The organism is Rhodovulum steppense (assembly GCF_004339675.1).
GTDB lineage: Bacteria > Pseudomonadota > Alphaproteobacteria > Rhodobacterales > Rhodobacteraceae > Rhodovulum > Rhodovulum steppense.
In genome coordinates this window covers 1-56,124 of the sequence record NZ_SLVM01000015.1, presented here as the reverse complement: position 1 = coordinate 56,124, position 56,124 = coordinate 1, and the positions used below count along the sequence as shown (strand labels likewise).

52 protein-coding genes, 1 other RNA gene and 1 pseudogene (1 of these 54 only partly in view) are annotated in these 56,124 nt (G+C 66.7%); 18 read left to right on the top strand and 36 right to left on the bottom strand.

Annotated elements, in window-relative coordinates; translation table 11 throughout:
• A protein-coding gene (hisS, locus tag EV216_RS11350; RefSeq protein ID WP_132695538.1) for a histidine--tRNA ligase crosses the window boundary here: on the bottom strand, nt 1-848 show its 5' portion. It extends 697 nt beyond the left edge of the window; the window shows 848 of its 1,545 coding nt (coding positions 1-848); it begins with the start codon at nt 846-848; its stop codon lies off the left edge, out of view.
• Nucleotides 849-931: 83 nt separating this feature from the next.
• Here hisS and EV216_RS11345 point away from each other — a divergent pair, with 83 nt between their 5' ends.
• Nucleotides 932-1,135 carry a SlyX family protein gene (locus EV216_RS11345; RefSeq protein WP_132695537.1) on the top strand — a complete coding sequence of 68 codons (204 nt, stop codon included), beginning with the start codon at nt 932-934 and terminating at the stop codon, nt 1,133-1,135.
• Between the two features lie 5 nt (nt 1,136-1,140).
• Here the strand turns inward: EV216_RS11345 and EV216_RS11340 are convergent, their stop codons facing one another.
• The 3 genes from EV216_RS11340 to fnrL form a co-directional block, all read right to left on the bottom strand.
• Nucleotides 1,141-1,812, bottom strand: a complete 672-nt coding sequence (locus tag EV216_RS11340; RefSeq protein ID WP_132695535.1) for a sulfotransferase — start codon at nt 1,810-1,812, stop codon at nt 1,141-1,143.
• On the bottom strand, nt 1,812-5,348 hold the full coding sequence (gene dnaE, locus EV216_RS11335) for a DNA polymerase III subunit alpha (protein ID WP_132695534.1): 3,537 nt from the start codon (nt 5,346-5,348) through the stop codon (nt 1,812-1,814). Before dnaE ends, EV216_RS11340 begins: the two co-directional genes overlap by 1 nt.
• Nucleotides 5,349-5,535: 187 nt before the next feature.
• The gene (gene fnrL, locus EV216_RS11330; RefSeq protein ID WP_132695532.1) at nt 5,536-6,282 is read right to left on the bottom strand and encodes a transcriptional regulator FnrL; all 747 of its coding nucleotides are present in this window, start codon (nt 6,280-6,282) and stop codon (nt 5,536-5,538) included.
• Between the two features lie 62 nt (nt 6,283-6,344).
• Here fnrL and hemN point away from each other — a divergent pair, with 62 nt between their 5' ends.
• Entirely contained in the window at nt 6,345-7,700 is a 1,356-nt protein-coding gene (hemN, locus tag EV216_RS11325) for an oxygen-independent coproporphyrinogen III oxidase (protein WP_132695530.1), read from the top strand.
• A 109-nt stretch (nt 7,701-7,809) separates the two neighbouring features.
• On the opposite strand, the gene EV216_RS11320 is transcribed toward hemN, so the two are convergent.
• From EV216_RS11320 to EV216_RS11270, 11 genes are all read right to left on the bottom strand, one after another.
• The gene (locus EV216_RS11320) at nt 7,810-9,414 is read right to left on the bottom strand and encodes an ABC transporter ATP-binding protein (protein ID WP_132695529.1); all 1,605 of its coding nucleotides are present in this window, start codon (nt 9,412-9,414) and stop codon (nt 7,810-7,812) included.
• Nucleotides 9,411-10,520 carry an ABC transporter permease gene (locus tag EV216_RS11315; RefSeq protein WP_132695528.1) on the bottom strand — a complete coding sequence of 370 codons (1,110 nt, stop codon included), beginning with the start codon at nt 10,518-10,520 and terminating at the stop codon, nt 9,411-9,413. Before EV216_RS11315 ends, EV216_RS11320 begins: the two co-directional genes overlap by 4 nt.
• 1 nt (nt 10,521) lies before the next feature.
• Nucleotides 10,522-11,607: a microcin C ABC transporter permease YejB gene (locus EV216_RS11310; RefSeq protein WP_132695526.1), complete on the bottom strand. Its 1,086-nt coding sequence runs from the start codon at nt 11,605-11,607 to the stop codon at nt 10,522-10,524.
• A 16-nt stretch (nt 11,608-11,623) separates the two neighbouring features.
• Nucleotides 11,624-13,528, bottom strand: coding sequence for an extracellular solute-binding protein (locus EV216_RS11305; RefSeq protein WP_132695524.1), 1,905 nt, complete (start codon nt 13,526-13,528; stop codon nt 11,624-11,626).
• 126 nt (nt 13,529-13,654) lie between these two features.
• Complete coding sequence (recR, locus tag EV216_RS11300; RefSeq protein ID WP_132695523.1) at nt 13,655-14,254, bottom strand: recombination mediator RecR; 600 nt, start codon at nt 14,252-14,254, stop codon at nt 13,655-13,657.
• 3 nt (nt 14,255-14,257) lie between these two features.
• Entirely contained in the window at nt 14,258-14,602 is a 345-nt protein-coding gene (locus EV216_RS11295) for a YbaB/EbfC family nucleoid-associated protein (RefSeq protein ID WP_132695521.1), read from the bottom strand.
• A gap of 16 nt (nt 14,603-14,618) precedes the next feature.
• A complete protein-coding gene (locus tag EV216_RS11290) occupies nt 14,619-16,364 on the bottom strand; it encodes a DNA polymerase III subunit gamma/tau (RefSeq protein ID WP_132695519.1) in 1,746 nt (581 codons plus the stop codon).
• A 72-nt stretch (nt 16,365-16,436) separates the two neighbouring features.
• An RNA gene (ffs, locus tag EV216_RS11285) (signal recognition particle sRNA small type) lies at nt 16,437-16,533 on the bottom strand.
• A gap of 49 nt (nt 16,534-16,582) precedes the next feature.
• A complete protein-coding gene (locus EV216_RS11280; protein ID WP_132695517.1) occupies nt 16,583-17,116 on the bottom strand; it encodes a hypothetical protein in 534 nt (177 codons plus the stop codon).
• 147 nt (nt 17,117-17,263) lie between these two features.
• Nucleotides 17,264-18,025: an Npun_F0296 family exosortase-dependent surface protein gene (locus EV216_RS11275; RefSeq protein WP_207894000.1), complete on the bottom strand. Its 762-nt coding sequence runs from the start codon at nt 18,023-18,025 to the stop codon at nt 17,264-17,266.
• A gap of 156 nt (nt 18,026-18,181) precedes the next feature.
• Entirely contained in the window at nt 18,182-20,203 is a 2,022-nt protein-coding gene (locus EV216_RS11270) for a bifunctional 2',3'-cyclic-nucleotide 2'-phosphodiesterase/3'-nucleotidase (RefSeq protein ID WP_132695515.1), read from the bottom strand.
• A 134-nt stretch (nt 20,204-20,337) separates the two neighbouring features.
• On the opposite strand from EV216_RS11270, the gene nudC reads away from it, so the two are divergent.
• A complete protein-coding gene (nudC, locus tag EV216_RS11265) occupies nt 20,338-21,294 on the top strand; it encodes an NAD(+) diphosphatase (protein ID WP_132695514.1) in 957 nt (318 codons plus the stop codon).
• A gap of 31 nt (nt 21,295-21,325) precedes the next feature.
• The gene (locus EV216_RS11260; RefSeq protein ID WP_132695512.1) at nt 21,326-21,793 is read left to right on the top strand and encodes an SRPBCC family protein; all 468 of its coding nucleotides are present in this window, start codon (nt 21,326-21,328) and stop codon (nt 21,791-21,793) included.
• Nucleotides 21,794-21,809: 16 nt separating this feature from the next.
• Here the strand turns inward: EV216_RS11260 and EV216_RS11255 are convergent, their stop codons facing one another.
• Nucleotides 21,810-22,643 carry a prephenate dehydratase gene (locus tag EV216_RS11255; protein WP_132695510.1) on the bottom strand — a complete coding sequence of 278 codons (834 nt, stop codon included), beginning with the start codon at nt 22,641-22,643 and terminating at the stop codon, nt 21,810-21,812.
• Between the two features lie 110 nt (nt 22,644-22,753).
• Here EV216_RS11255 and EV216_RS11250 point away from each other — a divergent pair, with 110 nt between their 5' ends.
• A complete protein-coding gene (locus EV216_RS11250; protein WP_132695508.1) occupies nt 22,754-23,257 on the top strand; it encodes a c-type cytochrome in 504 nt (167 codons plus the stop codon).
• A gap of 24 nt (nt 23,258-23,281) precedes the next feature.
• Here EV216_RS11250 and EV216_RS11245 read toward each other — a convergent pair whose 3' ends face one another.
• Nucleotides 23,282-24,046: a DUF1013 domain-containing protein gene (locus EV216_RS11245; RefSeq protein WP_132695506.1), complete on the bottom strand. Its 765-nt coding sequence runs from the start codon at nt 24,044-24,046 to the stop codon at nt 23,282-23,284.
• Nucleotides 24,047-24,174: 128 nt separating this feature from the next.
• Here EV216_RS11245 and EV216_RS11240 point away from each other — a divergent pair, with 128 nt between their 5' ends.
• Complete coding sequence (locus EV216_RS11240) at nt 24,175-24,804, top strand: ribonuclease T2 family protein (RefSeq protein WP_132695504.1); 630 nt, start codon at nt 24,175-24,177, stop codon at nt 24,802-24,804.
• A gap of 230 nt (nt 24,805-25,034) precedes the next feature.
• Here EV216_RS11240 and EV216_RS11235 read toward each other — a convergent pair whose 3' ends face one another.
• Nucleotides 25,035-26,024 (bottom strand): NAD(P)H-quinone oxidoreductase, encoded by a 990-nt coding sequence (locus tag EV216_RS11235; protein ID WP_132695503.1) that lies wholly within the window; start codon nt 26,022-26,024, stop codon nt 25,035-25,037.
• Between the two features lie 2 nt (nt 26,025-26,026).
• A complete protein-coding gene (locus EV216_RS11230) occupies nt 26,027-26,734 on the bottom strand; it encodes a COQ9 family protein (protein WP_207893999.1) in 708 nt (235 codons plus the stop codon).
• 112 nt (nt 26,735-26,846) lie between these two features.
• Here EV216_RS11230 and rpsU point away from each other — a divergent pair, with 112 nt between their 5' ends.
• Entirely contained in the window at nt 26,847-27,053 is a 207-nt protein-coding gene (gene rpsU / locus EV216_RS11225) for a 30S ribosomal protein S21 (RefSeq protein WP_005614280.1), read from the top strand.
• A 384-nt stretch (nt 27,054-27,437) separates the two neighbouring features.
• On the opposite strand, the gene EV216_RS11220 is transcribed toward rpsU, so the two are convergent.
• Nucleotides 27,438-28,088 (bottom strand): class II aldolase/adducin family protein, encoded by a 651-nt coding sequence (locus EV216_RS11220; RefSeq protein WP_132695501.1) that lies wholly within the window; start codon nt 28,086-28,088, stop codon nt 27,438-27,440.
• A gap of 26 nt (nt 28,089-28,114) precedes the next feature.
• Complete coding sequence (locus tag EV216_RS11215; protein WP_132695499.1) at nt 28,115-28,573, bottom strand: Lrp/AsnC family transcriptional regulator; 459 nt, start codon at nt 28,571-28,573, stop codon at nt 28,115-28,117.
• A 137-nt stretch (nt 28,574-28,710) separates the two neighbouring features.
• Here EV216_RS11215 and ald point away from each other — a divergent pair, with 137 nt between their 5' ends.
• Nucleotides 28,711-29,829, top strand: coding sequence for an alanine dehydrogenase (ald, locus tag EV216_RS11210; protein ID WP_132695497.1), 1,119 nt, complete (start codon nt 28,711-28,713; stop codon nt 29,827-29,829).
• A gap of 37 nt (nt 29,830-29,866) precedes the next feature.
• On the opposite strand, the gene mscL is transcribed toward ald, so the two are convergent.
• Nucleotides 29,867-30,262, bottom strand: coding sequence for a large-conductance mechanosensitive channel protein MscL (mscL, locus tag EV216_RS11205; protein ID WP_132695495.1), 396 nt, complete (start codon nt 30,260-30,262; stop codon nt 29,867-29,869).
• A gap of 147 nt (nt 30,263-30,409) precedes the next feature.
• On the opposite strand from mscL, the gene EV216_RS11200 reads away from it, so the two are divergent.
• Nucleotides 30,410-31,111: a glutathione S-transferase N-terminal domain-containing protein gene (locus EV216_RS11200; RefSeq protein WP_132695596.1), complete on the top strand. Its 702-nt coding sequence runs from the start codon at nt 30,410-30,412 to the stop codon at nt 31,109-31,111.
• A 157-nt stretch (nt 31,112-31,268) separates the two neighbouring features.
• Here the strand turns inward: EV216_RS11200 and EV216_RS11195 are convergent, their stop codons facing one another.
• The 4 genes from EV216_RS11195 to EV216_RS11180 form a co-directional block, all read right to left on the bottom strand.
• On the bottom strand, nt 31,269-31,718 hold the full coding sequence (locus EV216_RS11195; protein ID WP_132695493.1) for a YtoQ family protein: 450 nt from the start codon (nt 31,716-31,718) through the stop codon (nt 31,269-31,271).
• A gap of 10 nt (nt 31,719-31,728) precedes the next feature.
• A complete protein-coding gene (locus EV216_RS11190) occupies nt 31,729-32,382 on the bottom strand; it encodes a phosphoribosyltransferase (protein WP_132695491.1) in 654 nt (217 codons plus the stop codon).
• A 26-nt stretch (nt 32,383-32,408) separates the two neighbouring features.
• Entirely contained in the window at nt 32,409-34,808 is a 2,400-nt protein-coding gene (gene pheT / locus EV216_RS11185) for a phenylalanine--tRNA ligase subunit beta (protein WP_132695490.1), read from the bottom strand.
• An 85-nt stretch (nt 34,809-34,893) separates the two neighbouring features.
• Complete coding sequence (locus EV216_RS11180; RefSeq protein ID WP_132695488.1) at nt 34,894-35,838, bottom strand: LysR family transcriptional regulator; 945 nt, start codon at nt 35,836-35,838, stop codon at nt 34,894-34,896.
• 125 nt (nt 35,839-35,963) lie between these two features.
• Here EV216_RS11180 and EV216_RS11175 point away from each other — a divergent pair, with 125 nt between their 5' ends.
• Genes EV216_RS11175 through EV216_RS11160 form a run of 4 tightly spaced genes read left to right on the top strand, consistent with a single transcriptional unit; the run spans nt 35,964 to nt 40,918 of the window.
• On the top strand, nt 35,964-37,385 hold the full coding sequence (locus EV216_RS11175) for a form I ribulose bisphosphate carboxylase large subunit (protein WP_132695486.1): 1,422 nt from the start codon (nt 35,964-35,966) through the stop codon (nt 37,383-37,385).
• Between the two features lie 22 nt (nt 37,386-37,407).
• Nucleotides 37,408-37,764, top strand: a complete 357-nt coding sequence (locus EV216_RS11170; RefSeq protein WP_132695484.1) for a ribulose bisphosphate carboxylase small subunit — start codon at nt 37,408-37,410, stop codon at nt 37,762-37,764.
• Nucleotides 37,765-37,819: 55 nt separating this feature from the next.
• Nucleotides 37,820-38,623: a CbbQ/NirQ/NorQ/GpvN family protein gene (locus EV216_RS11165; protein ID WP_132695482.1), complete on the top strand. Its 804-nt coding sequence runs from the start codon at nt 37,820-37,822 to the stop codon at nt 38,621-38,623.
• Nucleotides 38,624-38,626: 3 nt separating this feature from the next.
• Nucleotides 38,627-40,918, top strand: a complete 2,292-nt coding sequence (locus EV216_RS11160; protein ID WP_132695480.1) for a nitric oxide reductase activation protein NorD — start codon at nt 38,627-38,629, stop codon at nt 40,916-40,918.
• Between the two features lie 72 nt (nt 40,919-40,990).
• Here the strand turns inward: EV216_RS11160 and EV216_RS18680 are convergent, their stop codons facing one another.
• Nucleotides 40,991-42,502, bottom strand: coding sequence for a c-type cytochrome (locus tag EV216_RS18680; protein WP_243642054.1), 1,512 nt, complete (start codon nt 42,500-42,502; stop codon nt 40,991-40,993).
• Nucleotides 42,503-43,021: 519 nt separating this feature from the next.
• Between EV216_RS18680 and EV216_RS11145 the strand changes: the two genes are divergently transcribed.
• Entirely contained in the window at nt 43,022-44,527 is a 1,506-nt protein-coding gene (locus tag EV216_RS11145; RefSeq protein WP_132695478.1) for a hypothetical protein, read from the top strand.
• 17 nt (nt 44,528-44,544) lie between these two features.
• A complete protein-coding gene (locus tag EV216_RS11140; RefSeq protein ID WP_132695476.1) occupies nt 44,545-44,997 on the top strand; it encodes a hypothetical protein in 453 nt (150 codons plus the stop codon).
• A 45-nt stretch (nt 44,998-45,042) separates the two neighbouring features.
• Here EV216_RS11140 and EV216_RS18675 read toward each other — a convergent pair.
• Nucleotides 45,043-45,301: pseudogene (locus tag EV216_RS18675) on the bottom strand (integrase core domain-containing protein); the annotation flags it as partial.
• 265 nt (nt 45,302-45,566) lie between these two features.
• On the opposite strand from EV216_RS18675, the gene EV216_RS18295 reads away from it, so the two are divergent.
• Entirely contained in the window at nt 45,567-45,728 is a 162-nt protein-coding gene (locus EV216_RS18295) for a hypothetical protein (protein WP_165899232.1), read from the top strand.
• Between the two features lie 214 nt (nt 45,729-45,942).
• Here the strand turns inward: EV216_RS18295 and EV216_RS11130 are convergent, their stop codons facing one another.
• Nucleotides 45,943-46,899: a helix-turn-helix transcriptional regulator gene (locus tag EV216_RS11130; protein WP_243642053.1), complete on the bottom strand. Its 957-nt coding sequence runs from the start codon at nt 46,897-46,899 to the stop codon at nt 45,943-45,945.
• A 496-nt stretch (nt 46,900-47,395) separates the two neighbouring features.
• Here EV216_RS11130 and EV216_RS11125 point away from each other — a divergent pair, with 496 nt between their 5' ends.
• Nucleotides 47,396-47,695 carry a hypothetical protein gene (locus EV216_RS11125; protein WP_132695472.1) on the top strand — a complete coding sequence of 100 codons (300 nt, stop codon included), beginning with the start codon at nt 47,396-47,398 and terminating at the stop codon, nt 47,693-47,695.
• On the opposite strand, the gene EV216_RS11120 is transcribed toward EV216_RS11125, so the two are convergent.
• From EV216_RS11120 to EV216_RS11095, 6 genes are all read right to left on the bottom strand, one after another.
• A complete protein-coding gene (locus EV216_RS11120) occupies nt 47,671-48,411 on the bottom strand; it encodes a sulfotransferase family protein (protein ID WP_132695470.1) in 741 nt (246 codons plus the stop codon). The genes EV216_RS11125 and EV216_RS11120 overlap by 25 nt on opposite strands.
• Complete coding sequence (locus EV216_RS11115; RefSeq protein WP_132695468.1) at nt 48,408-49,466, bottom strand: glycosyltransferase family 4 protein; 1,059 nt, start codon at nt 49,464-49,466, stop codon at nt 48,408-48,410. Before EV216_RS11115 ends, EV216_RS11120 begins: the two co-directional genes overlap by 4 nt.
• Nucleotides 49,466-50,059 (bottom strand): sulfotransferase family protein, encoded by a 594-nt coding sequence (locus tag EV216_RS11110; RefSeq protein ID WP_132695467.1) that lies wholly within the window; start codon nt 50,057-50,059, stop codon nt 49,466-49,468. Before EV216_RS11110 ends, EV216_RS11115 begins: the two co-directional genes overlap by 1 nt.
• Before the next feature lie 84 nt (nt 50,060-50,143).
• Nucleotides 50,144-50,929 carry a sulfotransferase family protein gene (locus EV216_RS11105; RefSeq protein ID WP_132695465.1) on the bottom strand — a complete coding sequence of 262 codons (786 nt, stop codon included), beginning with the start codon at nt 50,927-50,929 and terminating at the stop codon, nt 50,144-50,146.
• Entirely contained in the window at nt 50,926-53,577 is a 2,652-nt protein-coding gene (locus tag EV216_RS11100) for an amino acid adenylation domain-containing protein (protein ID WP_165899231.1), read from the bottom strand. Before EV216_RS11100 ends, EV216_RS11105 begins: the two co-directional genes overlap by 4 nt.
• Nucleotides 53,578-53,664: 87 nt before the next feature.
• Nucleotides 53,665-54,711: a sulfotransferase family protein gene (locus EV216_RS11095; protein WP_165899230.1), complete on the bottom strand. Its 1,047-nt coding sequence runs from the start codon at nt 54,709-54,711 to the stop codon at nt 53,665-53,667.
• Nucleotides 54,712-54,831: 120 nt separating this feature from the next.
• Here EV216_RS11095 and EV216_RS11090 point away from each other — a divergent pair, with 120 nt between their 5' ends.
• Complete coding sequence (locus EV216_RS11090) at nt 54,832-55,737, top strand: sulfotransferase (protein ID WP_165899229.1); 906 nt, start codon at nt 54,832-54,834, stop codon at nt 55,735-55,737.
• 154 nt (nt 55,738-55,891) lie between these two features.
• Here the strand turns inward: EV216_RS11090 and EV216_RS11085 are convergent.
• The coding region (locus EV216_RS11085; protein ID WP_424511183.1) for a hypothetical protein at nt 55,892-56,124 on the bottom strand (233 nt) is incomplete at its 5' end.

Below are 56,124 nucleotides of genomic sequence, written 5' to 3'. Positions count from 1 at the left end.
GAGCGAAGGTTAGCGAGGGTATCAGTGTTAGTAGCACCCTTCGAAGTGAGAAAGGCGACGATGGGCTCGATCTGTTCAGACGCCAAGCCTAGGCCGTCGATGAAGGCGCCAGAAGCGTCAAGTCGGCCACGACCCAATAGTTCCCTTACTCCCACTTCGCCCACTTTGTCGAACTTGTCGATCGTGCGCAGAACGTCGTCGCGCAAGTCGCTGTCTTCAGCCGTGTAACGCAGCACGTTTGCCATGGACGGCTTTTCAAGCAGCCTTTCGCCTTTGTTCAAACCCGTTGCAGCTACCGCATCCAAAACCCCGTCCAAGACCTTGCGGTTGTTCACCCGCACGATGTAGTCGCCGCGCTCGATCCCCACGGCCTCCAGCGCGTCGGCCAGCATCGCGCAGATCTCGCCGTCGGCGGCCACCGAGGCCGCGCCCACCGTGTCGGCATCGCATTGATAGAACTGGCGGAACCGGCCCGGGCCGGGTTTCTCGTTGCGCCAGACCGGCCCCATCGCGTAGCGCCGATAGGGCGTGGGCAACTCGTTGCGGTATTGCGCGGCGACGCGGGCCAAGGGTGCTGTCAGGTCATAGCGCAGCGCGACCCAGTCGCCATCCTCCTCCTGCCAGCCGAAGACACCGGCATTGGGGCGGTCGACATCGGGCAGGTACTTGCCCAGCGCGTCCAGCGTCTCAACCGCCGAGGTTTCCAGCGGATCGAAGCCGTAGCGGTGATAGACCGCGGCGATCCTGTCCAGCATCGCCTTGCGCTCGGTCACGTCCGCGCCGAAATAGTCGCGAAAGCCCTTGGGCGTTTCGGCCCTTGGGCGCCGGGGTTTGGTATCCTTGGCCATGGCTGTCTCGCCCGTCCCTTGCGCTGTCGCGCGGGGTCTAGCGGATGGGGGGCGGCGGGGCAAGGTGGCGCAGGAGGACAGGCATGGCCGAGGGATGGGCACTGGAAGAACGGATCGCGCAACTGATCCGCGAGGTCGAGGACCTGTCCGACGAACTGGCCCGGCGCGGACGCGAGATCGACCTCTTGCGCCGACAGGTGGACATGCTGCTGGACCGCGAGGCCGGGCGCGAGTTCGAGGCGGGCGGCACGGTGCCGCTGGCCGACCAGAAGCCGCCGCACTGGTAGACGCCTCAGCGCGAGGCGCGCGGGCGGGCATGCGCCCAGGCCCGTTTCACCCAGACCAGCGGTGTCGGCAGATGCCGACCGCGCGACCGGCCGGTATCGCCCCAGTCGGCCGGATCAAGCCCGTAGTCGGGCAGCGCCGCGACCAGCCGCTCCACCGGATCGCGGTCGAGATCGAATTCGACCAGTTGACCGGGCCTGTCGGCCATGTGGCCACGCACCGCGTCCAGCTGCGCGTCCCAATCCGCCCGCCAGCGCGCCACCAGCGCCGCCTCGTCGACCAGCCCCAGCGCCGCCATCGACCGCCGCGCGAACTCGCCATGACCATGGCGCAGCCGCGAGGTGATCCAGGCCTCGCGGTCGCGCAGGTTCAACAGAAGGATCGTGCCGGGATAGTCGCGCAGGATCCAGGTGAAGGCGGTGTTGCCCTCGAAATACTCGGTCGGCGTGACGTGGATCAGGTCGCAGTAGAAGGTATAGTCCTCAATCCCTGCCAGCGCCTTGCGCCCCGCGCGCAGATTGTCGCGGATGATCCGCGCGGCTGTTTGCGAGCGGCGGAGAGGGCGGCGGTGCTTATGGTGCAGCGCACGATGGCCAGCCCGCTGGAACAGAAGGGCCAGACTGCGCGTACCGCATTTGTTGAAGCCCACCAGAACGACGCGGGGCAGCGGCGTGCCCATCAGACTTCCTCGACCAGCGCCACGCCCGGCAGCGATTTCAGCGCGCCCTTGACTGCGGGCGTCACGGGATAGGTGCCACGCAGCCGCAGGCAGCAATCGCGCAGCTGCGTCTCGCCCTCGACCGTCAGTTGCAGGTTCAGCACCCGCAGCCGGATCGGCCCGCCCGCCCTGCCCCGCGGCGCTGCGCCCAACTGGTCCAGCAGGCTGCGCACGCATTGCGCGGCCTCGGCGGTCTCGATGGTGATTTCCAGCCCCGCCGCGCCCGCATCGGCAATCGCGGCATCCATCGGCTGAACGCCGCGGATCGTCGGGTCGAACTGGCCCTCGCTGAACCGGCCTTCCAGCGTTGCCACCACCTTGTCGGTAGTCTCGAACACCTTGCGCGCGGCGGCAAGATCGGCCTCTTCGCGCGGGAACATGGCGACGCCCGCAAGCTGGCCGGTGGGGTCGGACAGGTCCATTCGGAAATAGCGCGTGCCCTTGGCGCTTTTCATCTCGCGCAGGCCCGAGACCAGCACGCCGACCTTGACGACCGCCCCCCCGCTGCGCTCGGCCGTCTCGCGCGCGGCGGCAAGGCTGAGCACGGACTTTCGCTTGAGCGCCGCCATGTAATCGTCCAGCGGATGGCCCGACAGGTAGAAGCCGACCGCCTTGTGTTCCTCGGCCAGCCGCTCGGCGGGCAGCCAGTCGGCAACCGGGGCCAGCCGCGGCTCGGGCAGGTCGTCGCCCGCCTCGCCGAACAGCGACACCTGCGCCGAGCCGCGCTGGTCATGGATCGCGGCCGACCAGGCCGACAGTGCGTCCAGGCTGTCGAAGACACGCCGCCGGTTCGGGTCAAGCTGGTCGAAGGCGCCCGCGCGGGCCAGCATCTCCAGCGGCCGCTTGCCGATGCGTTTCAGATCCACCCGCCGGGCAAAATCGAAGATCGTGGCAAAGGGCCGGTCGCTGCGCGCCTCGACGATCAGGCGCATTGCCTCGACGCCAACATTCTTGAGCGCACCCAGCGCATAGACCAGCCGCCCCCCGCTGACCGAAAAACCCGCCTGCGAGCGGTTCACGCAGGGCGGCACGATGCCGATGCCCAGCCCGCGGCGGACTTCTTCGGCATAGATGCCCAGCTTGTCGGTCAGGTGGATATCGCAATTCATCACCCCTGCCATGAACTCGACCGGGTGGTTGGCCTTGAGCCAGGCGGTCTGGTAGCTGACCACCGCATAGGCCGCCGCGTGCGACTTGTTGAAGCCGTAATTGGCGAATTTCTCCAGCAGGTCAAAGACCTCGCCCGCCTTGGCCTTGGGCACGCCGTTCGCCACCGCGCCCTCGACGAATTTCGGCCGCTCCTTGGCCATTTCCTCGGCGATCTTCTTGCCCATGGCGCGGCGCAAGAGGTCGGCGCCGCCAAGGGAATAGCCCGCCATGACCTGCGCGATCTGCATCACCTGTTCCTGGTAGACGATGATGCCCTGGGTTTCCGCCAGGATGTGGTCGATCGAGGGATGGATCGATTCCAGCGGCCTGAGCCCGTGCTTGACCTCGCAATAGGCGGGGATGTTCTCCATCGGGCCGGGGCGATACAGCGCCACCAGCGCGACGATATCCTCGATGCAGGTGGGCTTCATCCGGCGCAGCGCGTCCATCATGCCCGAGCTTTCCACCTGGAACACCGCGACCGTGCGGGCGCTGGCGTAAAGCTCGTAGGTCTTCGGATCGTCCAGCGGGATATGCCCGATATCGTTCTCGGCGCCGGGCTTGGGCTGGTACAGCGGCGTGCCGTCCGCGCCCTCGTGCAGGGCCCGCCCGCCCGCGCGGATCAGGTCGATGGCATTCTGGATCACCGTCAGGGTCTTGAGCCCGAGGAAGTCGAACTTCACCAGCCCCGCCGCCTCGACCCATTTCATGTTGAACTGGGTCGCGGGCATGTCGGATCGCGGATCCTGGTAGAGCGGCACCAGCTCGTCCAGCGGCCGGTCCCCGATCACCACCCCCGCGGCATGGGTCGAGGCATTGCGGAGCAACCCCTCGACCTGCTGGCCATAGGTCAGCAGGCGGTCCACCACCTCCTCGGCGCGGGCGGCCTCGCGCAGGCGGGGCTCGTCGGCCAGTGCCTTCTCGATCGAGACGGGCTTGACTCCCTCGACCGGGATCAGCTTCGACAGCTTGTCGACCTGGCCATAGGGCATCTGCAACACGCGGCCCACGTCGCGCACGGCAGCCTTGGACAACAGCGCGCCGAAGGTGATGATCTGCGCCACCTTCTCGCGGCCATAGCGCTGCTGGACATAGGCGATCACTTCCTCGCGCCGGTCCATGCAGAAGTCGATGTCGAAATCGGGCATCGAGACCCGCTCAGGGTTCAGGAACCGCTCGAACAGCAGGCTGTAGCGCAACGGATCCAGATCGGTGATCGTCAGAGCATAGGCCACAAGGCTGCCCGCGCCCGACCCCCGCCCCGGCCCTACCGGGATGCCGTGATCCTTGGCCCATTTGATGAAATCGGCCACGATCAGGAAATAGCCGGGAAAGCCCATCCCCTCGATGATGCCCAGCTCGAACTCCAGCCGCTTCTCGTACTCCTCGACCGGCGCGGCATGCGGGATCACGGCCAGCCGCGCGGCAAGACCCGCCTTCGCCTGGCGGCGCAGTTCCTCGACCTCGTCCTCGGCAAAGCGGGGCAGGATCGGCGCGCGCTTGGCCGCCTTGACGGCACAGCGGCGCGCGATCTCGACCGTGTTCGCGATCGCCTCGGGCAGGTCGGCGAACAGCGCCGCCATTTCCTCGGGCGACTTGAAATGATGCTGCGGCGTCAGCCGACGGCGCGGCTCGGCCTGATCGACATAGGCCCCATCCGCGATGCAAAGGAGCGCGTCATGCGCCTCGAACATCTCGGACTTCGGGAAATGCACGTCATTGGTCGCGACCAGCGGCAGGTCCATCGCATAGGCGATCTCGACATGGCCGCGCTCGGTCGCCGCCTCCGCCTCGGTCAGCCGTCCGCCCGCGCCCGGATGGCGCTGCAACTCGACATAAAGCCGCCCCGGAAAGGCCGCCGCAAGACGCGCCGCCAGCGCCTCGGCCTTGCCCCTCTGACCGGCCCGCAGGAACCGCCCCAACGGCCCGTCCGGCCCGCCGGTCAGACAGATCAGCCCGGCCGCATGCGCCTCCAGTTCCTCTTGCGTGACCTGCGGCAGCTGCCCCGCCTTGCCCAGGTACAGGCAGGAATTCAGCTTCATCAGGTTACCATAGCCCGCCTCGTTCTGCGCCAGCAGAACGACCGGCGCGGGCGGGCGCGGCCGTTCGCCGGGGGCAACCGGATCATGGGCAAGATCGATCTGGCAGCCCAGGATCGGCTGAATGCCCGCGCCCGCCGCCAGAACCGAGAATTCCAGCGCGGCGAACATGTTGTTGGTGTCGGTCACGGCCACAGCGGGCATCCCCGCCGCCTTGCACAGATCGGGCAGCTTCTTGAGCCGCACCGCCCCCTCAAGCAGCGAATGCTCGGTATGCAGACGAAGATGTATGAATCGCGGCGCTACCATGCCCCCAGCCTAGCCAGAGCCGGGTCCGGGGGAAAGCCCACCCCGCCCTCATCCCAACCAAAAGCAACTGCGCCCGCGCGCCCCCCCTTTCGGCTCCGCGCGAGACCGGAAATTTCACCCACACCATCCATACCGAGTCCCAACGATTCAGGATCCACGGCAAGGCGCTGACCGACAAGTTGGCGGCTCAGACCAGCATGCCGCCGTCATTGTCGTCACCTGTCTCGCCGAGCAGGCGATCGAAATCGGGCACTGTCACATGACGCTTGCCTTCCAGGACGATAACCCCGTCGCGCTTCAGCGCCGAAATCTGGCGGCTGACGGTTTCCAACGTCAGCCCGAGGTAATCGGCCATCGCCTCACGGGTCAGCGGCAGGTCGAACACTATCCGACCGCGTGGGCTGGACAGTTTCAGCGTCGCGTCGCGCCGGGCGATGATCGCCAGAAGGCTCGCGATCTTCTCGCGCGCGGTCTTGCGGCCCAGCAGCAGCATCCATTCCCGCGCCGCGTCCAATTCGTCCAGCGTCATCTCCAGCAGGCGCTGGCCGATATGGGGCGTGCGGATCATCAACTCTTCGAAGGGTTTCTTGCGGAAGCAGCACATGGTCAGCGCCGTCGTCGCCACCACGTCATAGGCGGCCGTCTCGCGGCCCGGGCGGCCCACGAAATCCGAGGGCAGCAGCAGGCCCACCATCTGGGTGCGCCCGTCCTCCATCGTCTGGCTGAGCGTCGCGATGCCCTCGATCACCGAGGCGACGAAATCCATCCGGTCGCCCGACCAGATCACGGTCTGCCCGGCATCATAGGTCCGATAGTACTTGATCGCCTCGAGCTGATCCAGTTCGTCGGTCTCGCAGCGGGCACAGACGGCCCGGTGCCGGATCGGGCAATCCGCGCATTCAGTCTGCGCCACATGGGGGTCGGTCACGGCCATTCCGTTTCCAATTTTGACTTCGATCAAGGAGCGAACCCTCGGGTGAAAATAACGCTAGTGCAATGAGCACCGAATCGCAACTCACGCGTCTCGGTCTATTCGATGCGAAAGTGCCCCGCTACACCAGTTACCCGACGGCGCCGCACTTCAACGCATCGGTAGACGACGGAGACTTCGCCGGCTGGATCGACCAGATCGAGCCCGGTTCGCAGATTTCCCTGTATATCCATGTGCCGTTCTGTCGGCGGTTGTGCTGGTTCTGCGCCTGCCGGACGCAGGGCACGCGCTCCGATTCGCCGGTACGCGCCTATCTCGAGACGCTCAAGGAAGAGGTCGAGATGCTGGGTCGGCGGCTGCCTTCGGGCGTGTCGCTGTCGCGGCTGCACTGGGGCGGGGGGACACCGACGCTGTTGTCGGCTGACATGATGAAGGAGTTGACCGAGGTCATCTTCAAGGCCGCGCCGCTGCACGAGAGCGGCGAGTTCTCAGTCGAGATCGACCCCAACGAGATCGACGAGGCGCGTCTGGACGTGCTGGCCGCGGCGGGGATGAACCGCGCCTCGATCGGGATCCAGGATTTCGACCCGCAGATCCAGTCGGTGATCGGCCGGATTCAAAGCTATGACGTGACCCGCGACGCGGTGGACATGATCCGCGCCCGCGGCATCCCCAGCCTGAACGCCGACATCCTGTATGGCCTGCCGCACCAGTCGAACGAGCGGATCGCCGAATCGGTGCAGAAGCTGATGTCGCTCTCGCCCGACCGGGTGGCGCTTTACGGCTATGCCCATGTGCCGTGGATGGCCCGGCGTCAGTCGATGATCCCGGCCGAGGCGCTGCCCACGCCCGAGGCGCGGCTGAAGCTTTACGAGACCGCGAAGGAACTGTTCCTGTGGGACGGCTATCGCGAGATCGGCATCGACCACTTCTCGCGGCCCGAGGACGGGCTGGCCCGCGCGCTGGATGCCGGTCGGCTGCGGCGCAATTTCCAGGGCTATACCGACGACACCGCGCCCGCGCTCATCGGGCTGGGGGCGTCCTCGATCTCGAAGTTTCCGCAGGGCTTCGCGCAGAACCTGTCGGGCACGTCGGACTATACCGCGCGGATCCGCGACGGGCGCTTTGCCACCGGGCGGGGCCATGTCTTCACGCCCGAGGACAACATGCGGAGCCGCATGATCGAACAGTTGATGTGCGAGTTCCGCATCTCGACCGCCGAGATCACCGAGACCTTCGGCATCTCGAAATCGGAACTGAACCGCATGTTCGGCGAGGTCGTCGACCAGTTCGCGGGATTCGTGGACCTGACCAATGACGGGCTGGTGATCCCCGAGCATGGCAAGCCGCTGACCCGGATGATCGCCCGCGCCTTCGACGCCTATGATCTGTCGAAGGCGGGTCACAGTTCGGCGATCTGATCGAGACGGCCGGTCCGCGCTCTGCGTGGCCCGGACCTGCGGCGGGGAAATTACGCCCCGCCTGACGCCCGCAGCATCCCCCGCCGCGGGCGTTTTCCTTTTGCACGCTCTATTGGGCGGCGGCCACCGGCACGCCAAAGGCGGCCTGCATCAGCGTGCGGGTATAGCCGCTTTGCGGCGCCTCGAAGATCGCGCGGGCCTCGCCCGCCTCGACGATGTCGCCCTGCTTCATCACGATGACCTTGTGGCTGAGCGCGCGGACCACGCGCAGATCGTGGCTGATGAACAGATAGGCCAGGTCGTTGCGGCGTTGCAGCTCGCGCAGCAGGTCCACGATCTGAACCTGCACCGTCATGTCCAGCGCCGAGGTCGGTTCGTCCAGCACCAGCAGGCGCGGGCGCAGGATCATGGCGCGCGCAATCGCGATGCGCTGGCGCTGCCCGCCGGAGAACTCGTGCGGGTAACGGTGCATCATCGCGGGGTCCAGCCCCACCTCGGTCAGGATCTGCGCCACTTCCTCGCGCGCGGACCGGCCCGAGCGGGCGCCATGCACGCCAAGCCCCTCGGCCACGATCTGCTCGACGGTCATGCGCGGGCTTAGGCTGCCGAACGGGTCCTGGAAGACGATCTGCATGTCGCGGCGAAGCGGGCGCATCTGGCGCGATTTCAGCCCGTCGATGCCGCTGCCCTGAAAGACGATCCGCCCCTCGGACGAGATCAGCCGCATGATCGCCAGCGCCAGCGTCGTCTTGCCCGAGCCGGATTCGCCCACGATGCCCAGCGTCTCGCCCGCGCGCACGGAAATGTCGGCCGCGTTCACCGCCTTTATATGGCCGACGGTGCGGCGCAGGAACCCGCGCTGGACGGGGAACCAGACCTTCAACGCCTCGGTGCGGATCACTTCCGGCGCGTCGGGCTTGACCGGATCGGGGCCGCCCACCGCCTCGGCGGCCAGCAGCTTGCGGGTATAGGGGTGCTGCGGCGCGGTGAAGATGCTTTCGGTCGGGCCGGTCTCGACGATCTCGCCATCCTTCATCACGCAGACCCGGTCGGCGATGCGGCGGACCACGCCCAGATCATGGGTGATGAACAGAAGGCTCAGCCCCTCGGCGCGCTTCAACTCGGCCAGCAGTTCGAGGATCTGCGCCTCGATGGTCACATCCAGCGCGGTGGTGGGTTCATCCGCGATCAGCAGGTCCGGCCCGTTGGCCAGTGCCATGGCGATCATCACCCGCTGGCGCTGTCCGCCCGACAACTGGTGCGGATAGTCCTTGAGGCGGGATTCAGGGTCGCGGATGCCGACCTTGTGCAACAGTTCCAGCACCCGGGCCCGCGCGGGCGCCCCGGTCAGGCCCTGATGCAGCGCAAGGCTTTCGGTCAGCTGCTTTTCCAGCGTGTGCAGCGGGTTGAGCGAGGTCATCGGCTCCTGGAAGATGAAGCTGATATCGTTGCCCCGCACCGCGCGCAGCCGCGCCTCGGACGCGCCGATCAGTTCCTCGCCGCCATAGGTGATCGAGCCCGTGGCCGTCGCGCTGCCGGGCAGCAGCGCCACGGTCGAAAGCGCCGTCACCGACTTGCCCGACCCGGATTCGCCCACGATGGCCACGGTCTCGCCCCGGCCCACCTCGAAGCTGACGCCGCGCACGGCGGCGATGTCGCGCCCGTCCTGCCGGAAGCTGACCGACAGGTTCCGCACCTTGAGGACCGCGCTCATCGAAAGGTCTTTCTGGGGTCGAAGGCATCGCGCACGCCTTCGAAGATGAACACCAGAAGCGACAGCATGATCGCGAAGGTAAAGAACGCGGTAAAGCCCAGCCAGGGCGCCTGGAGGTTCTGTTTCGCCTGAAGCGTCAGTTCCCCGAGCGAGGGCGCCGAGGAGGGCAGCCCGAAGCCCAGGAAATCGAGCGAGGCCAGCGTGCCGATGGTCGCGGTAATCAGGAAGGGCAGAAGCGTCAGGGTCGCCACCATGGCATTCGGCAGCATGTGGCGGAACATGATCGTGGCGTTCGACACGCCCAGCGCGCGGGCCGCGCGGACATACTCGAAATTGCGCGCCCGCAGGAATTCGGCCCGCACCACGCCGACCAGCGCGGGCCAGCCGAACAGCGCGGTCAGGAACACCAGCAGCCAGAAACTGCGCCCCAGCACCGCGAACAGGATGATGATGATGTAAAGCTGGGGCGTCGAGGTCCAGATCTCGATCACCCGCTGAAAGATCAGGTCGGTGATCCCGCCAAAGAACCCCTGCACCGCGCCCGCCACGATGCCGATCACCGAGGCGATGCTGGTCACGATCAGCGTGAAGAAGATCGACAGCCGGAAGCCGTAGATCACCCGCGCCACCACATCGCGCGCCGTGTCGTCGGTGCCCAGCCAGTGATCCGCGCTGGGCGGTGCCGGTGCGGTGCCCGAAATGTCCGAGATGGTGTTGTAGCTGTAGGGGATCAGCGGCCAGATGATGCGGCCCTGCGCGATGTCCTGCCCGTCGATCACGCCGGTCCTTGCCTCGGCGATCAGGTCCTCGGGCGCGTCCCAGCACTCCTCCAGCCCGCCGGTCAGGATCAGGCATTGCACCTCGATGTCGCGATAGACGGCCTCGGTGCGCAGGTCGCCGCCAAAGGCGGTTTCGGGGTAGAAGCGGTAGATCGGGAAGAAGCTCTCGCCCTGGAAGCGGACATAGATCGGCTTGTCATTGGCGATCACCTCGGCGAAGAGCGACAGGCCGAACAGGATGGCGAACAGGATCAGCGACCAATAGGCCCGGCGGTTGCGCTTGAAATTCCGCCAGCGGCGCCGGTTCAGGGGGGAGAGCGCGAACATCTCAGGTCTCCCGGCTTTCGAAGTCGATCCGCGGATCGACCAGCACATAGGTCAGGTCGGAGATCAGCCCGACCAGAAGCCCGATCAGCCCGAAGACATAGAGCGTGGCGAAGATCACCGGATAATCGCGCGCCACCGCCGCCTCGAAGCCCAGCCGGCCAAGGCCGTCGAGCGAGAAGATCGTCTCGATGATGATCGAGGCGCCGAAGAACACACCGATGAACATCGCCGGGAAGCCCGCGATCACGATCAGCATCGCGTTGCGGAAGACATGGCCGTAAAGGATGCGGGATTCGGTCAGACCCTTGGCCTTGGCGGTGATGACATATTGCTTCTTGATCTCGTCGAGGAACGAGTTCTTGGTCAGCAGCGTCAGCGTCGCGAAGCTGGAAATCGTCGTGGCCAGCACCGGCAGGGTGATGTGCCAGAAATAGTCGCCGATCTTGCCGATCAGGCTGAGTTCGTCGAAATTGTCCGAGGTCAGCCCCCGGAGCGGGAACCACTGGAAATAGGACCCGCCCGCGAACAGCACCAACAGGAGCACCGCGAACAGGAAGCCTGGGATCGCATAGCCCACGATGATCGCGCCGCTGGTCCAGGTGTCAAAGGGCGTGCCGTCCTTGACCGCCTTGCGGATGCCCAACGGGATCGAGACCAGATAGGCGATCAGCGTGGACCACAGCCCCAGCGTGACCGAAACCGGCATCTTTTCCAGCACCAGATCGATCACCGCGACCGAGCGGAAATAGCTCTGGCCGAAATCGAAGCGGATATAGTTCCAAATCATCGTCAGGAACCGTTCCAGCGGCGGCTTGTCGAAGCCGAATTCGCGTTCCAGTTCCGCGATGAACTCGGGCGGCAACCCGCGTGCGCCCACATAGCGGTCGTCGCCAAAACCCTGCGCCCGTTCGCCCACATCGCCCCCGCCCGCAATGCCCTGAAACACATCGCCCTGTCCTTCCATCTGGGCGATGATCTGTTCGATCGGGCCGCCGGGCACGAACTGGGTCAGGGTGAAGTTGATGATCATGATGCCCAACAGCGTCGGGACGATCAGGAACAATCGCCGAAGGATATAGGCGCCCATGGGCTGCTCTGCCTCGTTATCTCAGCACACCGGCGGCACGCAGCGCCGCGGCCTTTTCGGCGTTATACCACCAGAAATCGAGATTGCCCAAGCTGTAGGGCGGCAGCGGGTCGGGATACTCGTACATGTCGTAATAGGCGACGGTATGGGTGTTCTTGAACCATTGCGGTACCCAGAACCGTTCGGCGCGCAGCACCCGGTCAAGCGCCTTGACCGCGGTCTCGACCTGGGCATCGTCCTGGGCGGCCAGCACGATCTCGATCAGCCGGTCCACGGCCGGACTTTTCAGCCCCATCTTGTTGAAGACCGAGGTATCCGCGGTTTCCGAGCCGAAATACTGAAGCAGGCCCGAGCCGGGGATGTAGTCCATCGGGAACTGCTCGGTCACGACGTCGAAATCGAAGCTGCGCTCGCGGTTGGTCGCCTGCGCATTGTCCACCCGCGTATGTACCGCGTCGATCCCCACACGGCGCAGGTTCTCGACAAAGGGGTTGATGACCCGGTCGAAGGTCTGGCTGTCGTTCAGGAACTCCACCCGCAGCGTGCGGCCGTCCTTGCGCCGCAACCCGTCGGCGCCGACCTCCCAGCCCGCTTCGTCCAGCAATTCCGAAGCACGGCGCAGGTTGCCCCGGTCCAACTGGCGTGCGCCGGATGTGGGGGCCATCACCGCCGCGTCGGTCAGGATCGTTTCGGGCAGAAGGCCCTCGGCCACAAGCGGTTCAAGCAGCGCCAGTTCGCCCTCGCCCGGCCCCCCTTCGGCAGCCAGATAACTGTTTTCCCAGAAGGAATTGACCCGCGCATAAAGCCCGTAGAACAGCGTTTCGTTCGACCATTCGAAGTTGAACATCAGCCCGATCGCCTCGCGCACACGGGGGTCCTGGAATTGCGGGCGGCGCAGGTTGAAGACGAAGCTCTGCCCGGTCGCAATGGTGCCGTCGGGCAGTTCGGCCTTGAGCACCCCGCCATTGCGCACCGCCGGGAAATCGTAGCCGGTGGCCCAGATCTTGGACGAGGCCTCGTTGCGGAAGGTATAGCTGCCGCCCTTGAACCCTTCGAAGGCGGCGTTGTAATCGGCGTAATATTCGATGCGGATACGGTCGAAATTCTGTCGGCCGCGGTTGATCGGCAGATCGGTGCCCCAGTAATCGGGGTTGCGCTGGTAGACTATGGTCTGGCCCACATCCATCCGGCCCAGCACATAGGGACCGGAGCCCAGCAGCGGCTCAAGGCTCGATTCCTCGAAATCGCGGTTGCTGGCGATGTAATGCGCCTTGGAAAAGACCGGCAGCCCGCCCACCAGTTGCGGCAGGTCGCGGGTGGGCACGCCCTCGGCGAAGGTGAACTTGACCCGTCCATCCTCCAGCACCTCGGCGCGATCGACCTGGCGCGAAAGCTGGACGCGGAAGCTGGGCAGGCCCTTGTCGCGGAACAGCTCGAAGGAATGGACGACATCCTCGGCCGTGAGCGGCGAGCCATCGGAAAACCGCGCCTCGGGGCGCAGCTTGAAGATCGCCCAGGACCGGTCCTCGGGATATTCGATGGATTCGGCCAGCAGGCCATAGACCGTGCCGATCTCGTCGGCGGTGCCGGTCATCAGCGATTCGAAGAACACGCTCGACAGGCCCCCGGACCGGCCCTTGGTGGTGTAGGGATGCATCGAGTCGAACGAGCCGAAAGCCCAGACCGAGATCTCGCCGCCCTTGGGCGCGTCGGGGTTGACGTAGTCGAGATGCGGGAAATCGGCGGGGTATTTCGGTTCGCCGAAGGTCGAGATGGCATGCGCAACGATCACCTTCTGCTCGGCCAGCGCCTGCTGCGCCCCAAGCGCCAGCACCAGAGCAAGCCCCCATGCGGTCAGCCAGAGCCGAAGCGGAACCGCGCGGGCAAGGGCCGTGGCACGGGCGGGGCGGGGCGTGGGCATCGGCGAACTCCTCCTCGGTGATCCCCTCGTGTCGCAGACACGATTTAGGGCGCGCGTCGTGCAAGGCTAAGGGGCGGCTTGCCGGCTGTTCAAGTTGAGATTGCGTGATGGGGGCGCGAGCCGGGCTCAGAACCCCTTGCGTGCCTTCAGCGCGGCACTGATCGTGCCGTCATCGAGATAATCAAGCTCGCCCCCGATCGGCACGCCCTGGGCGAGCGAGGTGATGGCAACCCCCGTCCCGGTCAGTTCCTCGGCGATGTAATGGGCGGTGGTCTGGCCATCGACCGTGGCGTTCAGCGCAAGGATGACCTCGGAAATCCCCTCGTCCCGCACCCGCTGCACCAGATCGGGGATGCGCAGATCGGCGGGACCGACCGCATCCAGCGCCGAAAGCGTGCCGCCCAGAACGTGATAGCGGCCCTTGAACGCGCCGCCCCGCTCCATCGCCCAGAGGTCGGCCACGTCCTCGACCACGCAGATCTCGCCATTGGCGCGGCGGTCATCTGCACAGATCTCGCACAGATCGGCGGTGGTGACATTGCCGCAGCGGGGACATTCGCGCACCGTCTCGGCCACCCGGCGCAGCGCCTCGGCCAGTGGCGCCAGCAGGACCGCGCGCTTGCGGATCAGGTGCAGCACGGCGCGCCGGGCCGACCGGGGGCCAAGTCCCGGCAGCCGCGCCATCATGTCGATCAGCGTCTCGATCTCGCGCGGCCGCTCGCCCATGGATCAGATCGGCAGGCCCATCCCCGCGGGCAGACCCAGTTCCTCGGACAGCTTGCGGGTCTCTTCCTGGGTCTTCGCCGTCGCCTTTTCCTGCGCATCCTTGATCGCGGCGAGGATCAGGTCTTCGACGACTTCCTTTTCCTCGGCGTTGAAGATCGAGGGGTCGATGTCCAGCGCGGTCAGCGTGCCCTTGGCGGTCGCGGTGGCCTTGACCAGCCCCGCCCCGCTCTCGCCCACCACGATGGTCGTGGACAGCGTTTCCTGAAGCGCCACCATCTTGGTCTGCATTTCCTGCGCGGCCTTCATCATCTTGGCCATGTCGCCAAGGCCGCCCAATCCTTTCAGCATCGCGTGTCTCCTTTGCTCAGTCGTCCTCGAAGGGATCCCATTCGTCCTCGACCTCGGGCAGCGCCTCGAGGGCGGCATCCGGAACCGGGGCTTCGGGGGGTCTTATGTCGATGATCTCGGCCTCTGGGAAGGCGGCAAAAACGGCCTGCACCAGCGGGTGTTCGCGGGCGGCCGCGGTCAGCCGGTCTTCTTCGGCCGCACGGGTCTCGGCGATGGTCGGCGCCCCGCCCGAGGCCACGACCGAGACGCCCCAGCGCGCCCCGGTCAGCGCCTGCAAGCGCTGGCCAAGCCGCGCGGCCAGATCGCGCGGCGCGTCGGCGGTCGGCTCGAACTCGATCCGGCCGGGGGCATAGCTGACAAGGCGCAGATGGGTTTCCACCTCGACCAGCAGCTTGACGTCGCGGCTGGCGCGGATCAGCTCGACCACCTGCGCAAAGGCGCCATAGGCAGCCAGCGTCGGTTCGGGCGAATGGGCCAGCGCCGTGGCGGCCCCGCCGCCGCCGGGCGCAGGACGTGGCATCGCGACCGCCTGTGCGCGCGCCCCCTGCCCCGCCCCGCCGGGCATGGGTCCACCCGTGGGCGCGGGCCCCGTGGGCGGCGTCTCGCGCAACTGGCGGACCAGATCCTCGGGCGTGGGCAGGGTCGAGACATGGGTCAGCCGGATCACCGCCATCTCGGCCGCCATCATCGCGTTGGGCGCCTGCGCGACCTCATCGAGCGCCTTGAGCAGCATCTGCCACATCCGCGCCAGCACCCGCATCGCCAGCCGCTCGGCCATGGCGCTGCCGCGGGCGCGCTCGTCGGGGCCCACGGTGGGATCGTCGGCGCCTTCGGGGGTGATCTTGATGACGCTCAGCCAATGCGTGATCTCGGCCAGATCGCGCAGAACCGCCATCGGATCGGCCCCGTCGGCATATTGCGCCGACAACTCGCCCAGCGCACCCGCCGCGTCTCCCGACACGATCAGATCGAACAGGTCCAGCACCCGGCCACGATCGGCCAGCCCCAGCATGGCGCGCACCTGTTCGGCCGTCGTTTCACCCGCGCCATGCGAGATCGCCTGATCCAGAAGGCTCATCGCGTCGCGCACCGATCCCTCGGCCGCCCGCGTGATCAGCCCCAGCGCCTCGGCGCTGATCTGCGCGCCTTCCAGTTCCGCGATGCGGCGCAGATGGGCGATCATCACCTCGGGCTCGATCCGGCGCAGGTCGAACCGCTGGCAGCGGCTCAGCACCGTGACCGGCACCTTGCGGATCTCGGTCGTGGCAAAGATGAACTTCACATGGGCGGGGGGTTCCTCCAGCGTCTTCAGCAACGCGTTGAACGCGTTGTTGGACAGCATGTGAACCTCGTCGATGATATAGATCTTGTAGCGTGCAGAGGCCGCGCGATAAGCCACGCTGTCGATGATCTCGCGGATGTCGCCCACCCCGGTCCGGCTGGCGGCGTCCATCTCCATCACGTCGACATGGCGGCCCTCGGCGATGGCCACGCAATGCTCGCAGACGCCGCAAGGGTCGGTCGTCGGCCCGCCCTGCCCGTCCGGCCCGATGCAGTTCATCCCCTTGGCGATGATCCGCGCGGTCGTGGTCTTGCCGGTGCCGCGGATGCCCGTCATCACGAAAGCCTGCGCGATCCGGTCGGCGGCAAAGGCGTTGCGAAGGGTGCGCACCATCGCGTCCTGCCCGATCAGGTCGGCAAAGGTCGCGGGGCGATACTTTCGGGCGAGCACCTGGTAGGCGGTGCCTTGGGTCTCGGCCATGGGTCCTCGTGGATTCGGGGCGCGTGCCAGCCTAGGGGCTGCATGCTGCGGCGTCCAGCGGATCGGGGGAGAGGTGAGAGGCTGGACAGCGACCCGAACGGGGCTCGTTACGGCTGCTTCCTTCCGGACCTGACCGGGTTGGCGAGGCGCTCGCCCGCGCCAACCTCTCGCCCCGTTACATAGGCGTCACGCGACGGATTCGCAAGGCGCAGCCGCCCCTACCGGCAGATCACCCCGCAGGCGGCGCGGGCCTCGGCCAGAACGGTGCGCCGGTTGTACCTGAACGGCCAGATACCGCAGGATCTGTCGTTCAGGTCGCTCTGTTCACGCTCGGCGATCACGCGCGTATAGGTGCAGATGCCGCTATTGCCGACCCGTTTCAGATGGGTTGCGGCGCGTTCCGCGGCGGTGGCCCCCTGGCTTTGCTGCACCTGGACGTTCGGGATCGCGGTCGGCGCAAAGAAGCTTCCGGCCGCGCTGCAACGGTTTTGCGCATTCGCGGTGCTGATCGGCGTGGGACAGGCATTGGCGGCGGCGGCCTCTGCCGCCGCGATGGCGGAATTGCGCGCCGCGGCGAGCGCGGTGTTGATGTTGCAATGCGTTGCGCCGCGCGTGCGTTCGACCGTGCCGCCGGCGATACCGTCATCGCGGCACCAACCGATTTCGGTCAGATTGCTCTGCGCCAGACCCTGTCCCGCAGAACAGAAAAGGGCTGCGCCCAGCACGCAGCCCGTAAGCCCTTTTCCGATCATGTCGCGTCCCCCCAATCGCGGCCCCGGCGCGCAGGCACGGGGGCCTTTCCCTGCGGCATTTGACCACGGATCGCGGGAAAATTCCAGCATCGGCGAAAAGGGCAGACGGGGCCGGGTTCAGCCCCCGGCCCGGGCCGTTCGGTGGCTTCAGTCGCGCGCCCGGCGTGCCGCTGCCAGGGCACCGAGCCCGGTCAGCAGCAAGAGCGCACCCGCCGGAAGCGGAACCGGCGCAACGACGTTGCTGAACTCGAAAGACCCGCCGCCCATATAGGCCGAGAACCGGACCGCGTCGAAGTCGATGCCGGAGAAGGAGACATGAACGGCGCCCTGCCCCGGGTGCTTGACGATCTCGAAATCGCTGAACGAGAGGAAATCGGCGCCCCAGAACGTGCCCACGACCGCGTCGCCCAGCAGGAACTCGACCAGGTTATCGTTGTCGGGCGAGCCCCAGAGCAGCGACAGGACGGAGCGCGTCGAGCCGAATTTCAGCACGGCCTCGTTCCGCGAGCCCTCAGGAACGTCGGTGGGCGCGAAAACCGTCCAGAACGGCGTCGTCTCCCAGCCGAGCGGGCCCAGCGCGCCGACGTCCTCGCCGGAATAGGTGGCCTCGACCTCGTAGACACCGCCATAGAAGGGCGAGCAGGCGAAGCGGCAGGGATCAAGATCGCGGTCGGGGCCATTGTCGATGCCGAACTCCGCGGTCGGAAGTTCCGTGATCGCGGTTCCGGCCTGCCAGGCCGCGCCCGAGGGCAGGTCGGTGCTGCGAGTCATGTCGACCTCGCCCCAGGCCGCAGTTCCGACGGCAGTAATCGTCACCTTGAGCGCATCGAAAGAAAGTGTGGACGCCTCAGCCAGCGTAGCGCAGCTCAGCGCCGCCAGAACGACTGGGATAGAAAGGGAATTCTTCACGGGAGCCTCCACTGCCATATTGTCGCCATAAAATTGTAGCCCCTGCGGTAACACAGGGGCAGAACTGTGGCAATTCGCATTGAGGCGCAATCGTTTCCGATCCGAGGCAGTTATATTTCTAATATGGAAATAACATGTGGACGCAAAGGCATTCTCCTATAGCGCGAGTCGAAAACGGATGAACCCGCCCGGCCCGTCGCCTGCGAACTCCAGTTCCACCGCGGTCATCTGGTCCAGATAGCGAACCGCCCGTGGACCGGTGTCGAACAGAACGGTCGTCCCCGGCATCGGCGCAAAGCCCCAGTTGTTGTCGGCCCTCGGGTCGATGGTGCCCTGCTCAGCAATGTAGCGCACGATCACGTCGCGGATAGTGTCCGGGGCCTCAAGAATGACCGTGTCGCCCATCGCGCCCGGGAACTCTCCCCCCCCACCCGCGCGATAGCTGTTGGTCGCAATTACGAACTCCATGTCATCGGTCACCGGCCGCCCCTGCCAGGTCAGGTCCACGATCCTCCTCGCCCCCGGATCGGTCAGGTGGCCCTTCGGATCGAAACGGGAGGGCTGGCTGAGGTCGATCCGGTAGTCCACACCGTCGATCACATCGAAATGGTAACTTGCAAAGTCTGAGTTCAACAGCGGCTGATCACGCCCGCCCGGCACGATGCGGTTGAACAGGCCCGCCGATCGCTCCAGCCAGCCGCGCAACTCTGCCCCCCTGACCCGCACCGCGCGCAACGTGTTGGGAAACAGGTACAGATCGGCCACATGCTTGATCGCGATGTCACCCGCCGGCACGTCCGTATAGTGGTCCGGGCCCGCACGACCGCCCGCCTTGAGCGGCGCAGCCGCCGAAAGCAGCGGCAACCCCTCATGCGGCGTGTCCTTGAGCATCGCAGCGGCACACCACATCTGGGCATTCGTAACGAGTTGCACTGAGGGATCATCAGCCACCAGCGCGAAATAGCTGAACAGCGGCACCGAGGTGCGCCCCACCGCACGGCGGATGTAGCGCAGCGTTGCGCGGTGTTCCTTGGCAACGGCATCGAGCACGTTGCGCTCGCTCTCGACCAGCGGCGTGATCGTTCGATCCTCATTCCGGCGCGAGATCGAGCGCAACGCGCTTTCATGCCCGACGATCCGCCACTCGCCGTCCGCACGATCGAGAAGCAGGTCGATCACGCCCAGATGCGACCCCCAGAACCCGCCCATCACCGCGGGCTTGCCATGGATCGTGCCCTTCGTAGGATCGACGCCCGCGATTCCCTCGAATCCGGGGCCGGGAAACAGCAGATGCTGATGGCCGGCCATGACCACGTCCAGCCCCTCGACCGTGGCAAGCGGCACGGCCGCATTCTCCTGCCCCGCGACATGGCCCGGCTCGCCGATGCCCGAATGGTTCAGCGCGATCACGATATCCGCGCCCTGCGCCTTGATCTCCGGCACCCAGGCGCGCGCCGTCTCGACGATGTCGCGTGCGAGAATCTTGCCCTCCAGATGGCGACGGTCCCAGGTCATCACCTGGGGCGGCGCAAACCCGATCACGCCCACCCGGATCGGATGCACGTCCCCCTCCCCGTCGGTCAGCATCCGGCCGAGGATGACATAGGGCGGAACCAGCGGCACATCCTCGGTCGGACAGGTCCCCAACTCGCGCACGATATTGGCCGAGATCACCGGAAACTCGGCCCCCGCGATCGAGCGCATGGCGAAATCGAGCCCGTAGTTGAATTCGTGATTGCCCAGCGTCGAGGCGTCGAAGCCAACCGCGTTCATCGCCTGGATGATCGGATGCATGTCGCCGTCCTGCATGCCCCGTTCATAGGCGATGTAATCGCCCATAGGATTGCCCTGCAGAAAATCGCCATTGTCAAACAGCATCGCGTTTGTCGCCTCGGCGCGAATACGGGAAATATGGGCGGCGGTGCGCGCCAAACCCACAGTGTCGACCGGTTGATCCGTGAAATAGTCGTAGGGATAGATATGGACGTGAAGATCCGTAGTCCCCATCAGACGCAGATGCGCCTGATGCGCGGCAGCCCGCCTGGAGAAGGAATGCAGCGTGCTCAACGTCTCTTTCCGCAGCGACGCCGGTCGGAATGACCTGGCGGTTGAGGTTGTTTCCCAATTGTCTAACACAGGACAACCCCGACACGATCCGCCGAACCAGAACTGGCACATCACCTTGTCATGTGTCTGAAGCTACATCCTGAAGGAGTTCAATGCAAAGATCAACTACCGCATAAGGCGAACGGACTTTCCTTGCCCGACCGGGCATGGCACGCCGGGCGAAGGCCGGAACCGGGAGGCGGGACATGCGTCTGGCAGAGCAGGTGACATTCGGGGGCGGCGGTCTGGACCGCGCCGCGGCGCTGCGCATGGACGCCGTCGCGCTGGCCGGGCTGCGCGCCGCCCCGCAGGCGCGCGCATTGCCGCTGTGGCAGGGCAAGCCGCTGGTCGGCCCGGACGGTCTGGGCTGGATCGCGCCGGATCATCCGGTCCTTGGCGCGACGGGCGGAGAGACCGTCTTCCTGGGCCTGGCCGGGGGCGCGGCGCGCCTTGCGGTGGACCTGTCGGACTGGGTGCCGCCGGAGTTGCCCGACACGCTGGGCGCGTTTCTCGACCCTTCGGAACAGCGCCATCCCGGCCTGCCCGAGACCCATGCCTTTACCGATCTGCGGCGCGTGATGACCCGGCTGACGCCGCTCGACGCGGAACTGGCCGCCACGGCGCGGGCGGTGCTGGGCTGGCATGCCACGCACCGGTTCTGCGCCCGCTGCGGCGCCGAGAGCCGGGCCGTCCAGGTCGGCTGGCAGCGCGCCTGCCCGGCCTGCGGCGCCACCCATTTCCCGCGCACCGATCCCGTGGTCATCATGCTGATAACCCATGGCAATTCCGTGCTGCTGGGGCGCGGGCCGGGCTGGCCCGAGGGCATGTTCTCGCTGCTGGCCGGGTTCGTCGAGCCGGGCGAGACCGTCGAGGCCGCGGTGCGCCGCGAGGTGGCCGAGGAGGCCGGGATCGCGGTGGCCGAGGTCGGTTACCTGGCCAGCCAGCCCTGGCCCTTCCCGTCCTCGCTGATGATCGGCTGCCATGGCCGCGCCACCACCCGCGAGATCACGCTCGACCCCGTGGAACTGGAGGCGGCGCGCTGGGTCAGCCGCGAGGAATTGCTGGCATCCCTGGCGGGCGAGCGCGAGGACATCCTGCCCGCGCGCAAGGGCGCCATCGCGCATCACATCCTGCGATTGTGGCTTGCAGACCGGCTGGATTGACGCGACAACGAAACGGGGCTCCGGAGGTGCCATGAAGTTCTCGACGCGTGAGGATATCGGTCTTCCCATCGAGGAAGTCTTTGCCGTCATCACGGATTTCGAGCGGCTGGAACGGGCCGCGCTGCGCCGCGGCGCCGAGATCACGCGGCTGGACACGCTGGCGGCGCCGGGGCCGGGCATGACATGGGCGGGGCAGTTCACCTTTCGCGGCGCGCCCCGGTCGGCGCGCTCGGAACTGACCAGGTTCCTGCCGCCCGAGACCCTGGTCGTCCAGACCACCGTCAGCGGCCTGTCCAGCATCGGCACCGTCGATCTGGTTCGACTGGCCCCGGCACGGACCCGGCTGGCGGTCGCCATCGACCTGCATCCCCAGACCATACAGGCGCGGCTTCTGCTTCAGACGATCCGCCTGGCCAAGGGGCGCATGACGGAGCGGTTCAGGACCGGTGTCGCGCGCCTTGCCCGCGACATTGAGGCGGGCCGGTTCCACCGCGTCTGACCCGCCCGACAGCGCCCTAGTGGCGCTTGCGGTCCGCCGGGTAGACGCCGAGGATTTCCAGCTTGGTGGTGAAATAGTCCAGTTCCTCAAGCGCCAGCCTGACATTCGGATCCTCGGGATGGCCCTCGATATCGGCGTAGAACTGGGTCGCGGTGAACGAGCCGTCGACCATGTAGCTTTCCAGCTTGGTCATGTTCACCCCGTTGGTGGCAAAGCCCCCCATCGCCTTGTAAAGCGCGGCCGGGATGTTGCGGACCTGGAAGACGAAGGTCGTCATCATCCCCAGATCGCCGCGGCGGGACCGGTCGGGCTCGCGCGCCATCAGCAGGAAGCGGGTGGTGTTCTTGTCGTGATCCTCGATATGGCGGGCGAGGATGTCCAGCCCGTAGATCTCGGCCGCCAGATCGCCGGCAAGGGCCGCCAGCGTGCGGTCCCCGGTCTGGGCGACATGGCGCGCGGACCCGGCCGTATCCGCCGCGGTCACCCGATGGATGCCATGGGCGCGCAGGAAGTCGCGGCACTGGCCCAGAAGGACCGTGTGGCTCATCGCGTGGGTGATCCCGTCCAGCCGCGCGCCGGGCACGCCCAGAAGGTTGATATGCACCCGCACGAAGGCCTCGTCAACGATATGCAGCCCGGAATCGGGCAGGAGCTGGTGAATGTCGGCCACCCGCCCATAGGTCGAGTTCTCGACCGGCAGCATCGCCAGATCCGCAGCACCGCTGCGGGCCGCGTCGATCACGTCCTCGAAGGTGCGGCAGGGCACGGCCTCCATCTCGGGGCGGGCGTCATGGCAGGCCTGGTGCGAATAGGCGCCGGGCTCTCCCTGAAAGGCGATGCGTCGGGTCATGCGGCGGCCGCTCCTCGTTCGGTTCCGGGGGATGTTCCGAGGGTTGATAAACCTTGCAATACGCAAGTTGAAGCGCTTAGGAAGGGATCGGGAAAAAGGGGAAAATCGCGATGTCGGCCTTGATTGGCGTGCTGAAATCCGTGGCCGCACTGTGCCTTGCGCTGGCTATCTTCTATGTGATGAACTTGGCTGCGGGCGCGCTTTACACCCAACGGGGCCTCGAACAGCCCGCCTATGTCATCCTTGCCGACGACGCCCCCGCCGAGGCCGCTGCCGAAGCGCCCAGCTTCGAAGAGCTGCTGGCCAATGCCAGTGCCGCCAGTGGCGAGCGCCTGTTCCGCGAATGCCAGGCCTGCCACCGGGTCGAGGAAGGCGTTCACGGCGTCGGCCCCTCGCTTTACGGGGTCGTGGGCCGCGATGTGGCCAGTTTCGACGATTTCCGCTATTCCGCCGCGTTCTCGGCGATCGAGGGCGTCTGGACGCCGGAGCGGATCGACGCCCTGATCACCAATCCCCAGGGCTTTGCCCGCGGCACCGCGATGACCTATGCCGGGATGCGCCGGGCCAGCGACCGGGCGGATGTCATCGCCTATCTGCAAAGCCTCGGCATGTAGACCGCCGCGGAAGGCGGCGGGCGCTCAGCGCCCGTGCCCCTGGCCGGTCTCGTCGTCATCCTCGTCGTCACTGTCGGGCAGGTTGAAGAAGCTGTCCGCGTCGGGCAGGTCCTTGTCCTCGTCCTCTTCGTCATGGCGCGTCAGCGAGAAGGTTTCCAGACCCGAGATCGCCGTGGGCAGGCGCGGCTCGGGCGCCATGTCGAGCGACTGCTCGGTCGAGACCAGCTTGCGCCGCTCGTCATCCGACATCAGCCCGCCTTCGGCGGCCTTTTTCCTCGCCGCCTTGTGCACGGCGGCGTCCAGTTCGCTCTGCCGACACAGCCCCAGCGCCACCGGGTCGATCGGCTGGATGTTCGAGATGTTCCAGTGCGTGCGCTCGCGAATCGTCTGGATCGTCGGCTTGGTGGTGCCGACCAGCTTGGCGATCTGGCTGTCGGCCAGTTCGGGATGGAACTTGACCAGCCACAGGATCGCTGCCGGGCGGTCCTGCCGCTTGGACAGCGGCGTATAGCGCGGACCGCGGCGCTTTTCCTCGCCGACCGCGGCGGGGTTGAACTTGAGCCGCAGCTTGTAGAGCGGATCCTTCTCGCCCTTCTCGATCTCGATGGGGTCGAGCTGGTTGTTGGCGACCGGGTCAAATCCCTTGACGCCCGCGGCCACGTCGCCATCAGCGATCCCCTGAACCTCGAGCTCGTGCATGCCGCAAAAATCAGCGATCTGCTTGAATGTCAGCGTCGTGTTGTCTACCAGCCAGACAGCGGTGGCCTTTGCCATGATCGGCTTGTTCATGGGTTCAACTCCTCTCGAACAACGGTCTCCCCAGCCGGGAAAACGGCTGCGCCGCTCTGGCGCCGATCCTCGTTTTCGGGGAGATTGGACGCCTGTATAGTCGGCTACGGGCCGGGAGAAAAGAGAAAATGCGCTGGCTTGTCCTGCTGATCCTGACCGCCACGATCACCCGCGCCGCAGGCGAGGAATCCGGAAATTTCGACTATTATGTGTTGTCGCTGAGTTGGTCGCCCACATGGTGTGCCCTGGAGGGCGACGCGCGTGGCAGCCCGCAATGCGAGCCGGGGACGGGGCATGGCTGGGTGTTGCACGGGCTCTGGCCACAATACGAACGCGGCTGGCCGAGCTACTGTCCGACCGCGGAACCAGGCCCCACCCGCGCCGAGACACGGGCGATGGCCGACATCATGGGCAGTGCCGGCCTGGCCTGGCACCAGTGGAACAAGCACGGACGCTGCTCGGGCCTGTCGACAAGCGAATATTACGCCCTTTCCCGGCGCGCCTATATGGCGGTGAACCGGCCAGATGCGTTCCGAAAGCTGTCCGACAATGTACGCTTACCAGCAGCCGTGGTTGAGGAAACCTTCCTGCAAGCAAACCCCACCTGGCGGCCCGACATGCTGACGATCACCTGCAAGGCGGGCCGCATCCAGGAGGCGCGGCTATGCTTGACACGCGACATGAAACCCCGGCTTTGCGGCGATGACGTGGTCGAGGATTGCGAGTTGCGCGATGCGCAGATGGATCCGATCCGGTAGCCCGGATGGGGTGTTGTCGGCCTACCCGCGAATAGGCGGAGCCCGCCGCCAGCCCCCGCTGACCCTCAATGCCTTCCCCGAATGCATATAGCCGAGATCCGGCTGCGGAAACGACAACCGTATTTTGGCACATTGGTCCATGCACCGCGTCGGCTGTGAGCAGGGAGATAGCGCGGTCGCAATACGGCCAGTCGGGCTGGGAATCAGACCATTTCTCAACCTCGGTCCGGTCAGGCCACCCTCAGCACGATCTTTCCGACATGGGCGCTGGATTCCATGCGGGCATGGGCGGCGGCGGCGTCATCCAGCGGGAACTCGCTGTCCATCACGGGCCGGACACGGCCCGCTGCGATCAGCGGCCAGACCTTGTCGCGCAACTCGTCGGCGATCCGCGCCTTGGCCAGATCGGATTGCGGACGCAGGGTGGAACCCGTGATCGTCAGCCGCCGCATCATCACCTGGGCGAAGTTCAACTCGACCTTCGACCCCTTGAGGAACGCGATCTGCACCAGCCGTCCCTCATCGGCCAGCGCGCGCACGTTCCTGGGCAGGTAGTCGCCCCCCACCATGTCGAGGATCAGGTCGGCGCCGCCCTCGGCGCGCAGGACCTCGGCGAAATCCTCCTCGCGGTAGTTGATCGCGCGCTCGGCGCCCAACGCCACACAGGCCGCGCATTTCTCGGCGCTTCCGGCGGTCGTGAAGACCCGCGCGCCGAAGACATGCGCCAACTGGATCGCGGTGGTCCCGATGCCCGACGACCCGCCATGGACCAGGAACCTCTCGCCCGCCTTGAGCCCGCCGCGCATGAAGACGTTGGACCAGACGGTGAAGAAGGTTTCGGGCAGGCAGGCGGCCTGTTCCAGGTCCAGCCCCTCGGGCACGGGCAGGGCATGGGCGGCGGGGGTGACGACGTATTCCGCGTATCCCCCACCCGGCAGCAGCGCGCAGACCTGATCGCCCACCGCGATACCCGCGACATCCGGGCCGATGGCCACCACCTCGCCCGCCCCTTCCAGACCGGGCAGGTCGGATGCCCAGGGCGGCGGCGCGTAAAGCCCCGCGCGTTGCAGCGCATCGGGCCGGTTGACGCCCGCATAGGCCAGCCGGATCAGGATCTCGCCCGCGCCGGGCACCGGCACCGGGCGGTCGGTCAGGCGCAGGACCTCGGGGCCGCCGGGTTCGGAAATCTCGACAGCGCGCATCGTGGCGGGAAGGGTCATGTTTACTCCGTGCGCGGCGACAGCCAACCCGGCATGCGATGGCGCGGTCGGGCATGGGGGGGCCTGATCTGGCGGGCGATGAAATCGGGACCGATCAGGAAGGGCTTGAGCAGCGGGTTCTTGCGCGCCTGCGCCTTTGCCTTCTCGACCTGCATCACATTGCCGATGCGGCGGTCGAGAAATTCCCAGGTCGCCTGTTCTCCGGGCGTCTCGTCCCCCAGCCAGTAAAGCACGGTCGAGCCGTAGACCGCGGCGAGCGAGGCGCGTTTCGTGTACCAGTTGACATCTTCCGAGACATCGCCCAGCGCCGTCCAGATCCGGTCGGCGGTGCCCCAGACCAGCCGCGAGCCTTCGGCGGCATGTTGCGGCAGGGCAAACAGCGTGGCACCGCGGCGCACCAGTTCCTTGTCCTCGGCCGCCTCGATCCGGTAGCGGATCGCCAGGCCCACCTTGTCGCGGATACGCATCTCGGTCAGGTCGGTGCGGTGAAGATGCTGCACCATCAGGTCGTCGCCGCGCCGGTGGAACGCCGCGGCCAGATCGACGGCCCCCCGCGGACAGGCGGCGCGGGCCATCTGCGGCTCGATTCCGGCATCCGAGATGGCGGCGCGAAAGGCGGCCTCGCTCCAGCCGTCGAAGGGCACATGCATCAGCGCCGCGTCGAGAAGCTGATCCCTGATCTGTTCCATGCCGGTCGGCGTGTCGGTCATCGCTTGGCCTCCATGTTGCCGGGGCGGTCTATAGACAAGTTAGCGGTGCTTTGCTATAGGACCACCTCCTGCTGACGAAGGCAACTCTAACAAGGAAGGTGGTGACAACCACATGCAGGTAAGCGTTCGCGACAACAATGTCGATCAGGCACTTCGTGCGCTGAAGAAAAAGCTTCAGCGCGAGGGCGTGTTCCGGGAAATGAAGCTCAAGCAGCATTTCGAGAAACCGTCCGAGAAGAAGGCGCGCGAGAAGGCCGAGGCCATCCGCCGTGCCCGGAAGCTGGCGCGCAAGAAAGCCCAGCGCGAAGGGCTTCTGTAAGTCCCGACGACATGCGAACGGGGGCTTCGGCCCCGGTACGACGACCCCCGAGGCTCCGGCCCGGGGGTTTTTCGTTTCCGGGACTCCGGGCTGCGGCGGAAATCGGAATTCCATCGGAATTCCATCGGACTTTCATCGGACCTTTTGCCCGACTCGTCGCCGGTCACGCGGCGGGGTCGGGACGGGCGAGGCAAGCCCCCGGCCCCGGCGCGACGGCCCGACGACCAGGTGGCGCAGGATACCGTCCGTCCGGAAATCGGGCCGGACCCGGTCCGGATGCCGGACGCACGGAAAGGACGACTGCCCGGCGCGGGCGCGGCGGCGCATTTCCGGAGCGGCGGGCGCCCTGAAACCGGCAAGATCGCGGCCGATGCGGCCCCGGGTTCAGTCCTGTCCACCCTGCCCGTAGCCCGCGCTGAACTGCGCGACCGCCTCGGCCAGTTGCGCGTCGCTCAGAAGCGGCGGGTCGCCCAGTTGCAGCGCGCCGTGATACTGGCGGGCCAGCGCCTCGACCTCGACGGCGAGCCACATGGCGCGGTCCAGCGTCGCCTCGGCCGCGATCATGCCGTGATGGGCCATCAGGCAGGCCTTGCGCCCCTCCATCGCCTCGATCACGGCATCCGACAGCGCCTGCGTGCCGAAGGTTTCATAGCGCGCGCAGCGGATGGTGCCGCCCCCTGCCGCGGCGATCATGTAATGCACCGCGGGGATCTCCCTGTGCAGGATCGCCAGCGTCGTGCAGTAGGGCGCATGCGCATGGACCACGGCGCCCAGATCGGGGCGGCGGGCCAGGATGTCGCGGTGAAAGCGCCATTCGGACGAGGGCTTGCGGTCCCCATGCGCCGTGCCGTCCATGTCGAGAAAGACGATATCCTCGGGCGTCATGTCCTCGTAGGGGATGGAACTGGGCGTGATGAGCAGCCCGTCATGGTGGCGCAGGCTGATATTGCCGGAACTGCCCTGGTTCAGCCCGACCGCGTTCATCCTGAGGCACGCGGCGATGATCGCCTTGCGCTTGTCCTTGTCCTTGCCCATCGCAGCCTCCATCCGGTTTGCCCCCCCTATAGCGGCAGGGCGGTGGTCTTGAACACTGTCCTGAGTGCGAAAGATGACTGCATCCGCGCCACGCCGGGCAGGCGGGTCAGGTGCTGGCGGTGGATGCGGGCGAAATCCTCGCTGTCCTCGGCCACGATCTTGAGCAGGTAATCGGCGCTGCCCGCCATCAGGTGGCATTCCAGCACGTCGGGCACCCGGGCGACGGCCTTCTCGAACGCCTCCAGCACCTCGTCGGCCTGACCCGAAAGCGTGATCTCGACAAAGACCGTGGTGGGGAGGTCGACCTTGCGCGGGTCCAGAAGGGCAACGTAATCGCGGATGAAGCCCTCGCGTTCCAGCCGGGCGACGCGGCGGTGACAGGCCGAGGGCGAGAGGTTCACCCGCTCGCTCAGATCGGCATTCGAGATGCGGCCCTCTTTCTGAAGCACCCGCAAGAGGCGCCGGTCGGTGTCGTCAAGCTGCATGCGCGTGAAAGATCCTTCGCGTTTTGCGGGCAATCTTGCACGGTTCTGCCGCGAAATCACGCGGGAAAGGGGGTGGATTTCGATGCATTCCCCCGCTGGCTGCGGCATTCTGGGCGCGGCAAGAGGGAGGACAGACCATGCGTATCGGATGCCCGAGGGAGATCAAGCCGCAGGAATACCGCGTCGGGCTGACGCCGGACGCCGCGCGCGAAGCGGTGGCCCATGGCCATGAGGTGCTGGTGGAACAGGGCGCGGGGCTGGGCGCGGGCTTTGCGGATGCCGATTACCGGGCGGCGGGGGCGATGCTGGCGGAGACGGCCGAAGAGGTCTTTGCCCGCGCAGATCTGGTCGTGAAGGTCAAGGAGCCGCAGGCGGGCGAACGCAGGCTGCTGCGCGCGGGGCAGGTTCTGTTCACCTATCTGCATCTTGCCCCCGATCCCGACCAGACCCGCGACCTGCTGGACAGCGGCGTGACCGCCATCGCCTATGAAACGGTGACCGATGCGGGCGGCGGGCTGCCGCTTCTGGCGCCGATGTCCGAGGTGGCGGGGCGGCTCGCGCCGCAGGTCGGCGCCTGGGCGCTGCAAAAGGCCAATGGCGGGCGCGGCGTGCTGATGGGCGGCGTGCCGGGGGTGGGTCCGGCCGAGGTGGTGGTGATCGGCGGCGGCGTGGTCGGAACCCATGCAGCAAGGATCGCGGCCGGGATGGGGGCCGAGGTGACGGTGCTGGACCGGTCGCTGGCGCGGCTGCGCTATCTCGACGACGCCTTCGGGCCGCTGATGCGCACGCGCTATTCTTCGGGCGGGGCGCTGGGGGAATTGCTGGAACGGGCCGACATGGTGGTGGGCGCGGTGCTGATCCCCGGCGCCGCGGCGCCGAAGCTGGTGTCCTGCGCCGACCTGGCCCGCATGAAACCCGGCGCGGTGCTGGTCGATGTGGCGATCGACCAGGGCGGCTGTTTCGAAACCTCGCACGCCACGACGCATCAGGCGCCGATCTACGAGGTGGACGGGGTCGTGCATTACTGCGTGGCCAACATGCCCGGCGCGGTGCCGCGCAGCTCGACCCTGGCGCTGGGCAATGCGACGATGCCCTTCCTGCTGGCGCTGGCGGACAAGGGCTGGCGGCGGGCCTGCGAGGAGGATCCGCACCTGCTGGCCGGGCTGAACGCCCATTCGGGGCATCTGACCTGCTATGGCGCGGGCAAGGCGCAGGGCATCGACGTGCTGTCGCCGCATCTGGCGCTGCGGGTCTGAGTCGCCCCCCGGACGGTGCCGGGCGCCCCGGCCGGGCTCAGCCGCGCGCCTTCAGCGCGTCGCGGATCTCGATCAGCAACTCTTCCTGGCTGGGGCCGGGCGGCGGCGCGGCGGCTTTCTCGGCCTTGATCGCCATCTCCTTGACCCGGTTCACGCCCTTGACCAACAGGAAGACGACCCAGGCGATGATCAGGAAATTGATCAGCGCGGTGATGAACTTGCCATAGGCGAAGACGCCCGCATTGTCGCCCTCGCCGACCCTGAGGGCGAGCCCCGAGAAATCGACGCCGCCGATGAACAGCCCGATGATCGGGTTGATCATGTCCTCGACCAGCGAGGTGACAATGGCGGTGAATGCCGCCCCGATGATGATGCCCACGGCCATGTCCATGACATTGCCCCGGGCGATGAAATCACGAAATTCCTTCAGCATGTGTGCTCCACCGGAAATGGTACATCCGTCCCTCTGCCGTCCTTCGCGCGACAGATGGAAAAGCGTAACACGCGCCCCGCCCGGCCCTGTTGCAATTTTTTCCCCGGACCCCGACAAGACCGGGGAATGACCGCGCCGGAGGACCCGATGACGACGCTTGCCGATTTTCCCGTGACGAAACGCTGGCCGCCCCGCGATCCGCGGGCGATCCAGCTTTATTCCTACCCCACGCCGAACGGGGTCAAGGTGTCTATCATGCTCGAGGAAACCGGCCTGCCCTATGACGCGCACCGGGTCGACATCACTGCGGGCGACCAGATGACCGGGGCCTTCCTGTCGCTCAACCCCAACAACAAGATCCCCGCGATCATCGACCCCGAGGGGCCGGACGGCGCGCCCATGGCGCTGTTCGAAAGCGGGGCGATCCTGATCTACCTGGCCGAGAAGACCGGACAGTTCCTGCCCACCGCCCCGCGCGCCCGCCACGAGGTGCTGCAATGGCTGATGTTCCAGATGGGCGGCGTCGGGCCGATGTTCGGGCAGATGGGGTTCTTCGTCAAGTTCAAGGGCACCGAGATCGAGGATCCGCGCCCGCGCGAGCGCTATGTCGCGGAAAGCCGGCGCCTGCTGACGGTGCTGGACAGGCGGATGGAGGGGCGCGCCTGGATCTGCGGCGACTATTCCATCGCCGATATCGCCCTCCTGCCCTGGCTGCGCAACCTGCTGGTCGGCTATGAGGCGGGCGACCTGGTCGGTTGGACCGACTTCGCCAACCTGCACGCCTGGCTCGACCGCTTCCTCGCCCGCCCGGCGGTGCAGCGCGGGCTGGTCCAGCCGCCGCGGGCGTGACGCATCCCCCCTGCCCCGACCGGCGGCGCTGCGGCACCCGCAGGATCCGGGTATTTTCGCCAAGAAGAAGACCGAAGGACCTGTTCTCCTTCTTCTGGCCGGAAATATCCCGGGGGGAGTCCGCAAGGACGGGGGGCAGCGCGCCCCTGCCCCGACCTCAGCCCGGCAAGATGCCGGTCAGGACGTAGCGCAGGATCTGCACGACCTGTTCGGGATGCTCGGCCACTGCCAGGGCGGCGGCGTCCACCTCCTTGAGCGCGTGGGCGTGTTCGGGGCCGTGCAGCACGATCAGCGACTTGCCGAGCGCCGCGGCAAAGCCCGCATCGAAGGCCGCGTTCCACTGCCTGTATTGCTCGCCGAAGCGGACCACCACGATATCGGCATCCGCGATCCCCTTGCGGGTGCGGATCGCGTTGAGCCTGGCGCCCTTGTGGTCGTGCCAGACCTTCTTGTCCTCCGGCCCCAGGATCGCCACGCCGCAATCGTCGCTGGCGGCGTGATCGGTCACCGGGGCGTCGAAGACCACGTCCAGACCCGTTGCGCCCGCGACGATCCGCTCGCGCCAGTCGGTGTGGATTTCGCCCGAAAGATACACCCTCAACGTCATCCCTGCCCTCCTATCGCTGGTCCTCAGCCGCCCAGGCGGCGCGCAGCATCTGCACGACCTCGTCATCCTCGACCTGGTCGAACTGCCTGTAATGGAAACCGACGGCGCGGAAGTCGCGCGGCGCCTCGAGGAAGAACAGCCGGTCGGTCATGCCGCGCATCTGCCAGATCGTTTCCTGCGGGCCGACGGGCACGGCAAGCCAGGTCTCGATCGGGCCGCGCTTGCGCAGCGCCTGCAGCACGGCGCGCATGGTCGCGCCGGTGGCGATGCCGTCATCGACCACGATCGCCGTGCGGCCCGCGATCTTCTGCGGCGGGCGGTCGCCCAGATAGAGCGCGCGGCGGGCGGCGATCTCGGCCAGCTTGCGCTCGACCTCGGGGGCGAAATCGGCGGGGGTGAGGCCGGTCATGGCCAGAACGTCGCTGTTGAACACCACCTCGCGGGCATTGCCGTCCACGACCGCGCCCGCGGCCAGTTCGGGATTGCCCGGCATGCCGATCTTGCGCACGAAGGCCAGGTCCAGCGGCGCGCCCAGCGCCCGGGCGATCGGCAGCGCCACCGGCACCCCACCGCGCGGCAGGGCCAGCACCAGCGGGTTTTCGGGCGCCGCCTCGGCGAGTTTCTCGGCCAGGCGGTGCCCGGCCTCGGTGCGGTTCTCGAACATCGCGCGTGTCCCCCTGCCCTGTCGGTCTAGCCCCGCAGCGTGCCGCCGGTCGCCTTTTCGACCTTCTCGACGATCCTGCGGCTGACCGCCTCGATCTCGTCCTCGGTCAGCGTGCGGTCCACCGGTTGCAGCCGCACGGTGATGGCGAGCGATTTCCTGCCCGCGCCGAGGCTGCCGCCGATGAATTCGTCGAAGACGCGGACCTCCTCGATCAGGGCCTTGTCGGCGCCCGCGGCGGCGTTGACCACGTTCAGCGCCTCGACCCGGGCATCCAGCACGAAGGCGAAATCGCGTTCCACCGCCTGGAAGTCGGACACGCCCAGCGCGTCGCGCGTGGCGCCCGTCTTGCGCGGGAAGGGCGGTTCCTCAAGCCAGATCGCGAAGGCCATGGCCGGGCCCTTGACGTCCATCGCGCGCAGGACCTTGGGGTGCAGCTCGCCATAGACGGCCAGCACCTTCTTCGGGCCGAGGCAGATCATGCCATGCCGTCCCGGGTGCCACCAGCCCGGGGCGCCGCGCAGGATCTGCGCGCGGGCGGGCGCGCCGATGGCGGCCAGCACGGCCTCGCAATCGGCCTTGGCGTCGTAGATGTCGACCGGGCGGCGCGAGCCATGGGGGTCGCGCGGTCCGGCCTGGCCGACCAGCAGGCCGGTCGCCAGCAGGTGCTGCTCGCCCGGTTCGGCGCCGTGAAATGCGGGGCCGATCTCGAACAGCGCCAGATCGGCGAAGCCGCGGGCCTGGTTGCGGGCGGCGGCCTGCAACAGGCCGGGCAGCAGCGCGGGGCGCATGTGGCTCATCTCGCTGGAGATCGGGTTCTCCAGCGCGGTGGCGTCATCGCCGCCGCCGAACAGCGCGGCCGAGGCCTTGTCGATGAAGGAATAGGTGACGCATTCGTTGTAGCCGAGCGCGGCACAGCTGCGCCGGGCGGCGGCTTCGCGTTTCTGCAGCGGCGTCAGGATGCCGCTGGGCACGCCGAGATGGCTGCGCGGCAGCGGCTTGCCCACCAGTTTCGTCAGCGAGGCGACGCGGGCGACTTCCTCGACCAGATCGGCCTCGCCCAGCACGTCGGGCCGCCAGGAGGGAACATGGGCCATGTCGCCCGCAAGCCGGAAGCCCAGCGCGGTCAGCGTGGCGCGCTGGTCCTCGGCCGGGATGTCCATGCCGACGAGGCGGGCCACGCGGTCGGTGTCCAGCCGGTAGGCGCGGGCGGTGTCGGGGGCGGCGCCATCGGCCATCACCTCGGACGGCTCGCCGCCGCAAAGCTCAAGGATCATCCGGGTGGCGGCCTCGAGCCCGGGCAGGGTATGGGCCGGGTCCACGCCGCGTTCGAAACGGTAGCGGGCGTCCGAATTGATGCGCAGCGCGCGGCCGGTCGCGGCGATGGTGATCGGATCCCACCAGGCGCTTTCGAGGAAGACGTTCACCGTGGCCTCGGTCACGCCACTATGCGTGCCGCCCATCACGCCGGCGATGCTTTCGGGGCCGGCCTCGTCGGAAATGACCATCATGCCGGGGGCGAAGGTGTAGTCCTTGTCGTCCAGCGCGGTCAGCGTCTCGCCGCCCGCGGCCGGGTGGATGCGCAACCCGCCCCTGACGATATCGGCGTCGAAGACATGCAGCGGGCGGTTCTGGTCATAGGTGAAGAAGTTCGTGATATCGACCAGCGCCGAGATCGGGCGCAGGCCGATCGCCTTGAGCCGGTCCTGAAGCCATTGCGGGCTGGGGCCGTTCGTCACGCCGCGGATCAGGCGGCCGGTGAAATGCGGGCAGCCCTTGTCGCGAAGCGCGGGGTCGATGGTGACGGGGATCGGGCAGGGGAGGGTGCCCGGGACGGGGTCGACGGCGAGCGGTTTCAGCCGCCCGATGCCGCGGGCGGCAAGGTCGCGGGCGATGCCGTGGACGCCCAGCGCGTCGGGGCGGTTGGGGGTGATGGCGATCTCGATCACCGGATCGACGCGGGCGGGGTCGTTTGCCGCCAGCCAGTCGGTGAATTTCTGGCCGACCTCGCCCGAGGGCAGTTCGATGATGCCGTCATGTTCCTCGGAAAGTTCCATCTCGCGTTCGGAACACATCATGCCGTGGCTTTCGACGCCGCGGATCCTGCCGACCTGGATGATCGTGTCGATGCCGGGAATGTAGGTGCCGGGATGGGCCACGACGACGGTGATGCCCTCGCGGGCATTGGGGGCGCCGCAGACGATCTGGGTCTCGCCCTGCCCGGTCGCGACCTGGCAGACGCGCAGGCGGTCGGCATCGGGGTGCTTTTCGGCCCGGAGCACCTTGCCGATGGTGAATTCCTCGAGCTTCACGGCCGGGTTCTCGACCCCTTCGACCTCGAGGCCGAGATCGGTCAGCGCGTGGAGGATGTCGTCGAGGGTCGCCTCGGTCTCGAGGTGGTCCTTGAGCCAGGAGAGGGTGAATTTCATCGCTTTGGGGCCTGTCCAGGGTCGCCGGTTGGGCCTGTCTCTAGCCCAAAGGCCGGGGCGGGGAAAGGGGCTGGGCGCGCGGGGGTCAGGCGGTCGCCACCGCCGGCAGCGCGGGGGGCAGTTCGGGGCCGGCCTCGACCGCGGCGCGGGCATTGGCGACGAGGTGATCCATGAACGCCTCGGCCGCGACCGAGAGATGCTTGCCGCGCGGATAGGCGACCTGCCATTGCCGCATCAGCGGGAAACCGGCAAGGTCCAGCACCTTGAGCACGCCGGTCTGCCCCTCCAGCGCGAGGGTGTCGCGCGACAGCATGGCAAGCCCCAGCCCGCCGATCACCGCCTGCTTGATCGCCTCGTTGCTGCCCAGTTCCATCCGCATCGGCAGCATCAGCCCGCGCGCGCGGAAGAAGCGTTCGGCGGCAAGCCTTGTGCCCGAGCCCGGTTCGCGCAGGATGAAGGTTTCCAGCGCCACCCGTTCGGGGGCGATGTTGCGCTCGGCGACCAGCGGGTGATCGTAGCGGGCGACCGCGACGATGGGGTTGTCGGCAATCGCGGTGGCGATCACGTCCAGCCCGTCGGGCACGGAGCCCAGAACGCAGAGATCGTCCTCGCTGGCGGCGAGCCGTTCCAGCATGGCCTGGCGGTTGGTGACGGTCAGCGCGACCTCGATGCCGGGATTGCGGGTGCAGAAATCGCCCAGCAGCCGGGGCATGAAATATTGCGCGGTGGACACGATGGCGAGGCGCAGCCGCCCCTCGCGCAGCCCGCGCATGTCGGCCAGCCGCATCTTCATCCGCTCCATCCCTTCGAGCGTCTCGCGCGCGCCTTCCAGCACGACGCGGCCCGCATCGGTCAGGAACATCCGCTTGCCCACCCGGTCGAGCAATACCATGCCCAGCCGGTCCTCGAGCTGGCGGACCTGGGCGAAGACGGCGGGCTGGGTCAGGTTCAGCTCCTCCGCGGCGCGGGTATAGCTTTCATGCCGGGCGACGGCCTGGAAGACGCGGAACTGGCGGATGGTGACGGGCATAGATCATAAGCTTTCGTCTATTCCATGAATAACAACTATTCATTTTTACATAGTCACACAAGCCGCCATAGTGCCCCGGACCCGACTCGGATCGGGGGAGACGGATCATTCGCGGAGGAGGCACCATGTCTGCCAAGAAATACGATGCCGGTGTGAAGGAATACCGGTCCACCTATTGGGAACCCGATTACAAAGTGAAGGACAGCGACGTTCTGGCCGTGTTCAAGGTGATCCCGCAGCCCGGCGTGGACCGCGAGGAAGCCGCCGCGGCGGTCGCGGCCGAAAGCTCGACCGGCACATGGACCACTGTCTGGACCGACCTTCTGACCGATCTGGACTATTACAAGGGCCGCGCCTACGCGATCGAGGACGTGCCCGGCAGCGATGACGCCTTCTATGCCTTCATCGCCTATCCGATGGACCTGTTCGAGGAAGGCTCGGTCGTCAACGTCTTCACCTCGATCGTGGGCAACGTGTTCGGCTTCAAGGCGGTGCGCTCGCTGCGCCTGGAGGACGTGCGCTTCCCGCTGTGGTTCGTGATGACCTGCTTCGGCCCGCCCCACGGCATCCAGGTCGAGCGCGACAAGCTGGACAAGTATGGCCGCCCGATGCTGGGCTGCACGATCAAGCCGAAACTGGGCCTGTCGGCCAAGAATTACGGCCGGGCCGTCTATGAATGCCTGCGCGGCGGTCTGGACTTCACCAAGGATGACGAGAACGTCAACAGCCAGCCCTTCATGCGCTGGCGCGACCGCTTCGATTTCTGCCAGGAAGCCATCGAGAAGGCCGAGATCGAGACCGGCGAGCGCAAGGGTCACTACATGAACGTGACCGCGCCGACCATGGAAGAGGTCTACAAGCGCGCCGAATACGCCAAGGAGATCGGCACGCCGATCATCATGTCGGACTACCTGACGCTGGGCTGGGCCGCGCATAACTCGCTGTCGAAATGGTGCCGGGACAACGGGCTGCTGCTGCATGTCCACCGCGCCATGCATGCGGTGATGGACCGCAACCCGAACCACGGGATCAACTTTCGCGTGCTGACCAAGCTGCTGCGCCTGCTGGGTGGCGACCACCTGCATTCGGGCACCGTCGTCGGCAAGCTGGAAGGCGACCGCGAGGCGACGCTGGGCTGGATCGACCTGATGCGCGACCGCTACATCAAGGAAGACCGTTCGCGCGGCATCTTCTTCGATCAGGACTGGGGCGGGATGCCGGGGCTGTTCCCGGTGGCCTCGGGCGGGATCCATGTCTGGCACATGCCGGCGCTGGTCTCGATCTTCGGCAACGACTCGGTGCTGCAATTCGGCGGCGGCACGCTGGGCCATCCCTGGGGCAACGCGGCCGGGGCCGCGGCCAACCGCGTGGCGCTGGAAGCCTGCGTGCAGGCCCGCAACGAGGGCCGCGAGATCGAGAAGGAAGGCAAGGACATCCTGATCGCCGCCGCCCAGCACAGCCCCGAACTGAAGATCGCCATGGAGACTTGGAAAGAGATCAAGTTCGAGTTCGACACCGTGGACAAGCTGGACACCCAGCACCGCTGATCGCCCGAAGGGAGAGAGAGAAATGAGCAAGGTTCAGGACTACAATTCGCGGCTGTCGGATCCCGCAAGCCGCAAGATGGGCACCTTTTCCTACCTGCCGCCGATGGATGACGCACAGATCCGCAAGCAGGTGGAATGGATCGTGAAGCATGGCTGGAACCCGGCCATCGAGCACACCGAGCCGGAATACGCGATGTCGAATTTCTGGTACATGTGGAAGCTGCCGATGTTCGGGGAAACCGATGTCGACGTGATCCTGGCCGAACTGAAGGCCTGCCACGAGGCGAACCCGGACAACCATGTCCGCCTGATCGGCTACAACAATTTCAGCCAGAGCCAGGGCGCCAACATGGTGGTCTATCGCGGCACGCCGGTCTGATGCACCCTTGCCCGCCGCGTGACCTGCGCGGCGGGCATCCCCCTGGGAGGCGAGTATGAAGGACATGATCGAACAGTACCGCGTGACGGCCGAACCCTATTACCGGCCCGTCGCAAACGAGGTCGAGATGTTCGAGGCGGCCTATGCCGCCAAGATGCCGGTGATGCTGAAAGGCCCCACGGGCTGCGGCAAGACCCGCTTTGTCGAGCACATGGCCTGGAAGCTGGGCAAGCCGCTGGTCACGGTGGCCTGCAACGAGGACATGACCGCCTCGGACATCGTGGGCCGGTTCCTGCTGGATGCCGATGGCACGCGCTGGCAGGACGGACCGCTGACCTTTGCCGCGCGGCACGGGGCGATCTGTTACCTGGACGAAATCGTCGAGGCCCGCCAGGACACGACCGTGGTGATCCACCCGCTGACCGACAACCGCCGCGTCCTTCCCCTTGAGAAGAAAGGGGAATTGCTGCGCGCGCATCCGGATTTCCACCTCGTCATCAGCTACAACCCGGGCTACCAGAGCCTGATGAAGGACCTGAAACAGTCCACCAAGCAACGCTTCGGCGCGCTGGATTTCAACTATCCCGCCCACGGGGTCGAGGTCGAGATCGTCGCCCATGAATCGGGTATCGAGGCGAAGGACGCCGACAAGCTGGTGTCGATCGCGGAACGCGCGCGCAACCTCAAGGGGCACGGGCTGGACGAGGGGATTTCCACGCGCATGCTGATCCATGCCGGGTCGCTGATGGCGCAGGGCATCCCGGCGGTGGCCGCCTGCCAGATGGCGCTTGTCCGTCCCATCACCGACGACCCGGACATGCGCGACGCGCTGGATGCGGCCGTCTCGACCTATTTCTAGGCCATGGCCACGCTCGCCGATTTCGCCGACCTGACCGCCGAGCTGGACGAGGCCCAGCGCGCGATCCTCGACCAGTGCTGGCCCGACGCGATCCGGGTGCTGTCGCCGCGGGGGCTGGACAACTGGCTGAAGGGGGCGGTGGCGCTGGGCCATATGGGGCGCGGCGATCATATCGTGCGCACCTGGATCGAGGTGGTCCCGACGCTCGCCCGCGACCTGGGCGAGGACATCATCCCCGATTTCGCCCAGACCCTGCTGGGCTTTGCCTCGCGCACCTCCGGCGCGGTGATCGAGCGGGTGATCGCGACCGCGCCCGTCGCCTCGCGCCGGTTGTCGGACCCGGACCTGTTCCGCGCCTATCTGCAATTGCTGAACCAGTTGCTTGCCCAGGCGCCGCGCGGGTTGCGCCCGATGCTGGAGCATCTGGAGGATTTGCTGGATGTGCTGACCCTTGGCGGGTTGCGCCGCTGGGCGAATTGGGGCGCGCAGGCGCATCGCACGAATTTCGAGGAACTCACGCGCTATTTCGGCCTTGAAAGCGCGGAATCGCAGGCCGTGCTGCAAAAGGAACGCAAGGGCACGCTGTTCGTCGATATCCACCGCCGGATCGGGATGTATCTGCGCGCACTCTGGGGACGGGATTTCCTGATGCGCCCCACCGCGGGCGATTTCGAAAGCCGCGAGGGGGCGCGCCCCTTCATCGCGGACTGGTTCCTGCACCTGCCGGATGCCTATGACGACTGGAACGGGGTTGCGGGGCTGGATCTGTACCGCGCCGCGGCCGCCCATGCCGCGGCTCATGTGGTTGCGACGACGGCCGCGATCCAGGGCGACGGGCTGAACGCGCTGCAACAGGCCTGTATCGGGCTGATCGAGGATGCGCGGGTGGAAATGCTGGCCATCGCGCGCTTTCCCCGCCTGCGCGATCTGTGGCGGCAGTTCCACGCGCCCACGGATGACGGGTCGATGGGCGCGCAGTTCGACCGGATCGCGCTGGCCCTGCTGGACCCCGATTGGCCGACCGAGGATCCGCTGGCACTCTGGGTGCGGGAGCGGATCCCCGGGGCCGAACTGTCGGATTCTAGCATGTCCCGCGATCTGGGGCTGGAGCTTGCCCATCGGCTGCGCGACCGGCCCTATTCCGCGTATCGCGACGTTCAGGGTGCGCCCTATCGCGACGACAACCGCTATGTCTGGGAATTCGAAGAAATCGACTGGGACAAGGGATTTGCGCAGGCCCCGGAACAGGTTCGCAAATATGTCTCGCTGATGGAGATGGTGAACGAGGTCGAGGTCGAGACCGCGGGCGAGGATGCACAGGAAATCTGGGTCGCCGAGAACGAGTTGTTCGACGATGACGGCATTTCCTTCAACGAGAAGGAGGGCAAGGAGCCCGTCGCGGCGCCGGTCTTCTATGACGAGTTCGACTATCAGATCCAGATGAACCGCCCGGCCTGGGCGACCGTTCTGGAAAAGCGCCCGCGGCTGGGCGATCCGTCCGAGATCGACGCGATCCTGGCCGAGAACCGCAAGCTGACCCAGCGGATGCGCCACCTGCTGGACGCGATGCAGCCGCAGGGCGTGCAGCGCATCCGCAAGCTGGAGGATGGCGACGAGATCGACATCAATGCCGCCTTGCAGGCGATGGTCGATATCCGCATGGGCCAGCAGCCCGATCCGCGGGTGATGATGCGTTCGGTGCGCAAGGTCCGCGACATTGCGGTGATGACGCTGCTGGACCTGTCGGAATCGACCAATGATCCGGTGGCGGGGCAGGATCAGACCGTGCTGGACCTGACCCGGTCCGCGACCGTGCTGCTGGCCGAAGCCATTCACAAGGTGGGCGATGCCTTTGCGCTGCACGGGTTCTGTTCGGACGGGCGGCACAATGTCTTCTACCAGCGCTACAAGGATTTCGATCAGCCTTGGGGCGAGATGCCCAAGGCGCGGCTGGCGGGGATGCGGGGGCAGTTGTCCACCCGCATGGGTGCCGCGATCCGCCATGCGGGCGCGCATCTGAACCGGGTGGCGGCCAACAAGAAGCTGATGCTGGTCATCACCGACGGGGCGCCGGCCGATATCGACGCGCGCGATCCGCAATATCTGCGCCAGGACGCCCGCGCCGCGGTGCAGGAGGTGGCGCGGATGGGCGTTATCCCGTTCTGCCTGACGCTCGATCCGCGCGCCGATCAGTATGTGGCGCAGATCTTCGGGCAGCGGAACTATCTGGTGCTTGAGAATGTCGAGCGCCTGCCCGAGCGTCTGCCGATGCTTTACGCCGGTCTGACAAGATAGACCCCGCCCCGGCGCATGGCCGGGACGGGGCGTCTTGTTCAGGACGTCCCGGCCGCGTGGGCCGGATGGGCCTTATTGCGCCAGCGTGGCGAGATAGGCGTAGACGTCGTAGGATTCCTGCTCGCGCCGGACCTGGTGGGTCATCGAACCGCGCGCGCGGGGGTCGTTGAGATATTCGCGCAGGAACGCGGTCGGGTTGGCCGCATAGGTCACGAACTGGTCCTCGGTCCAGACGAGGCCCGCAGCACCGGCCGCGGTCATCGAGGGCGAGTAGCGGAAGTCCTCGACCTGTCCGGCCTGACGGCCCGCGACGCCGTAGAGGTTGGGGCCGACCGCAAGGCCACGGCCCGCCAGCACCTCGCCCGCGGGATTGGTGACCGTGTGGCAGGTGGTGCACTGACGGAACGCCGCCTCGCCCGCGGCCGGATCGCCGCTGAAGGCTACGGTCATCGCCGCGGGGGTTTCCTCGGCGGCTTCTTCCGTGGCTTCCTCGGCGGCTTCCTCGGCGGGTGCCTCTTCCGCGGCTTCTTCGGTGGTTTCTTCCGCGGCGTCCTCGGCCGGGGCTTCTTCCGCGACTTCCTCGGTCACTTCCTCGGCGGGCGCTTCTTCAGTGGCTTCCTCGGTCGCCTCTTCGGCGGGCGCTTCTTCCGCGGCGGCTTCCTCGGTCGCTTCCTCGGCGGCTTCCTCGGCCGGGGCTTCTTCCGCGGCTTCCTCGGTCACCTCTTCGGCGGGCGCTTCCTCGGCGGCAGCCTCCTCGGTCGCTTCCTCGGCGGCTTCTTCGGCCGGGGCTTCTTCCGCGGCCTCTTCGGTCGCTTCTTCCGCGGGGGCTTCCTCGGCGGCCTCTTCGGCCGGCGCCTCTTCGGCGGCTTCTTCAGTCACCTCTTCCGCCGCCGCTTCTTCCGCGGGGGCCTCTTCCGCTGCTTCCTCGGCGGCTTCTTCGGTGGGCGCTTCCTCGGCGGCCTCTTCGGTGACGTCCTCGGTCACCGCTTCCTCGGCGGCCTCTTCCACGGCCTCATCGGCCTGGGCCGCGACGATCGCGGCGGACTGGCCGGCCAGGGCGGCGGCGCGGGCGGCGAGGTCGGCATATTCGGCGGCAAGCGCCGAGGCCTGTTCGGCGAGCGTCTGCGCGGTGGCGACGGCTTGCGGCGTGTCGACCGCGGGGGCCTCGACGGCGGTATCCTCGGCGACCGCTTCCTCGGCAGCCTCTTCCTCGGCAGCCTCTTCCACGGCGTCTTCGGCGGCCTCTTCGGCAACCTCTTCCTCGGCCGCGGCCTCTTCGGCGGCGTCCTCGGTGACCTCTTCGGCGGCGGTGTCTTCGGCGACGTCTTCGACAGCCTCTTCGACGGCGTCCTCTTCAGCAACTTCTTCGGCAGCGGCCTCTTCGGTGGCTACTTCCTCGGCGGCGTCTTCCTCGGCCACGGCCTCTTCGGCGACCGTTTCCTCGGCCGCGACTTCGGCCACGGCCTCGGCGGCGGGGGCCGGTTCCGGTTTCGGCGCGGAGCTGTAGTTCACGGCATAGACCGCCAGACCGATCGCCGGAGCGGCAACGATAAGCCGGATCAGGTTTTGAGAATTATTGGCCATCTTCCATCCTTTTTCTGTCCGCTGCCCCGGCATGACGCATATGCCCCGTGGCAGGACATCCTCCTGAGGGTTCCGGCGGGAGCCCCAGATACCTCCCGCGCCAGGCCATGAAGCATCCCTCCCCCCCGAAAGGACAAAGCCCCCGGGAAGGCGTAGGCGCTGCCGACCACGCGGAACAATAGCGCGCCCGAACGGTAATGACATCCAGAGTCGTCTCCCTGCGACGCTGATACGCGGCCCCGGCGCGTTGCGAGGGTCTGAAACCCGCCCCGGACTCCGGTGTCGGCGATCCGAGGCGTTTGGCACGGTCCCGAGAAGACGCAGACCGGCGATAAATACGAGTTGCCATGATCGCTCCGCGCGTTCCGCCTGATGGAACTGTGGCGCGCAATTCCCTGCATCCGGTCTCGTATCGACATCCGAACGGGCCATGCTGCGACACAATCGCGCGCTGGACCGGGATTAACCTTTCCGCAACCTCAGCGTGGCACCACGCCCCCGCAAGGACAGGAACCCGCCATGCCTTCATCGACAGGGACGCCATCGAGACCGTTTCTGGCCGGAATCTCGCTTGCTGCCGCCCTGCTTGCAGGCGGGACGCTTCGGGCCGAGGGCCTTCCCGAACGGCTGATCGTGGGCCCGCGCGCCTATCACGGGCCAGGTGACGGGGCGCTCGCCTTCGTAAGCAGCCTGCCGGGCTATCAGGATACCGGCCGCGACTCCGTGCCGACCGAAGTCGCGGCGCTGGGGCTGACCGCTGGCGCACGCGCGAACCGCAGCACGCTGAACTTTGGCTGGTGGCCCTTTCTGGTGCTTCGTGATGGTTGGCCCGTCGCCGTTGTCTCCGACCGGGATTCGGGCCTTGCACCTGACCTATTTCCCGAAAGCGCCATGCAGGGCGGCACGCAGGAAGATCCGGAGGTCACGCATCTAGCCTATCGCCGGACCGGCGACAGGATCACGGTCGAGGGGCGCAGGTTTCTGTCCAGAAAGGCGATGATCGAGCATGGCGGCATGCGCTTCCCCGGCCATGCGCTCGAGGAGGTCACGGGCGAGATCGGCTCCGGGCCGCAGGAAGGATGCTTCCGCCTGCGCACCGAAACGACCCGCCTGATCTATCGCGAGGGCATGACGCAGCCGGTAGCACACCACCGCGACAACCAGCCCTTTGCAAACCTGACCGTCTGCCTGTCGATCGTCGAGACCTCGGAACTGCCCGACGGGGTGCAGGCCCATCGCCTGCTGGCCCGGATGTCGGGCGAAAAGGGGCTGACGCCGCGCCGCGCGTCCGATCACGATGAACAACAGTGGCAGGGCTATCTCATCGGGTTCTCTCCGGCCGTCGCCGAGACGATCCCCGGGGACGGCCATCTTGTTGCGCGGGGCGATGCGGATTTCCGTGGGCGCGAGATTGTCGCCCGTGTGAACCGCTTCGCCGCCGAGATCGAACGCAGCATCGAGACCCATCGCTTCGTCCTAGCCGAAGGTCAGATCGTCAGCCTCAACGCCCTGCTGGCCGACCTCGATGCCGCGGGGATCGCCTGGCACTGGGCACGGCGGCCGACCGCAGCCGGGGTCGAGCGCTATCGCGCACTCGTCGAGGCCACGGAGCTTTACCGGCTTGCCCATCTCGACACCCAGGCCCGCGTGAACGATGTGCGCCAGCAACTCGAGATTCTGCGCACCACCTTCTCCGGAAATGTGGTGAAGGCGATGTTGCGCTCGGCCATCGACTGGATGAATATCGTGCCCACGGATCCGCTTTCCGGGCTGTCGGGCTATTCAGACCTGTCGGGTGGGCTGCTGCTGCCGCAGACCCTGATGGCTTGGCGCGAGAATGCGGCCCGGGACGGGTCGATCCTTGCCAGCCAGATCGCGGCGATCCGCCAGTTCGAGGCGCTGGAAGCCGCTCTGGAGACCCGGATGGACGAGATCGTGGCCGCACGCCGCGCGCTGTTCGAGCGCATCCATGCGAATGACGAGAAACGCGCGCTGGTACTGGATGCGGCCCTGCGCGCGCGATGAACGGAGGAGGCCCAGACATGCACCGCACGCTTCTTTCCGGCCTTTGCGCCCCCGGTCTTGCCCTGTGCCTGAGCGACGGCGCGGCTTTCGGCCAGCCGCTGGATCCGGGCTACCGGATCGGGATCACGGCAGGCGAGGTCTCTGTCACACTGAATGGCGAGAGCGTTTTCGAGATCCGGCAGGATCCGCTAGACCCGGTCTTCTCCCTGCACGGGCTGCGCGACGTCACCGGCAACGGCCATGTCGATCTGGCAGTGATCTGGCGCAGCGGGCGCAGCACCGCGCGCTTCGTTCTGTTGGAATTGCAGCCCGGGGGAGTTGTCATCCTTCACGAGGAGACCGGCATGACAGAGGCGATCCTCGGCATATATGGTGCGCTGACCGACGACCAACTCGGGGCGCTGGCGGGTCTTGCGCCGCACCATGGGGGGAGGGCGCTCGACGCACGGCCTGTTGAACAAAACCATTGAGGGATTCATCTCGTGCATCCAGCCTTGGGTGTTCAGTCCCGTCATCTAGTGGATCGGACTGACGATGAGACTGTCCTGTCGGATTCTGCAGTCATACCTTGCAGAGGTATTCGTAGGGCATTAGGCCGCTGAGGGCCTTGAACCTGCGTGTGAAGTTTTAGGCTGCGAGACAGTCATGGAGGTGCGCCCGCAGTTGATCGTGGCTGTCGTATCGGAAGCGTTTGACCGTGGCTTCTTTGATCGTGCGGTTCATCCGCTAGACCCGGCCGTTTGTCCAGGGGTGGTCAGGCTTGGTCAGCCGGTGCTAGATGCCGTTGGCCTCGCGGATCATATCGAACCGCATCTGCCGAGACCGGGCGGTGTTCCGTGGCGGGGCTGCTCTGCGAACTGGATGCCCCTCGCCATTGTCTCTCGGACCCATGATGCCCCAATGGCTCGACCGGTCAGGACCGCGTGGATGACCCCCGCGGCGTCAGCAGCGACCCGCGCGCGACCTGCGGGCCGCAAAACATGCTGGCAAGCGGCGTACGTCGGCAGAAGCTGAAAACGGACGCGTCAGGCCCGACGACATGGCCTTCATCCGCCGCTTCGTGCAGAAGCGCGCTACCGGCGGCAAGCCACGCGCGTCAAGCGGGACGTCGAGCGTCTCCCGCCCCAGACCACCGATATTCGACTTGCGCCCGATCGCGGCCGACGCTGTATCGACCGCGAAGGAAGTGCATCTGCTCTGACACGGATGGCGCGGCCCATATCTTACAGCTTCGCCTCGCGCAGCAGGGTCGGCAAATCGTTGTCAAACCGCCCGAAGGGCTTGACGAGATGCAGGTCGGAACTGTGAGCAAAAACGGAACATCTGGCACTTCTCTCCTTGACACAAGACAGCTCGCGCATTCCCGGGGGGTCTTTTACGCCCCACCGGTCGAGCATGACAATTCCTGTCAGCGGTCAGGGCAAGGCCGGAAAATCCGACCTCTGGTAGCTGGCGACGAGCGCTCGCAGGCCTTCGGGCGCCAGCACCTCAACGCGGTCGCCCCATTGGTAGAGATGCCAGGCCATTTCCAGCCATCCCGAGGCGTGGAAGCGAACGGTGAGCGCGCCGTCCAATTCCTCGGTCATCTCCTGCAAGGGGTGGAAGACGAATTCGCGGGCGACAGGGGCGGCCGAGGGGGCGAAGCGCCAGGCGACCTCGCCGAATTCGGCCTCGGCGTGGAACGAGCCGAAGGCGCAGGCGGCATGGGTATCGAGGTCGAACCCGGGATCACGCTGGAAGGATTGCGGCTCCAGCCGCGCGGCGCCGATGCGGTCCAGCCGGAAATGCCGTAACCGTGCGTCGCCGCCCTGTTCCCGTGCGACAAGATAGCGCCGGATGCCGAGCAGCAGGCCATAGGGCTCGACCAGGCGGTCGCGCGGGCCGTTGTCGCGCTCGCCGGCATAGGTGATTGTCAGCCTGTTCGGCGCTTTCAGGGCCTCGGCAATGGTGGCCAGGATGCGCGGATCGGTGCGCACCCGCGGCCCCGGGCGTGAGGCGAAGCCATGCGCCTCCAGCACCGCCTCGGCATCGGTCTCGGCGCGGCGGGCATGGGTGCCGGGCATGCAGGCCAGAAGCCGGTCGCGCAGCGATTCCAGAGCCTTAACCTCGTTGCTCGCGCCGTCGCGCTCCGCCCGGCGGATCGCCAGTTCGACCGCCGCCAGTTCGCTGTCACGGATCCCCTGCGACAGCATCAGGCGGGCGTCAGAGCCCCGGATTTTCCAGAACTTCCGCCGCGCCTCGTCCTGGCGGGTCTCGACGCCGGGAAACAGCGTTTCCAGCGCCCTGGTCATCCGCTGCGCGGTGCGTCGGTCGATGTCGAACGCCTCCTCGATGTCCTGAAGGCCCACGCCGAGATGGCGGGCGGCTGCCATCTCGGCGAGGCGAAGGAGGTCAGAGGCCTTGGCAAAGGAAGACATGGAGACATCCCATGACAGAAACTGACACCAGGGAAGCGTAGAAATTTAGATGCGGCCTGTCGATCTGATTCTGCCCTCGACAATTGTTATCAAGTAACGCGTTTCATGATGGTGAGGGCATTCGGCAGGTCGCACCGGGATTCGATCGGTGCGGTTGCCCGACCAGGAACTCCCGGCCCCGCCCGGGTCCACGGGAGAGCCGCTGAACGCTTTGACGTTATCATGCATCAAGATGCCGGGTCTTTCCGAAGGTGCCGCATCCGCGCACCAGTATGGTCCAAATCTCGAAAAGGTGAGCCGCAAGCCTGTCGCAATATCGATGAAGCCGCGAAGATGCCACGCCGTCTCGTAGGCGCAACACCGACGACAGCGGCCAGGCTCTGGCGCTTTTGTCCTTGTAGCCTGCATCGGCGAGGTTGTCCCGCTGTCGACCATCGTCGCAACCTCGTTCATGGGCACCATCGCCGGGGAGCCGAATTTAGACAATTTCGGCACGCAGAACTATCAGCCCACCTTCGCCACCGCAGCCATCGCCTCAACCGTGGCGGTGGTCGTGGCGCGCACCGTGGGTACCTTCGTCTTCGCCCTGTTCGAGCCGGACACGGCTCAGACCGGCATGGCGATGAGCGCGATCTCAATCACCAGACCGATCCTGCTGGCCATCGCCCTCTGGCTTGCCCGCCAGGGGGTGGAAACGCCTTTTCGGGTCAGGCGGCGACCGTTCTGTCAGGGTCGCTGCGGAGCGCCGTAAAGCTTCCTGTAATCCCATCCCAGAAGGTCGATTTCTTCGGCGCAAATCCGGGCAATGCGCGCGACCTGCGCAATGGTCAGGGCATGCGGGCTGTCCGCGCTGTCGCGGTGCCCGGCCTTTCGAAACGGTAGTTCCCCGGGCGACAGCGGAAGCGCCAAGTCGGAACACAGCCGCGCCAGACCACCACACAAATCGTTGTATCGGATGATCCGATCCACCGCGATACGCCCATCTATGGTGTAGAGCGCCATGTTGGAATATCCGCGGGTGGCCAGATCAGTCCCGTCGGCCTCGATCGCGTCGAGAAAGCCGTCGAAATCCGGCGCAGCGCCTCTGGCGTGCTGGCGCCAGCGCCAGAGCGAGATGATCCGGTCCCAGGGGTCGCGCTCGATGGCAAAACTGAAGTAACCGGTCCAGATCGCTTCGCCGACCGCCGCGCGCACCGCGCCTGCCTCCATATGCTCGCGAAACCGGGGGCCCGGCGGCCAGCCGAGGCCGTAGCGGCAGACCCGTTTAAGCCCCCTTTCCAGCCGCCCGAACCGCGTCACCGTGTTCGCGGTATCCCAGATTCCGACCGGCAGCGGCAGGTTCTCGGGCGCGGTGGTGATCCAGTCACCGGGGCGCAGCGCGCCGGAAAGCCATTTCTCGACCGAGGTGCCCGCGGTCTTGCGCGTCTTGAGAAAGATGTAGCCGTGGCTATGCGAAACGATGGTCACCCGCGTGCCCCCTGGGCCAGCGCCTCGCGGAGGATATCGTCAAGGATACCAGTCGCCGCGTCGATGTGGAACCTGCCCAGAAAGGTTCCGCGCGCCGCTGCGGTCATCTCGGCACGCGCTTTGGGATCGTCCAGAAGCGCTGCGATTGCGTCGGCCATGGCCTCAGCATCGCCCTGCGGCACCACCATTCCATCGGTTCCGGGGGAAAAGATGAACCGGGCGCCGACCGTGTCGGTCGTGACCACCGGCACACCGGCCTGCATCGCCTCGAGATAGATGAAACCGAAGGGTTCGAGGCGCGAGGGGCAGGCGAAGATGTCGATCTCGTCGAAGAAGGCGGTTTTTTCGGCATTGCTTATCCAACCGCGGAACTCGGCTGCGACGCCTTCGGCCTTGGCCAGCTTCTCCAAGGCGTCGCGTTCGCGCCCGCTGCCCCCCAGCAGCAGACGCACCGGCCGCCCGCGACGGGCCAGCACACCACAGGCGCGCAGCAACACGTCGAAACCCTTGCGCGGGACCATCCGGCCGAGACTGCCCACTACGGGCGGGTCGCCGGGCGCGCGTGAATGGAGTCGTGCCGCGCCGGTCAGAAAGTTCGGCAGCAGATGGACCCGCTCGGTCGGCATGCCCAGCCTCAGGATCAACGCGCGCATCTCGTCGCTGGTCGCGATCAGCCCGTCCGCCCCCAGAAGCCTCGAAACCGTGCGCTCGCGCGTGGCGCCGCAGCGGCTGAGCACCGGCATCTGCCCGCCCAGAGCGTGCAGCGCGGGGGCAAGGCCCTTGCTGGCGAAGGCCAACGCGATCTCGGCGCCGAATGCCTGCGCCGCGCGCCGGATTACCAGAGCCTGAATCCAGGTGAAAGGGCGCGGCTTCCTTGGCCAGCGAGTGGTGACGACCGACACACCCAGGCTGCCCAACTCGGCGACGAAGGGCGAACTGCCCAGCACGATTGCCAGAACGGCATGGCCAGCGCGGGTCAGCGCCGCGGCATAGGGCACAACGCTCTGCTGCAACCCGCCGCCGCCGCCGCCCGTCATCACCAACACGATCCGCATCAGCGGACCTTGCGCTTCAGCCGTACCAGCCAGCCATCCCCACGCGAGGCAGCCTTGTTGGCATGCGGAAAGGTGTGCCGGGGCACGGGGACGCCGAGGAAGGCGCAAAGCGGGTCCCAGCCTGCGCCGCCCACGATATCCAGCACCAGAAGCTTGCCGGGGCGATCCGCGAAATGGGCGCGCACCGCAGCCTCATGGCGTTGCATCGTGGCGATGTAATGCGCCTCGTTTCCCAACGGGCTGCCTCGACCTGGCCCGTAAATCAACTCGCGCATGGGCGTGGATTCCTCGCCGAAATAGCGCAGCTGCGAGGCGATCCACCCTTCGGGATCGCGCACAGTCAGGATAAATTTCGCCTCAGGCCACATGTCGTCCATCTCGCGAAAGACCAGCGGCCAGGGATTGTCCTGAAAGGCGTCATAACGGGTCGACAGGGCGCGCGCGTGATCCAGAAAGGTCCACGCGATGTCCTGGTCGTGGTTATGGTTCGGGCCGGTCACGCGATAGCCCAACTGCCTCAGCGCCCGCTTGAGCGAAGAGGTTGCGGTCTTGTGAAACCCGATGCCGAAAACCTTGTCCCTGCGGCGCCGCATCGGCCGCCTCCCTCTGGGTTTGCCGGGCATTGCTTTAGCGAATGCCGGGCCGCTTGGCCATAGCCGCCCGACCTGCCGCTACCCTTACAGGTCCGGGGAATAGCCCAGGCGCGTGAAATCCTCGGCGTAAAGGCGCGCGACGATCGCGCGCGCCTCGTCGGAATAGTGCGTGTCAAGGGTCGCGCCCGCATCGGTGCGCTTGCCCACCCGCTCGACCAGCGGCGGCGCATCCAACCCCCAGATGCGGCGTGCGATCAGCGCAAGATCGTCCTCCAGTGTCTCGACCCGGCCGATATGGTCGAACATCTCCAGCGGCAGCAGCAGTAGCTCGGTCTGCGGCGCCCAATGGGCATCGCGCCAAATCCCACCGCGGTCGAGAAATCGACAGAAGGTGGTGAAATCTGGGCGCGTATCGGGTGTAGCCCCCAGCATCGCGGCGAAGCGGCGCAACCTTACCGGATTGTTCGCCAGTTCGATCTTGGAACGATAGGCTGACAGAACGCGGGCATAGGGATTGCGCAGGATGGTGAACTTGAACACCGCCTCCGAGGCCAGTGCCTCGACATGGGCGCGGCTCATCAACTGCGGGCGCAGCATCCGACCCATGTCGCCCTTCCCGCGACTGGGCCGACAGTAGTCGGAATGGCTGGCCAGCATCCGCGCTACGGTCGAGTTCGCGGCCTTGGGGATACGGTTGAAGAAAAACCCGTCCTCGGGCGAGAAGGCGCCACGGTGTTCGATATGGAACAGACTGACCCGCCCGCGATAGGGATAGCGGCGGTAGAACGGATAAAGCGCACGGTACAGCGGCCGGGCCAGCCGATCGGACAGTTCTTGCGACGGATCGGTGCGATAGAGTTCCAAGGTCATGCCCCTTCCCCTTTGGCGGCGATCCGCGCCGCGGCGCGGATCGCCAGTTGGGCCGACAGCCGGGCTCGCCCGCGCACCGCATTGACATGGTTGATATCCATGAAATCGGCAGGACCCAGATCGAAATCGCGCCAGTCCAGCACCTCGATGCCCAGCCCATCCGTGATCTCGTCGAGCAGTTCGGCCAGACGGTCCGGACCCTCGGGCGGAGCAGCCTCGGCAATCATCGCGGGATCGGGCGGGTGGATATAGACGAGCAGTCTGTCACTGATGTCGGCCAGCATCCGCGCGCCATGAATCCAGTCGTCAAGCCGCGCCCGGTCGATGGTCAGCGCACCGTTGAAGGCGTCCGCCACCCCCCTATCTCTCGCGCGCGCCCAGTTCGGGCGGCGGCGTTCCACCGGCTGATCGGGATCGGCAAGCCAAGCCCCACGCGCCTCCAGCGACCAGTCGAATTCCGACGCCACCTGCGGCAGGGTCCGCCGCGTACCGGGGCGCAGGTCGCTCGGCGCCAGGTTCACGTCACCCGCAGGCGGATCTGTCGAGATGTGCAGCGGGTCAAGTTCCCACAGACACAGGCGCAATCGCATGCCCCGTACCCGGCATTCATCGCGGATGAAGCGCGCGACCAGCGCCAGACCCTTGGGCGAGACCGCGGGTAGCCCGGCATTGACGGCCAATATCGGTCCGTCGGGCCGAGGCCAGGCGCGTTCGAACGCCTGCGGATCAAAGGATCGGAACACGCCCGACGAGCCGACAGCGACCACCAGATGGGCATCGGCACGGTCCAGAAGACGCGGGAACCGCTCGGCGAACTGATTGGTGCGGATCAGCCTGACCCTGGGTTTGCGCACGAGCAGCGAAAAGCGCGCCACCAGCGTGCGCATCCAGGCGCCGAGGCACGCGCCCGGCCCGGTCCCGCGGGCGTGTCGGCGCAAAAGCTGCACGATGTCGGCAAAGGACATCTCGGCCAGACGCACCACACCATCCTGATCCAGCTTCAGCCCGAAACGATCCTCCAGCAGGATGGTGAAGGCGATGAAGGCCAGCGAATCCATGCCCCCTTCCAGCAGGCTGTCGGCCGACATCGCTCGCGCGGGCGAGATCGCGGGCGCAGCGGTGCGCACCGCATCCAGCAGGGCCGCCGCGACCGGATCTTCCGGCACTTCCCCCTCGGGCAGCGCCTGATCTGCCGCGATTTCGGCGGCCAACGCCTTGCGGTCGAGCTTGCCGCTGGCGTTGCGTGGAAAGGCCGGGCGCGCGACCACCTCGGCGGGGCGCATGTAGTCGGGCAAGTCCGCGACCAGCCGCTCCATCACGCGGTCAGTGTCGTATGGCCCCTCGACCGCACCGATCAGTGCGCGGGTCCCTGCCCCGCCACCCGGCCAAGGCAGCACCGCCACATGCGCCCCATCGGTGGCGCGACGTAGCGCGGCCTCGACCTCGCCCAGTTCGATCCGGTGGCCGCGCAGCTTGATCTGCGAATCCTCGCGCCCCAGGAACACCACATGCCCGTCCGCCCGCATCAGCGCCCGGTCGCCGGTGCGATAGGCGCGCGTGCCATCGTCAAGCGTGACAAAGGCCGCCCGTGTGCGGCCCGGATCGTTCAGATAGCCCTGCGCAAGTTGCCGTCCGGTAATGTATAGGTCTCCCGCATGACCAGACGGGAGCGGGCGGCGGGTGGTGTCCAGCACCCGTAGACCTGATCCCGGGAAGGCCCGGCCGATCGGCACCGTCTCTCCCCCGACCGGCGCCTCGCCCAGAACGAAGCGCGCGCAGGCAATGGTGGCCTCGGTCGGGCCATACCAGTTCTCGACCGAGGCATTCGGGGCGGCGGCGCGCCATTCCGCGGCCAGATGCGCAGGCAGAGGCTCGCCGCAGAACAGCACCGAGCGCAACGACGTAAAGGCGCCGGGTTCCAGCGCGCCCTGCATCCGCATCTGAAAGCCCAATGTGGGAACCGAGAACCAGCAGGTTATCGCCGCCTCGCGCAACCAGTCGCCGATCCGGTTGAAATCCCGATCGGACGGCACGACCAGCGTGGCGCCACGGCTGAAGGCGACAAGGACATCATGAATTGCGAGATCGAAATTCAGGTCGAATGTCTGGGAATGGCGGTCGCCGGGGCGGGCCGGAAACACCGTTTCCGTGGCGTCCAGATAGGCTGCCAGATTGGCCCACGAGACCGCCACCCCCTTGGGTGTGCCGGTGCTGCCCGAGGTGAAAAGGATATAGGCCAGCGCCTCTGGTTCCACCTCTGGCAGGCGGGGCAGGACGTCGGATGTGGCGTCCGCGTAATCGACCGGGCGCTCGCCGCAGGCGATGATCTCGGGCCGGGCCGGGCTTTTGGACAGGTGAGCCAGGATCGAGTCGAGCCGGTCCGCAGCCAGATCGCCGCAGATCACCCGGCCCGCGCCCGACAACTCCAGCACCCGCGCGCTGCGTGCCGCCGGGTGGGCGACGTTCAGCGGCACGAAGGCGTGGCCGCAAAGATGGGCAGCCAGGATGCCGATAAAGGCGGATGCCTCGCGCTGCACCATCACCGCGGTCACAGGTTGGGACTCCCCCGGCGCGGATTGCGGCAGCCGGGCGGCCAGTTGCGCTACCGCCGCACCGAGTTGGCCATAGCTCCAGACATGGCCAGCCACTTCTAGCGCTGGGACAGTTGAACTCTGGCACAGGTGCCCGCGCAAACGCGTGGCAATGTGGCTGATCGGGGCGGGGTCCATCGCGCCCTAGCCCTGTCCTTGCCCCGGCATCACCGGTCGGGCCTCGCGGTCGAGGCGATCGGTCAGCCGCGTGTTGTCGTTCTTGTAGCGAGCGCGCAACTGCTTGTTGAAAAGCCGTTCGATCGGTTCACTCAGCATCGGACGCAGGGCGCGCCACGGGCGGCGGCGACTTTTGCGGGGAAAGTCGCTGTCATAACCCAGCCGGTCCATCAGATCGCCCAGATAGGCCTCGGTCACTTGGATTTCACCCCGGGAAAGGATCTTGCGGTATTTCGCGAAATTACCCTGCATCAGTGGCCGTGCCACATTCTCGCGCGGGCCGCCAGGCACCGCCAGACGGGCCGCTGCCTCGCTGTTGTGAAATTCCAGCATTCCCGGCTCAAAGGGCAGGCCCAGAAAGCGGCAGACACGGCGCAAGCTGGGCTCGGGCGCGGCCAGAAGATCCTCGTAGCGCAACAGTGTGACCCGTTCGGACCCAAGTAGCGATAGCGCCCACAGCCCGTTTTCCTGATCCTCGCGCCAGACCCGCAGCGCCTCGCGCAGCGAGCCAAACTTGTTGCCCATCATACCCTTGCCGCGCGCCTTGGCCGAGGCCAGAAAATCGCGCGGATCGCGAACCTGAAAGACATATTGCGCATCCGGAAAGCACGCGACAAGGAAAGGTAACAGTCGGTGGATGTTGTTTTCCTTGACGAAGGCGCGCTTGCCTCGGGCTTCTGGCGGCATCTCTTGCCAGATGAAGCGGGCAATGGCAGCGGGGTCGACGATTGCCTGCGCGGCCAGCCGGAGGCGCAGCCGCTCGGCCTCATCCGCGCCGCGATATCGCGCCACCTGCGCCGCGGCGCGTTCGCACAGGATGGGCCAGGCAGGCGCGTCGATGCCGCCTGCCAGCGTGTCGCGCAGGTTCAGAAGAAGATCGCGGCCCAGATGGTAGGGTGGATGGGCGTAGACGCTGCCATGCGCCCCCATGATGAGGCTGGTCAGGTTCGAGCCCGAGCGTTCCGAGCAGATCAGGAAGATCGGCGCGGGGACATGGGGCGGACTTGCGATCATCGGCGTCTTGCGCTTTCTCGGGCGATGGGTTTCGATTAAGTCTCGTCCATAAGGGAAGAGCCGCCCCCGCGCCAGCATTCGAACGGGCGCGCCGGGGTGAAACATGGCTGTGAGGTCAGGGTGACACGTATTCTCGCCATTTCGGGCAGTGGGCGATCGGGCAGCACGCTCCTCTCGCTCTTGCTGTCGCAAGGGGCTGGGGTATTCAATCTGGGCCAGTTGCGCCATCTGCCGACCGCCTGGCGCGATGCAACGCCGTGCAGTTGCGGTCGGTCGGTGCGGGACTGTGCCGTCCACGCCCCTGTCATTGCCGCCGCCTTCGGCGCTGCGCCCGAGCTCCGGCTTGTGGCATTTGCCGAGAATGCACGGCGGTTCCAGCGGCACGCCGAGCGGCTGCGCGACTGGCATGCGCCCGGCCCCCGAGAGATGTTGCGCGAGCGGCACACGGCCTTTCTGACCCAGCTGAAAGCCCTGCTGGCCGCAATTGCTGCGACCACCGGGGCGGAATGCCTGATCGATAGTTCGAAGACACCCGAGATGGCGCTGGCTTTCGCGCTGGTCATGGACGACGATCTGCTGGTGTTGAATCTCGTGCGCGACCCCCGCGCGGTGTCGGTCAGTTGGAACCTCAAGAAGGGCAACCGCCGCGGCACCTGGTCGAACAGCCGCAAATGGCTGGAGCGGCAAGACCGGCTGGGCCGCTGGGGGCCGCATCTGGGCGCGCGGTTCCGCGTACTGCGCTACGAGGACTTCGCCGCCGGGCCGCAGGCCGAGGTGGCGGCGCTGCATGACTGGATGGGCCAGCCCATGCCCGAAGCGCTGTTCGAGACGCCGGTGCGAGCGCGGCTTTCCTGGGAGCGCCAGCATCTGTATCCGCCTGCAAACGAACGCGTTCTGGCCGAACGCAGGACGCAGGTCAACATCCGCCCGAGCATGGGATGGACCGATCCACGGCACCGCTGGGAACACCGAATTGCGCTTTGGGCCACGCAACCGCTGGCCCGTCGCCTCTACCCCGCCGAATGATGGCGCAAGTCCGCGGGACCCGCGCCGCCTCGCGCGGCTATCTCGGCTACAGGGGGCGTTGTTGTATAACTCGTGCCGTGAAGGATTCACATCACGAATCGGCGTTGTTGCGCAGCTCACGCCTGAGGCGTGACTTCCCCTTTCCCCTTTGATTTCAGGCCACAGGAATGATCTCGGACGTTCCGAGGGCCGAGAAGCGGTTCAGCAATGCTATGCGGATCACCACCTTTCCCTTGAGCGCGATCAGGCCGAGCGCTTCGATCGCGGCCTCCAGTTCCGAGCCCCGATCGGTCGGCACGCTGGCCAGCGTCAGGCGCAGCCGCGCCGCGTAGGCCGAGACCATCATCCGGGTCCGCACGCTCTCGCCCGCATCGCGGGCACCGCGCA

Excerpts from the sequence above, each read along its gene's own strand:
- EV216_RS11345 (WP_132695537.1), top strand. The coding sequence starts at position 932 with ATGGCCGAGGGATGGGCACTGGAAGAACGGATCGCGCAACTGATCCGC.
- EV216_RS11340 (WP_132695535.1), bottom strand. The coding sequence starts at position 1,812 with ATGGGCACGCCGCTGCCCCGCGTCGTTCTGGTGGGCTTCAACAAATGC.
- dnaE (WP_132695534.1), bottom strand. The coding sequence starts at position 5,348 with ATGGTAGCGCCGCGATTCATACATCTTCGTCTGCATACCGAGCATTCG.
- fnrL (WP_132695532.1), bottom strand. The coding sequence starts at position 6,282 with ATGGCCGTGACCGACCCCCATGTGGCGCAGACTGAATGCGCGGATTGC.
- hemN (WP_132695530.1), top strand. The coding sequence starts at position 6,345 with ATGAGCACCGAATCGCAACTCACGCGTCTCGGTCTATTCGATGCGAAA.
- EV216_RS11320 (WP_132695529.1), bottom strand. The coding sequence starts at position 9,414 with ATGAGCGCGGTCCTCAAGGTGCGGAACCTGTCGGTCAGCTTCCGGCAG.
- EV216_RS11315 (WP_132695528.1), bottom strand. The coding sequence starts at position 10,520 with ATGTTCGCGCTCTCCCCCCTGAACCGGCGCCGCTGGCGGAATTTCAAG.
- EV216_RS11310 (WP_132695526.1), bottom strand. The coding sequence starts at position 11,607 with ATGGGCGCCTATATCCTTCGGCGATTGTTCCTGATCGTCCCGACGCTG.
- EV216_RS11305 (WP_132695524.1), bottom strand. The coding sequence starts at position 13,528 with ATGCCCACGCCCCGCCCCGCCCGTGCCACGGCCCTTGCCCGCGCGGTT.
- recR (WP_132695523.1), bottom strand. The coding sequence starts at position 14,254 with ATGGGCGAGCGGCCGCGCGAGATCGAGACGCTGATCGACATGATGGCG.
- EV216_RS11295 (WP_132695521.1), bottom strand. The coding sequence starts at position 14,602 with ATGCTGAAAGGATTGGGCGGCCTTGGCGACATGGCCAAGATGATGAAG.
- EV216_RS11290 (WP_132695519.1), bottom strand. The coding sequence starts at position 16,364 with ATGGCCGAGACCCAAGGCACCGCCTACCAGGTGCTCGCCCGAAAGTAT.
- EV216_RS11280 (WP_132695517.1), bottom strand. The coding sequence starts at position 17,116 with ATGATCGGAAAAGGGCTTACGGGCTGCGTGCTGGGCGCAGCCCTTTTC.
- EV216_RS11270 (WP_132695515.1), bottom strand. The coding sequence starts at position 20,203 with ATGTGCCAGTTCTGGTTCGGCGGATCGTGTCGGGGTTGTCCTGTGTTA.
- nudC (WP_132695514.1), top strand. The coding sequence starts at position 20,338 with ATGCGTCTGGCAGAGCAGGTGACATTCGGGGGCGGCGGTCTGGACCGC.
- EV216_RS11260 (WP_132695512.1), top strand. The coding sequence starts at position 21,326 with ATGAAGTTCTCGACGCGTGAGGATATCGGTCTTCCCATCGAGGAAGTC.
- EV216_RS11255 (WP_132695510.1), bottom strand. The coding sequence starts at position 22,643 with ATGACCCGACGCATCGCCTTTCAGGGAGAGCCCGGCGCCTATTCGCAC.
- EV216_RS11250 (WP_132695508.1), top strand. The coding sequence starts at position 22,754 with ATGTCGGCCTTGATTGGCGTGCTGAAATCCGTGGCCGCACTGTGCCTT.
- EV216_RS11245 (WP_132695506.1), bottom strand. The coding sequence starts at position 24,046 with ATGAACAAGCCGATCATGGCAAAGGCCACCGCTGTCTGGCTGGTAGAC.
- EV216_RS11240 (WP_132695504.1), top strand. The coding sequence starts at position 24,175 with ATGCGCTGGCTTGTCCTGCTGATCCTGACCGCCACGATCACCCGCGCC.
- EV216_RS11235 (WP_132695503.1), bottom strand. The coding sequence starts at position 26,024 with ATGACCCTTCCCGCCACGATGCGCGCTGTCGAGATTTCCGAACCCGGC.
- EV216_RS11230 (WP_207893999.1), bottom strand. The coding sequence starts at position 26,734 with ATGACCGACACGCCGACCGGCATGGAACAGATCAGGGATCAGCTTCTC.
- rpsU (WP_005614280.1), top strand. The coding sequence starts at position 26,847 with ATGCAGGTAAGCGTTCGCGACAACAATGTCGATCAGGCACTTCGTGCG.
- EV216_RS11220 (WP_132695501.1), bottom strand. The coding sequence starts at position 28,088 with ATGGGCAAGGACAAGGACAAGCGCAAGGCGATCATCGCCGCGTGCCTC.
- EV216_RS11215 (WP_132695499.1), bottom strand. The coding sequence starts at position 28,573 with ATGCAGCTTGACGACACCGACCGGCGCCTCTTGCGGGTGCTTCAGAAA.
- ald (WP_132695497.1), top strand. The coding sequence starts at position 28,711 with ATGCGTATCGGATGCCCGAGGGAGATCAAGCCGCAGGAATACCGCGTC.
- mscL (WP_132695495.1), bottom strand. The coding sequence starts at position 30,262 with ATGCTGAAGGAATTTCGTGATTTCATCGCCCGGGGCAATGTCATGGAC.
- EV216_RS11200 (WP_132695596.1), top strand. The coding sequence starts at position 30,410 with ATGACGACGCTTGCCGATTTTCCCGTGACGAAACGCTGGCCGCCCCGC.
- EV216_RS11195 (WP_132695493.1), bottom strand. The coding sequence starts at position 31,718 with ATGACGTTGAGGGTGTATCTTTCGGGCGAAATCCACACCGACTGGCGC.
- EV216_RS11190 (WP_132695491.1), bottom strand. The coding sequence starts at position 32,382 with ATGTTCGAGAACCGCACCGAGGCCGGGCACCGCCTGGCCGAGAAACTC.
- pheT (WP_132695490.1), bottom strand. The coding sequence starts at position 34,808 with ATGAAATTCACCCTCTCCTGGCTCAAGGACCACCTCGAGACCGAGGCG.
- EV216_RS11180 (WP_132695488.1), bottom strand. The coding sequence starts at position 35,838 with ATGCCCGTCACCATCCGCCAGTTCCGCGTCTTCCAGGCCGTCGCCCGG.
- EV216_RS11175 (WP_132695486.1), top strand. The coding sequence starts at position 35,964 with ATGTCTGCCAAGAAATACGATGCCGGTGTGAAGGAATACCGGTCCACC.
- EV216_RS11170 (WP_132695484.1), top strand. The coding sequence starts at position 37,408 with ATGAGCAAGGTTCAGGACTACAATTCGCGGCTGTCGGATCCCGCAAGC.
- EV216_RS11165 (WP_132695482.1), top strand. The coding sequence starts at position 37,820 with ATGAAGGACATGATCGAACAGTACCGCGTGACGGCCGAACCCTATTAC.
- EV216_RS11160 (WP_132695480.1), top strand. The coding sequence starts at position 38,627 with ATGGCCACGCTCGCCGATTTCGCCGACCTGACCGCCGAGCTGGACGAG.
- EV216_RS18680 (WP_243642054.1), bottom strand. The coding sequence starts at position 42,502 with ATGGCCAATAATTCTCAAAACCTGATCCGGCTTATCGTTGCCGCTCCG.
- EV216_RS11145 (WP_132695478.1), top strand. The coding sequence starts at position 43,022 with ATGCCTTCATCGACAGGGACGCCATCGAGACCGTTTCTGGCCGGAATC.
- EV216_RS11140 (WP_132695476.1), top strand. The coding sequence starts at position 44,545 with ATGCACCGCACGCTTCTTTCCGGCCTTTGCGCCCCCGGTCTTGCCCTG.
- EV216_RS18295 (WP_165899232.1), top strand. The coding sequence starts at position 45,567 with ATGGCCTTCATCCGCCGCTTCGTGCAGAAGCGCGCTACCGGCGGCAAG.
- EV216_RS11130 (WP_243642053.1), bottom strand. The coding sequence starts at position 46,899 with ATGGCAGCCGCCCGCCATCTCGGCGTGGGCCTTCAGGACATCGAGGAG.
- EV216_RS11125 (WP_132695472.1), top strand. The coding sequence starts at position 47,396 with ATGGGCACCATCGCCGGGGAGCCGAATTTAGACAATTTCGGCACGCAG.
- EV216_RS11115 (WP_132695468.1), bottom strand. The coding sequence starts at position 49,466 with ATGCGGATCGTGTTGGTGATGACGGGCGGCGGCGGCGGCGGGTTGCAG.
- EV216_RS11110 (WP_132695467.1), bottom strand. The coding sequence starts at position 50,059 with ATGCGGCGCCGCAGGGACAAGGTTTTCGGCATCGGGTTTCACAAGACC.
- EV216_RS11105 (WP_132695465.1), bottom strand. The coding sequence starts at position 50,929 with ATGACCTTGGAACTCTATCGCACCGATCCGTCGCAAGAACTGTCCGAT.
- EV216_RS11095 (WP_165899230.1), bottom strand. The coding sequence starts at position 54,711 with ATGATCGCAAGTCCGCCCCATGTCCCCGCGCCGATCTTCCTGATCTGC.